Origin of the sequence: Nocardioides malaquae, from assembly GCF_015070385.1 — a bacterium.
GTDB lineage: Bacteria > Actinomycetota > Actinomycetes > Propionibacteriales > Nocardioidaceae > Nocardioides > Nocardioides malaquae.
Genome location: NZ_JADCSA010000008.1, coordinates 1 through 56,268, shown reverse-complemented (window position 1 = coordinate 56,268; position 56,268 = coordinate 1). Strand labels below are relative to the sequence as shown.

Here is a 56,268-nt window from a genome sequence, read left to right as displayed (position 1 = left end):
GAGGATCGTGGCGCGGATCGTGCCGTCGTCGGCCAGCAGTGCCTCACGCAGGGCCGCGTAGGGACCGGGTGCGGGGACGCCGTGGCGGCGGGCAGCGGCGAAGACCAGGTTGGGCTGCTGCTTGATTCCCGGCAGCGTCCCGATCCAGTCGACGACCTCCGGGTCGTCTGCCACGCCCCGCGCCCAGGCGACGAAGGTGGGGGAGTCGCCGGCCTCGCGGGCGAACTCGCTGTAGGCCTCCACGACGTCGCGGTAGGGGTCCATGACCCGATGCTAGGGGGTGCTGCGCCCCACTACGCTCGGGGCCATGAGGCAGGCCCACACCGTCGCTCAGGTCCGTGCAGCCGAGGAGCAGGCCATCGCCGCCGTCGGCGACGAGGCCCTGATGCAGCGTGCCGCGACCGGGCTGGCGGTCGCGGTCGCCGACGAGCTCCGGCGGCGCCGGGGACACACGTACGGCACCCGCGTGCTGCTGCTCGTAGGCGCCGGCAACAACGGGGGCGACGCGCTCTTCGCGGGAGCCTGGCTGGCGCGCCACGGGGTGGCCGTGCGGGCGCTGCCGCTGGCGGAGCACCCGCACGCGCCCGGGCTGGCGGCCCTCCTGGCTGCCGGGGGCCGGGCCGTCGACCTGCCGGGGGCGGTCGGGTTCGACGCCGACCTGCTCGTCGACGGCATCGTCGGCATCGGAGGCAGCCCGGGGCTGCGGCCCGACGCCCAGCAGGCCGTCGAGGCGCTCGCCGGGGTGCCGGTCGTCGCCGTCGACCTGCCCTCGGGGGTGGCCGTCGACACCGGCGAGACCCCGGAGCCCCACGTGCAGGCCGAGGTGACCGTCACCTTTGGCACCCACAAGGTCGCCACTCTGGTCGATCCCGCGGCCGCGGCCTGCGGGGAGGTCCGCCTGGTCGACATCGGCCTGGTCCTGCCGGACGCCGACGTCGAGGCCCTCGAGGCCGCCGACGTCGCGACGCTCCTGCCGGTGCCCGGGCGGGCGTCGCACAAGTACACGCGCGGCGTGGTGGGCGTACGCGCCGGGTCGCGCGCCTACCCGGGCGCGGCGTTGCTCTGCGTCGCCGGTGCGGCCAGCGGGATGGCGGGCATGGTCCGCTACGTCGGGCCCGACGAGGTCGACTCCCGGGTGCGTCAGCGGTTCCCCGAGGTGGTCGGCGCCGGTCGGGTGCAGGCGTGGGCCGTCGGGTCGGGTGGCGACGACGAGGCGGCGGCGGCGCTGGCCGCGGCGTTGGGCGACGACGTCCCGGTGGTCGTCGACGCCGACGCCCTGCGCCACCTGCACCACCGCCGAGGACCCTCGGGCCTCGTCCTGACACCGCACGCGGGGGAGCTCGCCGCGCTGCTCGGTGAACCCCGCGGCGAGGTGGAGGGCGCGCCGCTGCGCCACGCACGAGACGCCGCCCGGCGGTGGGGCGCGGTGGTGCTGCTCAAAGGTCCCCGCACCCTCGTCGCCGACCCCGGCGGACGGGTCCGGGTGAACTCCACCGGCACACCCTGGCTGGCCACCGCCGGCGCCGGCGACGTGCTCACGGGCCTGGTCGGTGCCCTGCTCGCGAGTGGCCTCGACCCCTTCGACGCGGCCAGTGTCGGGGCGTGGTTGCACGGGGCGGCGGCGAGCCGCGCGGGCCGGGGCGGACCCCTGGTTGCCAGTGACGTGGCTCACGCGCTGCCGGAGATCGTCGGCGCGCTCGCCAGCGAGGTGTGAGACTGGGGGGATGAGTGAGCGGGCGCACCCGGCGCGAGCCGAGATCGTCGTCGACCTCGACGCGGTCGCCCACAACGTCTCCACACTCCGCGACCTCGTCGCCCCCGCCGCGCTCATGGCGGTGGTCAAGGCCGACGGCTACGGCCACGGGATGTCCGCCGTGGCGCGCACGGCCCGGGCCGCGGGCGCGACCTGGCTGGGTGTCGCCACGCCCGAGGAGGCCCTAGCGCTGCGCGCGGCCGGCGACACGGGCCGACTGCTCTGTTGGCTGGCCGCCCCCGGCGACTCCTACGAGGAGGTGCTGGCCGCCGACGTCGACGTCGCGGCCTACGACGTCGCCCAGTTCGACGAGGTCGCCGCGGCGGCGGGCCGGGCGGGCGTGACCGCGCGGGTGCACCTCAAGATCGACACGGGCCTCTCCCGCGGGGGAGCCACGGCTGAGCAGTGGCCCGGCCTGTGCGCCCACGCGCGGCAGGTCGAGGCCAGCGGAGCTGTCCGGGTCGTCGGGGTCTGGTCGCACCTCGTGGCCAGCGACGAGCCCGGCCACCCTGTGACCGACCTGCAGGCGAAGGCGTTCGACGAGGCGGTGGCGCTCGCCGAGAAGGCCGGCCTGCAGCTGGAGGTGCGCCACCTGGCCAACTCGGCCGCCGCGATCCACCGCGCCGACCTGAGGCACGACCTGGTGCGCTGCGGCATCTCAATCTACGGGCTCGACCCTGCGCCGGGCGTACCGTCGCCGGTCGACCTGGTGCCGGCGATGACGGTGCAGGGCCGCCTGGCGTTGACCAAGTCGGTGCCGGCCGGGGCGGGGGTCTCCTACGGCCACGCCTGGGTCGCGACCGAGGAGACCACGCTCGGCCTCGTGCCGGTCGGCTACGGCGAGGGAGTGCCGCGAGCCGCGAGTCCGGGAGCGGAGGTCTGGGTCGCCGGGCGTCGGCGGCCGGTGCGCGGCAAGGTCTGCATGGACCAGCTCGTCGTCGACCTGCACGGCGACTCCGTGGCGGCGGGGGAGCGGTACGTACTCTTCGGACCCGGGGACGCCGGCGAACCGACCGCGCAGGACTGGGCGGAGGCCGCCGGCACCATCAACTACGAGATCGTCACCCAGCTCGGCGGGCGCCTGACCCGCCGCTACGTGGGGAAGGACCAGTCGTGAGTCGGCACAGCAAGGCCTGGGGAGTGGCTGCGGGTCTGGTCGGGGTCGCGGCCGCGGGGGCGACCGCGCGGGCGGTGCAACAGATCCAGGCACGCCAGGGCGCCGGTGACGCCACCGAGTTCGGGGCACTGACCTCGCCGTCGCTCAAGGTGGTGGCCGACGACGGCATCGACCTCCACGTGGAGATCGACGAGGCCGACCCGGACCGGCAGACGCCACTCACCGTGGTCTTCGTGCACGGCTACACCCTGAGCCTGCAGGCGTGGCACTTCCAGCGTGCCGCCTACCGCGGTCTGGTGCGGACCGTCTTCTACGACCAGCGCTCCCACGGCCGCTCCGACCGGTCGGCGGGCGAGAACTGCACGATCGCGCAGCTCGGCCGCGACCTCAAGCGCGTCATCGAGACGACCACCGACGGCCCTGTCGTCGTGGTCGGCCACTCCATGGGTGGCATGAGCGTGATCTCGTTGGCCGCCCAGTTCCCCGAGATGTTCGGCAGCAGGATCGTCGGCACCGCCCTGATCGCGACCACGGCCGGTGGCATGGACCCCGGACGGATCCTCTTCCCGATGCTGCCGCTGGGCTCGGTGAGCGGTCAGGCGATCGCCCGACTGGTGCGCGTCCTCGATCGCGGTCACCTGCTCGTCGACCGGCTGCGTGCCACCGGCTTCCGGCTGGCCGAGCTGGTCGTCGACCGGTTCTCCTTCGGCGACGACGTGCCCCGCAACTACGCCGAGTTCGTCTTCGACATGATCGACGCAACGCCCTTCGAGGTGGTCGCCGACTTCTACCCGGCCTTCGCTGCGCTCGACCACTACGACGACCTGGCGGCGCTCGGGCTGGCGCCCTGCACCGTGATCGGTGCCACCACCGACCGCCTGACCAGCATCGGCCACAGCCGCAAGCTGCACTCCCGCATCCCGGGCTCCGACCTCCTCGAGGTGGAAGGCGCGGGTCACATGGTGATCCTGGAGCGCCACGACGAGGTCAACGCCGAGCTCGACCGGCTCTTCGAACGGGCTCTGCACCACGCCCAGGACCTCAAGGAGCGGACCGAGGCATGACCCCGGGCACGAACCCCGTCGTGGAGGTCACCAGCGTGGGTGCGGAGGCGGCCGAGGAGGTGTACGCCGTGGTGCGGGCCGCGTTCGCCGACCGACCGCCCCTCGACCCGCCCGCCGACGCGCTGGGCGAGACGCCCGAGACGATCGCCCGCGCGCTGGGGCGTTCGCGTGGCCTGCTGGCGCGCTCCGACGGCCGTCCGGTCGGGGCCACCTTGCTGGACCGGCGCGGCGACAGCGTCTTCCTGCGCCGGTTCGGGGTGGATCCCCGCGCCCAAGGGCAGCGGGTGGCCTCGTTGCTGCTGGAGGCCGCCGGGCGCCACGTCCCGGGCCAGCGCCGCGTGGGCGTGCTCGCGCGTCCGGAGCTGCCCGCCACCGTCGACTTCTGGCGGGCCAAGGGGTTCGAGGACGGAGGCACCGTGGGTCCGTGCCTCCAGCTGTGGCGCGACCTGCCGACCCGCCACGAGGTGCGCGACGCGGAGGCGATGCGTGACCTTGGGTGGCGCACGGCCCGTCTGCTCGAGCCCGGTGACCTGCTCATGCTCAGTGGTGAGCTGGGTGCCGGCAAGACGACCTTCACCCAGGGCCTGGGTGAAGGGCTCGGGGTGCGTGGGGGCATCACCTCGCCCACCTTCGTGATCGCCAGGGTCCACCCCTCACTGGTGGGTGGGCCCGACCTCGTGCACGTCGACGCCTACCGGCTGGGCGGGATCGAGGAGCTGGACGACCTCGACCTCGACACCGCCCTCGACGAGGCGGTGACCGTGGTCGAGTGGGGCGCGGGGCTGGCCGAGGGCCTGGCCGAGCGACGCCTGGAGGTGCGGATCACCCGGGCGCTCGGCGGGGAGACCACCGGCGACGCAGGTCACGGTGCCGTGCCCGGCGACCTCGCCGACCACGACCCCCGGGTGGTCGAGCTCCACTGGGTCGAGGGTCGGTAACCTCGCAGGATGCTCCTCGCCTTCGACACCGCCACGCCCCTGGTCACGGTGGCGTTGCACGACGGCCGTGACGTCGTGGCCGAGCGGGTCTCCGACCGCCCGATGAAGCACGGTGAGTCCCTGGCGCCGCTGATCGACGCAGTGATGGCTGATGCCGGCCGGGGTCGTCGCGACGTCACCGCGATCGCCGTGGGCGCCGGGCCGGGCCCCTTCACCGGCTTGCGGGTCGGGCTGGTCACCGCCCGCACGCTGGCGTTGGCGCTCGACGTCGAGGTCCGAGCGGTCTGCACGCTCGACGTGCTCGCGGTCGAGGCCCACGAGACCGGTGCGGTCTCCGGCGACTTCCTGGTCGCCACCGACGCCCGCCGCAAGGAGGTCTACGTGGCCTCCTACCGCGACGGCGTACGCGTGCAGGGCCCTGCGGTGCGCAAGCCCGCCGACGTCGCCAGCGACCTGCCGGTGGTCGGTGAGGGAGCGACGCTCTACCCCGACGCGTTCCCGCACGCCGTCGGGCCCGCCCGGCCCAGCGCCGGCTGGCTGGCCCGGGTGGTCGCCGAGGAGCGTGCGGAGCTGCTCGACCCCGAGCCGCTCTACCTGCGCCGCCCCGACGCCGTGGCGCCGGCGGCGCCCAAGCCCGTCTCGTGAGGTCGGTCCGACCGGCCACGACCGACGACCTGGCCGCGGTCACAGCGCTCGACGCGGCGCTCTTCCCCGACGAACCGTGGGACCTGCCGGCCTGGCAGGGGCTGCTCGACACCGCCGGTCGTCGGCTGCTGGTCGCCGCCGACGACGCCGACCGTCCCGTGGGCTACGCCCTGACCGGGCTCGTCGGCGACTTCGCCGAGCTGCTCCGCATCGCGGCCGACCCGACCGTGCGTCGTCGCGGCGTCGCCACCGCGCTGCTCGCCCGCGCCTGCGCCGAGGCCCGCAGCAACGGTGCGGAGCGTCTGCTGCTGGAGGTGGGGGAGGCCAACACCGGCGCTCGGGCCCTCTACGCCGCCGCTGGTTTCGTCGAGATCGACCGCCGCCCCCGCTACTACCGCGACGGCTCCGCCGCGCTCGTCCTCGAGCGGGCGCTGGCCTTCGACACCCACACCTCCGGGAGGATGGACCCATGAGCGACGAACCTCTGGTGCTCGGCATCGAGACCTCCTGCGACGAGACCGGCGTCGGCATCGTGCGGGGCCACACGCTCCTGGCCGACGCGGTCGCCAGCAGCGTCGACGAGCACGCCCGTTTCGGCGGTGTCGTGCCCGAGGTCGCCAGCCGGGCCCACCTCGAGGCGATGGTGCCGACCATCGAGCGGGCCTGCGAGACCGCCGGGATCCGGCTCTCCGACGTCGACGCCATCGCGGTCACGAGTGGCCCGGGGCTGGCCGGTGCGCTGCTCGTCGGCGTCGCAGCCGCCAAGTCGCTGGCCTGGGGCCTGGGCAAGCCGATCTACGGCGTCAACCACCTGGCCGCCCACGTGGCGGTCGACCAGCTCGAGCACGGTCCGCTCCCCGAGCCGTGCCTGGCGATGCTGGTCTCCGGCGGCCACTCCAGCCTGCTGCAGGTCACCGACGTGACGGTGGGCGTCGACCCGCTCGGCGCCACCATCGACGACGCCGCGGGTGAGGCCTTCGACAAGGTCGCCCGCCTGCTGGGGCTGGGCTTCCCCGGCGGTCCGCACATCGACCGGGCCGCGGCCAGCGGCAACAGCGTCGCCATCGACTTCCCCCGTGGCCTGACCTCGCGCCGCGACCTGGAGCGTCACCGCTTCGACTTCTCCTTCTCCGGCCTCAAGACCGCGGTGGCCCGGTGGGTGGAGGCCCAGCAGCGGGCCGGGGCCACCATCGACGTGCCGGACGTGGCCGCCTCCTTCCAGGAGGCCGTCTGCGACGTGCTGACCCGCAAGGCGATCGACGCGGCCGTCACCCACGGCATCGACGACATCCTGATCGGCGGTGGTGTGGCGGCCAACAGCCGGCTGCGGGCGATGGCGACCGCGCGGGCCGAGGCGAAGGGGATCCGGGTGCGGGTGCCACGCCCCGGCCTCTGCACCGACAACGGCGCGATGGTCGCCGCACTCGGTGCCGAGCTCGTCGCACGGGGGCGTACGCCCTCGGCCCTCGACCTGCCGGCGGACTCGAGCCAGCCGATCACCACCGTCGTCGCCTGAGGCGTCGAGGGTGGTGACCGACTGGCTGTCGCTCTCTCGGTCGGTCGGCCTCTCCGGGTGTCAGGGCTGGACCGGGGGAATGAACGGGAAGTCGCCGTCCGTGCCCGGCACCATGTCGGCTGCCTGCTCCACCTCACCGGTGACGGAGACCCGGAAGAGGCGCCACTCCCGGTCGGTGAAGTCGTAGCTGTCGACCACGAGGTGGTCCGACCCCTCCCAGGTCGCGTTGCCGAGGCCTCGGTCGTCCCCGGTCGGGTCGATCCAGAAGAAGACCTTGCCCGTGGCGGCGTCGGCGACCCCGATCCGGCTGGGTCCCCACCCGTCGGAGTCGCGGTCGACCACCGTCATCCAGCGTCCGTCGGGGGAGAAGGACCACACGTGGACGTCGCAGTTCTTCCACCGGGTCTGTCCGTCGGTGCCGAGGTCGATCAGCCTCGTGCACCCGGTGTTCTCGAAGGCGGCGGGCATCTCGGGTCCCGCCGCGAAGTCCTCGTGGGCCGCGCTCACGTGGACCACGGCCTCCGAGACCGGGGTGATCGTCCCGTCGCCGGTGATGACGTCGGGTCCGTTCTCGCTCCCGTAGCTCACGACCACGCGGCAGCCCTCGACGTCGGACTCGTCCACGCAACCCGCCCCGCCGGTCAGGTCGACCGGGTCGCCATGGTTCCCCGGCAGGGTCGCCAGCTCGCGGGTCCGGCCGCTGTCGTCCATCAGCATGAGCGTGCGCCCGGTGGTCCAGGCGACCAGCTCGTGGGTGTCCGAGACCGCAAAGCTCTGGGCCTCGAACTCCCGAAGGATGGCTCCGTCGGCGTCGAGGAGCACCACGGTGCGCTCCACGCCGTTGTCGCGTCCGGCGGCCCAGCGCTCGCCGAGTCGGGCCACCTGGTCGGTGCCGTCGGGCAGCGCGTCGTGAGGCGGGGCGGCGCCCGTGAAGCTCGGGTGTGCCCAGTCGAGCGGGTCGTCCCCGCGCGGGGAGTCCTCCTCCAGCGTGACGTCGTCCCGGGGTGCGGGGACCAGCGACGGGCGCGGCACGGCGGTCGGTGCCTGGGTCGCGGGACCGGGTGTGGCACCCGTGCCGTCGCCGTCCAGGGCCATGAAGCCGGCGGGGGTGAGCACCGCTGCGGCGACCGCGGCGACCGCCACGCCGGTGACGGTGCGACGCCGGCGGACCCGGCGGGCGCCGGCCTTGACGTCGGCCAGGTCGAGGGGCGCGTGGGGGTGTGCAGGCACGTGGTCGCGCAGCGCGGCGCCGAGGCGCTGGCCGGTCAGGTCGTCGTTCATCGGTCCTCCTGGGGGGCGAGGCTGCGGGGCGCGCGGTCGCGCAGGGTGGCGAGGGCTCGGCTGCACTGGGACTTCACGGTGCCGACGGAGACGCCGAGCACCTCGGCGGTCTCGGCCTCGCTGAGCTCCTCGTAGTAGCGCAGGACCACGACGGCCCGTTGCCGGGGGGAGAGGGTCTGCACGAACTCCCAGAGCTCGCGACTGGTGCCCTCGTCATAGTGGTCGCTGGCGCCGCGGTCGGGCACCTCGTACGTGGAGTGCTCGCGCCTCTTGAACGCGCGGCGCCACAGCGACGTGTGCTCGTTGACCAGCACGCGACGGGCATAGCTGTCGATCGAGTCGGCCCTGCTCACCCTGTCCCACGCGAGGTAGACCTTGGCCAGGGCCGTCTGCAGCAGGTCGGCCGCGTCGTGCGGGTTGCCGGTGAGCGCCCAGGCGGTGCGGTGCAGCGCGGGTTGGCGCACCAGAAGCCATGCCTCGAAGTCGGCGTCGCGAGTCACCCCCTTGCCCGCCACCGGTGCCTCCATCTGTGTCGTCGTCACGATCCTGCCTCTCCCACGATGCTGTCCGCCACTGCGTCCGGTCTCCGCGACGCGCCAGCGACGCGTCTCACTGCCCAGACGCCATGGGGACACGCAGGGTTGCACGCGGGCTGGGAGAGGGTGCACGGAGGCACGCGAACTGAGGTGCCTTCGGGGGATGTTGGTGGTGGTAAAGGCGGTGCGGTTGCGCTTGCATGGCGTCGTGGTGTGATGGACGTCTCCACCGTTGAAACGTCCATCAACTACACGACGTAGTAGTTATCTACTACTGTCCGTAGTAGTAGTTCAGTTGGTCGGAACGTCCGGCCGTTGAGCCAGACAAAGGAGTCCCTCATGCGTGCCACACTCGACAAGCTCATCTCCTGGACCGGGATCCTGCTCGCGCTGGTCCTGCTGGTGGCAGGAGGGCTCCTCACCTGGGGCGCCACCTTCATCGGAGACCAGGTCGACCAGCAGTTCGGCGACCAGGACATCACCATGCCGACCAAGGAGGCCATCGAGGCCGACGAGTCACTCTCCGACGAGGACCGTGACACGCTGATGGAGTTCGAGGGCACCACCCTCGACAACGGCCCCAAGGCCCGCGCCTACGCCGACCACTACATCAAGGCCCACATGGAGGCCAGCACCTTCGGCGTCAAGGCAGCGCTGGAGGAGAAGGGCGTCAACACTGACGAGATGACCTTCCCGCTGACCTACGAGTCGGCCGGTGGCGTGGCTCGTGCGGTCGAGGCCGACACCGAGCTCAACGAGGCTGACAAGGCCGAGCTGCTGGAGGCCGTGGGCGCCAACCGCGACTCGCTCTTCAAGGGCAACACCCTGCGCGGTCTGCTCCTCTACGGATACGCCTTCGCCACCATGGGCACCATCGCCGGCTACGCCGCCATCGGCGCCTTCGTCGGAGCTGCCCTCTTCCTGATCCTGGGCATCCTGGGTCTGGTCCACGCTCGCAAGGCCGCCGAGGCCCGAGTCTGAGCTCGGCGCCTGAGCCACACAGGCGCCACCCACAGCGAGACCCCCGCACCTGTCGTGCGGGGGTCTCGTGCTGCGTGGGGTAGGCGCTGCGGTCAGTCGAGGAGGCGGGTGCGGCGCCAGCCCTCGAGGCTGTCCCAGGCCCAGATCACGACAGCTGCCACCAGGACGATCGTGTGGGTCACGCCGGGGTCGAACTCCGCCCACTGCGACTGGGCGTGGGCGATGAAGGCCGGGTTGAGCAGCCGCTCCTCGTAGGCCAACCAGGCGACCGGTGCCGCAAGGATGGCCGCGGTGACGGTGTTGACCACTGCGAAGGGGGTCGTCCAGGTCGCGCCGGCGCGATACTTCACCACCTCGAAGCAGGCCTCCAGGGCCAGCGCCACCAGCACCAGGGGCAGCCAGAAGGACCAGAGGCTCGGGTCGAGCACGGGCAGCCGTTCGCCCGCGTCGGTGACGAACGGCAGCACCTGCTGCCAGACGACGAGGCCAGCGAGGATGCCGAGCCACACGACGTTGGTCACCGTCTCGCCCAACGCCCCCCGTGGGCCGGCGGGCAGCTCGGGCAGCTGCTCGGGGCGCCAGGGCTCGGCGCCGAGGTCGGCCGCGGACGTCTGGTCGCTGCGTTCGACGATCGCGAACGTCACGGTCACCCAGAAGGCGATCTGCACGACGAGGCTGAAGCCGATCCACGCCGCGCGTCCGAGGGCCTCGAGCGGGCCGTCGCCGGTGAGCGAGCCGATGACGGCGGTCGCCGTGACCGCGATGGGCACGGCGACGACGGTGATCGCCTTGAGTGTGCGGACGTAGGTCGGGAAGTGCTCCGGCCCGATCAGGTGCTGCGGCGTGCCTGCGTAGGAAGCGGCGAGGGCGTCCGGGTCGCCGAGCTCGACCAGGGCTGCGTGCTCGGCCGCCTCCGGCGAGAGGGTGGGGTCCTGGACCTGCAGCGAGTCGACCCGGTCGGCGATGTCGGCGCGCAGCTCGAGGGCCACGTCGTCGCGCTGGTCGTCGCCCAGGCGCCGGGTGGCCGCGTGGACGTAGCGTTCGGCCAGGTTGGGGGTCGGGGTGTGGCGGCGGGTGGTGCGCATGGAGGTCACCTCAACTTCTCGATGGATGCGTGCAGGCCCGCCCACTCGGCGAGCAGGGACTCGAGGACGGCGACGCCGTCGTCGGTCGAGCGGTAGAACTTCCGCGGGCGGCTCTCCTCGGTGTTCCACTCGCTGGTGAGCAAGCCCTGCTTCTCGAGCCGGCGCAGCAAGGGGTAGAGGGTGTTGCCGTCGACGGCGAAACCCGCGTCGGCGAGCTGCTCGAGCAGGGCGTAGCCGTAGGTGGGTCGGGTCAGCGTCGCCAGCGCGGCAACCACCACGGTGCCGCGCCGCAGCTCCTGGAGGTGTCCGGCCAGCACGTCATCCCTCATGGCCGAAACAATAGTGTGTCTCACGCACTATTGTCCATGGACCGCCCTCCGGGCGCTCTCGCGTCAGAAGGGGCGCACGTGGAGGACACGGCCGACACCGGCGATGCGGGTCAGCACGATGGTGGCCTCCTCGTCCCCGGTCAGGGCGAGGCGCTTGCGGAGCTGCTCGGGCACGACGTCGACGCCGCGCTTCTTGATCGTCAGCGTGCCGATGTTGCGCTCGGCGAGCGCTGCCTTGAGCTGCTTCTCCCGGAAGGGCAGCTCCTCGATGACGTAGTAGGACTTCATGAAGGGGGAGCGGAAGGAGGCGTCGCTGGTGACGTACGCGATGTGCTCGTCGAGCAGTCCGCCGCCGACGCCCGCGGCGATCGCGGTCACCAGTCCGGCGCGGATCACCGCTCCGTCGGGCTCGTAGAGGTGCTGGGCGAGGTCGACCACGGGGCGGTCTGCCTGCCCCTGGTAGGGGTCGTCCTCGTCGGTGAGGCTGACCAGGCCGTCGCCCGAGATCACGGTGGCGCGACGTCGCACCGTCGCCAGGGCCGGCGACCACAGGGCCGCCTCCTTGACCTCGCCCTGGTCGCTGACCCACTCCGCCTCGACGCCCTCGGGCACGAGGTCGTGGCCGATGCCGGGGGCCACCTTGACCACCGACGTACGGCCCAGCAGGTCGAGCACGAAGGACCACGGGGGCGTCCAGCCCGTCTCGTCGAAGACCCGGCCCCGGGCGCTGCGGCGTGCAGGGTCGGCGAAGGCCGCCCCGAATCCGGAGAGGTCGAGCTCGGTGGAGTCGGCCACCATCGTGGCGCCGGGCAGCCCCAGGGCGTCGAGGTTGGCCTGGGCAATCCGGGCGCGCACGGGGTCGAGGTCGACGCCGGCGGCGGTGAGTCCGGCCCGGGCGAAGGCGACCAGGTCGCCGCCGATGCCGCAGCCCAGGTCGACCACGGAGGAGGGTTGGGCCGCGGCCAGTCGCGCGGCGCGGTGAGCGGCGACCCGCTGGCGCGTGGCCTGCTCCAACCCGTCGGGGGTGAAGTACATCGACAGCGCGTCGTCGCCGAGCTTGGCGACCGCCCTCACGCGCAGCTGCACCTGGGTCAGGGCTGCGGCGGCCCGTTCGGCGTCCGGTTCGACCTTGCGTACGGCGGCGGCCGCGGCGAGCGGGTCACCGTCGTGGTCGGCGTACAGGTGAGAGGCGCGCTCCAGCAGGCGCTGTCCGTCGTCGGTCAGCAGCCACAGGAAGGTGTCGAGGTCCACCCCCGCATCCTCCACCATGGGGCCCCGGTGCACCCGTCTGGCACTCGATTGAGGGGAGTGCTAACGTCTGATCTGGCACTCTCACCTCGAGGGTGCCAAGTGGCCGTGACGGCCTGCGACCCCCGCGACGGCGCAGGCTCGACGGTCCGCCTGCCGACCGGCAGATGCCGAGCCGGCCAGGCACCACGAGACATCACCCAGACATCAGTGGAGAAAGTGGAGGTCGACATCGTGTCGGTCAACATCAAGCCCCTCGAGGACCGGATCGTCGTCAAGCCCCTCGAGGCTGAGCAGACCACGGCTTCCGGCCTGGTCATCCCGGACACCGCCAAGGAGAAGCCCCAGGAGGGCGAGGTCGTGGCCGTGGGCCCCGGCCGCTTCGCGGACAACGGCTCCGACCGCCTCCCGGTCGACGTCGCCGTGGGCGACAAGGTCATCTACAGCAAGTACGGCGGCACCGAGGTCAAGTACTCGGGCGAGGAGTTCCTCATCCTCTCCGCGCGCGACGTGCTGGCGATCGTCGGCTGAAGAAGCAGTCCTGTGACCGGACGTCACGCCGGCGTCGCACCCCACCGTGGTGCCGCCGCGTGACGTCCGTTCGCGTCTCCCGACCCACCTGAGCAAGGAGCAGCAATGCCCAAGATCCTGGAGTTCGACGAGAACGCTCGTCGTGCCCTCGAGCGCGGTGTCGACGCGCTCGCCAACACCGTCAAGGTCACCCTCGGCCCCAAGGGCCGCTACGTCGTGCTCGACAAGAAGTGGGGCGCCCCGACGATCACCAACGACGGCGTCTCCGTCGCGCGCGAGGTCGAGCTGGACGACCCCTTCGAGAACCTCGGTGCCCAGCTCACCAAGGAGGTCGCGACCAAGACCAACGACGTGGCCGGTGACGGCACCACCACCGCGACCGTGCTGGCGCAGGCGATGGTCCACCAGGGCCTCAAGGCCGTGGCCGCCGGCGCCAACCCGATGAGCCTCAAGCGCGGCATGGACGCCGCCGCGGAGGCCGTCAGCGACGCGCTGCGCGAGGCGGCCCGCGAGGTCGACTCCAAGGAGGACATGGCCTCGGTCGCCACGATCTCCTCGCGCGACCCCCACATCGGCGAGCTGCTCGCCGAGTCCTTCGACAAGGTGGGCAAGGACGGTGTCATCACCGTCGACGAGTCCAACACCATGGGCACCGAGCTCGAGTTCACCGAGGGCATGCAGTTCGACAAGGGCTACATCTCGGCCTACTTCGTGAGCGACCCCGAGCGCATGGAGGCCGTCCTGGACGACCCCTACGTGCTGCTCGTCCAGGGGAAGGTCTCCGCGGTCTCCGACCTGGTGCCGCTGCTCGAGAAGGTCATGCAGACCGGCAAGCCGCTCTTCATCCTCGCCGAGGACGTCGAGGGCGAGGCGCTCTCGACCCTGGTCGTCAACAAGATCCGCGGCACCTTCAACGCCGTCGCGGTCAAGTCGCCGGCCTTCGGTGACCGCCGCAAGGCGATGATGCAGGACATCGCCGTGCTGACCGGCGGTCAGGTCGTCGCCCCCGAGGTCGGCCTCAAGCTCGATCAGGTGGGCCTCGAGGTGCTCGGCAAGGCGCGCCGCGTCGTCGTCACCAAGGACAACACCACGATCGTCGACGGCGCCGGTGAGGCCGCGGAGGTCGAGGCCCGGGTCAACCAGATCAAGGCCGAGATCGAGAACACCGACTCCGACTGGGACCGCGAGAAGCTCTCCGAGCGCCTCGCCAAGCTCGCCGGCGGTGTGTGCGTGATCAAGGTCGGCGCCGCCACCGAGGTGGAGCTCAAGGAGAAGAAGCACCGCATCGAGGACGCCGTCTCCGCGACCCGCGCCGCGATCGACGAGGGCATCGTGCCCGGCGGTGGGTCGGCCCTGATCCACGCCGTGCAGGTGCTCGAGGGCGACCTCGGCCTGACCGACGACGAGGCGCTGGGCGTACGCATCGTGCGCAAGGCCGCCGACGAGCCGCTGCGCTGGATCGCCGAGAACGGTGGCGAGAACGGCTACGTCGTCATCACCAAGGTGCGTGAGGGCGGGCAGGCCGAGGGTCCCGAGTTCGGCTACAACGCCGCGACCGAGGAGTACGGCAACCTGGTCACCCAGGGCGTCCTCGACCCGGTCAAGGTCACCCGCTCGGCGCTCGTCAACGCGACCTCGATCGCCGCGATGCTGCTCACCACCGAGACGCTCGTGGTGGAGAAGCCCGAGGACGAGGACGAGGCTCCGGCTGCCGCCGGCCACGGCCACGGCCACGGTCACTGAGCCGCCGACGCCTTTGACGCACGGCCCGCCACCCTCCCGGGTGGCGGGCCGTGCTGTATGTGTGGACGGCGTCGGCAGAGGTGCTGGGCCGGGCCCTGCTTGAAAGCGTCGGTGCGGTGGGGCAGGCTCACCAGCACCTGCCGGGAGGACGTCCCGGCGTCCCCCAGGATGTGAGGTGGCCCGTGCAGCAGGTCAAGGCAGTGGTGGCGCTCCGCAAGGATGCGCCCGTCGAGGTCGTCACGATCAACGTGCCCGACCCGGGCCCCGGTGAGGCCGTGGTGAGGGTGCAGGCCTGCGGGGTCTGCCACACCGACCTGCACTACCGCCAAGGTGGCATCAACGACGACTTCCCCTTCCTGCTCGGCCACGAGGCCGCCGGCATCGTGGAGGCCGTCGGCCAGGGGGTCACCGAGGTGGCCGTCGGCGACTTCGTGGTGCTCAACTGGCGCGCGGTCTGCGGGCAGTGTCGCGCCTGCGACCGTGGCGAGCCGCAGTACTGCTTCGCCACCCACAACGCCACCCAGAAGATGACGTTGGCCGAGGGCGAGCTGGCCGGCACCGAGCTCAGCCCCGCGCTCGGGATCGGGGCGTTCGCCGAGAAGACCCTCGTGGCAGCCGGCCAGTGCACCAAGGTCGACCCCGCCGCTCGGCCCGCCGCCGTCGGCCTCCTCGGCTGCGGCGTGATGGCCGGCCTCGGTGCTGCGATCAACACGGGCGAGGTCACTCGAGGCAAGACCGTCGCCGTGATCGGTTGCGGCGGCGTGGGCATGGCTGCTGTCGCCGGTTCGGTGCTGGCCGGGGCCGCCAAGGTGATCGCCGTCGACATCGATGACCGCAAGCTGGAGAAGGCCCGTGCCATGGGCGCCACCCACACCGTGAACTCTGCGCAGGCCGACCCCGTCGAGGCGATCAAGCAGATCGTGTGCGGCAACGGAGCCGAGGGTGCCGACGTGGTGATCGAGGCGGTCGGTCGCCCGGAGACCTGGAAACAGGCGTTCTACGCCCGTGACCTGGCCGGCACCGTCGTCCTGGTCGGCGTTCCGACGCCCGACATGAAGGTGCCCGACATCCCGCTGATCGACGTCTTCGGACGCGGCGGGGCGCTTAAGTCGTCGTGGTACGGCGACTGCCTGCCCAGTCGCGACTTCCCCATGTTGACCGACCTCTACCTCCAGGGTCGTCTCGACCTGGACGCCTTCGTCACCGAGGAGATCGGGATCGACGACGTCGAGGCCGCGTTCGAGAAGATGCACGGCGGCGACGTGCTGCGCTCCGTCGTCGTGATGGAAGGGGCCTCGCGATGAGTGTGCGTGTGGACCACGCCGTGGTGTCCGGCACCTTCTCCCTCGACGGGGAGACCCACGACGTCGACAACAACGTCTGGGTGGTGGGCGACGACGCCGAGTGCGTCGTCATCGACGCCCCGCACGACGTGGAGGCGATCATGGCCGTCGTCGGAGACCGCAAGGTGAAGGCCATCCTCTGCACCCATGCCCACGACGACCACGTCCGCGTGGCTCCCGAGCTGCGGGAGCGGACCGTGGCCCCGATCCTGCTGCACCCCGACGACCGGCCGCTGTGGGAGCTCACCCACACCGACCACCTCTGGGACGTCGACCTCTCCGACGGTCAGGAGCTGACGGTCGCGGGCACGGTGCTGCGCGTCCTGCACACCCCGGGGCACGCCCCGGGGGCCGTCTGCCTCCACGCCCCCGACCTGGGCTGCGTGTTCACCGGCGACACCCTCTTCGAGGGTGGTCCCGGCGCCACCGGACGCTCCTTCAGCGACGCCGACCTCATCGTGCGGTCGATCCGTCAGCAGCTCTTCGCGCTGCCCGAGGAGACGGTCGTCCACACCGGCCACGGCCCGGACACCACCATCGGCGCCGAGCGGTCTCGGCTGGGGGACTAGACTCGCGGGGTGGAGATTCCGGAGAAGTTTGCATCGCTCGGCCTGACCTACGACGACGTCCTGCTGCTGCCGGGGGAGTCCGACCTCGCGCCTGACGAGATCGACACCACCACTCGCCTGACGCGGGAGATCTCCATCAAGGTCCCGCTGCTCAGCGCCGCCATGGACACCGTGACCGAGTCGCGGATGGCGATCGCCATGGCCCGGCAGGGCGGCATCGGCGTGCTGCACCGCAACCTCTCGATCGAGGACCAGGCCTACCAGGTCGACCTGGTGAAGCGGACGCAGACCGGCATCATCTCCAACCCCGTCACGATCGGCCCCGACGCCACCCTGGAGGAGCTCGACCGCATCTGCGGCGAGTACCGGGTCTCCGGCCTGCCCGTGGTCGAGGCAGGCAACAAGCTGATCGGCATCATCACCAACCGCGACCTGCGCTTCACCCCCGTCGCGGAGTGGGCCACCACCAAGGTCGACGAGGTGATGACGCCGATGCCCCTGATCACCGGCCCCACCGGGATCGACCGTGACGACGCCACCGCCCTGCTGCGCGCCCACAAGCGCGAGCGGCTGCCGCTGGTCGACCCCGACGGCACCCTGACCGGTCTCATCACCGTCAAGGACTTCGTCAAGAGCGAGCAGTTTCCCCACGCCTCCTACGACGCCGACGGCCGCCTCCTGGTCGGCGCGGCCATCGGCTACTTCGGAGACGCCTGGGAGCGCGCCACCACCCTCGTCGAGGCAGGCGTCGACGTGCTCGTCGCCGACACCGCGCACGGACACGTGCACCTCCTGCTCGACATGGTCCGCAGGCTCAAGACCGACCCGGCGACGAAGCACGTCCAGGTCATCGGCGGCAACGTCGCGACCCGCGCCGGCGCCCAGTCGTTCGTCGACGCCGGCGCCGACGCCATCAAGGTCGGTGTCGGGCCGGGCTCGATCTGCACGACCCGCGTCGTCACCGGGGTCGGCGTCCCGCAGGTGAGCGCGGTCTACGAGGCGTCGCTCGCCGCCAGGCCGGCCGGTGTGCCCGTCATCGCCGACGGCGGCATGAAGCACTCGGGTGAGATCGCGAAGGCCATCGTCGCCGGCGCTGACTCCGTCATGCTCGGCTCGCTGCTGGCGGGCTGCGAGGAGTCGCCGGGTGAGCTCGTCTTCGTCAACGGCAAGCAGTTCAAGTCCTACCGGGGCATGGGCTCGTTGGGGGCGATGTCGAGCCGCGGCAAGAAGTCCTACTCCAAGGACCGCTACTTCCAGGCCGAGGTCGTCAGCGACGACAAGATCGTGCCCGAGGGCATCGAGGGTCAGGTGGCCTACCGCGGGCCGTTGGGCGCGGTGTCCCACCAGCTCATCGGTGGTCTCAACCAGTCGATGTTCTACGTCGGCGCCCGCACGATCCCCGAGCTGCAGGAGAAGGGCAAGTTCGTGCGGATCACCTCGGCCTCGCTGAAGGAGAGCCACCCCCACGGCGTGCAGATGACCGTCGAGGCCCCCAACTACTCCGGGATCTGACGTGACCATCGTCCAGGTCACCCGCGACTCCGTGGTCGGTGACGATGAGGTGCGCGCGCCACACGTGGCGGCCGCGCACCTGCGTACCGACGCCCATCTCGGCGACCTCGCCGCCTGGATCGACGAGCACGGATACCTGCGCGGCACGCCGGCCGACGGCGCCTGGCTGCTGCACATGAGCAACCGGGTCGGCCCGGCCGCGGCCCGACTCGCCCTCCGGGCCGACGGTCGCGTCACCGTGGAATGGCTCGGAGATCCGCACCTCCCGCTCGACGGAGTGGGAAGCCTTCACCTGGAGCGGGAACGCTCCGGGGCAGACGTTCTGGGAGACTGAGAGACGTGACCGAGATCGAGATCGGCAAGAACAAGCGCGCGCGCCGCGCCTACGCCTTCGACGACGTGGCCATCGTGCCGTCGCGACGTACGCGTGACCCCGAGGAGGTCAGCACCGCCTGGCAGATCGACGCCTACCGCTTCGACCTGCCCGTGCTCGCCGCCCCCATGGACTCGGTGATGTCGCCGGCCACCGCGATCGAGTTCGGTCGCCTTGGCGGGTTGGGCGTGCTCAACCTGGAGGGTCTGTGGACGCGCTACGAGGACCCCACCGACCTGTTGGAGGAGGTCGCGTCGCTGCGTGGCCTCGACGGCACCCGTCGCCTGCAGGAGATCTACACCGAGCCGATCAAGGCCGAGCTGATCACCGCCCGCCTCAAGCAGATGCGTGAGGCCGGCGTGACGGTGGCCGGGTCGCTCTCGCCGGGTCACACCAAGGAGTTCGCCAAGACCGTGGTCGACGCGGGCGTCGACATGTTCGTCATCCGCGGCACCACCGTCTCGGCCGAGCACGTCTCCTCCAACGCCGAGCCGCTCAACCTCAAGGAGTTCATCTACGAGCTCGACGTGCCGGTGATCGTCGGCGGGTGCGCCACCTACCAGGCTGCCCTCCACCTCATGCGCACCGGAGCCGCGGGCGTGCTGGTCGGCTTCGGGGGCGGCGCCGCGCACACCACCCGTACGGTCCTGGGCATCGCGGTGCCGATGGCCTCCGCGGTCTCCGACGTCGCCGCTGCCCGCCGTGACTACCTCGACGAGTCGGGCGGTCGCTACGTGCACGTCATCGCCGACGGCTCCATCGGTCGCTCCGGCGACATCCCCAAGGCCATCGCCTGCGGCGCCGACGCCGTGATGGTCGGCTCGCCCCTCGCGCGGGCCACCGAGGCGCCGGGCCGCGGGTTCCACTGGGGCAACGAGGCCCACCACGCCGACCTGCCGCGCGGCAAGCGCGTCGAGTTCGAGCCGGTGGGTTCGCTGCGCGAGATCATGTTCGGTCCCTCCCGCGTCGCCGACGGCACCATGAACCTCGTCGGGGCCCTGCGTCGCTCGATGGCGACCACCGGCTACACCGACATCAAGGAGTTCCAGCGCGTCGAGGTCGTCGTCGGCTGATGGACACCCTGCGGGTGGCTGCCGGTCAGGCGCCTGCGGTCTGCGGTGACGTCACGCGCAACGTCGCCACCGCCGTCGACCTGACCCGGCAGGCGGGGGCCCGGGGCGTGCGCCTCCTCGCGCTGCCCGAGGCCTTCCTCACCGGCTACTGCCCCGAGGCGTTCGCCTCGGCCCCACACGTCGACGCCGTGCCCGAGCTGTTGGCGCCGCTCATCGCGGCGGTCCGGGAGACCGGGACCACCGTCGTGCTCAACGCCCCGGTGGCGCGCGAGCGGGGGCGTACGCTCTCGAGCGTCGTGGTCGACGTCGACGGCTCCGTGCGGGTGCCCTACGACAAGCAGCACCTCTCCGGCGACCTGGAGCGCAGCCGCTTCGTCGCCGGTGACCACGGCGCCTCGATCACCGTCGACGGATGGCAGGTCGCGCTCTCGGTCTGCTACGACGGGTCCTTCCCCGAGCACGCGCGCGCCGCGGCCGACGACGGTGCCCGGCTCTACGTAAACTCCGGAGCCTTCTTCGTCGGGGGTGAGCACCGGCGTGACACCTACTACCCGGCGCGCGCCCTCGACAACGGGATCTTCGTGCTCTTCGCCGGCGCGACGGGGGAGTGCGCGCACGGCGACGCCGTCTTCGCGGGCGGTTCGGCGGTCTACGACCCCGAGGGGCGGCCACTGGCCCGCCTCGCCAGGGAGGCAGGACTCGCCGTCGCCGACCTCGACCCGGCCCTGATGGAGGCCACCCGCGCTGCGCACCCCATGCACGCCGACCGGCTGCCCGACCTCGGGGTGCGCCGGCGCGGCTGAGTGCCGCAGCGCCCCGGTCGTCAGGCGCCACCCGCTACCCTCCCGGCATGGCCGCCAACGACGCCCGACTTGCCGTGCTCATCGACGCCGACAACGCCCAGGCGAGCCGGATCGACGCCCTGATGGCGGAGGTCGCCACCCTCGGTACCGCGACCGTCCGTCGCATCTACGGCGACTTCACCACCCCGCAGCTGGGGGGCTGGAAGGCCGCGGCCAACCAGCACGCGATCCAGCCGATGCAGCAGTTCGCCTACACCAAGGGCAAGAACGCCACCGACTCCGCGCTGATCATCGACGCGATGGACCTGCTCTACTCCGACCGGCTCGACGGTTTCGTGCTGGTCTCCTCTGACTCTGACTTCACCCGTCTGGCCGCGCGGCTGCGCGAGTCGGGGATGACGGTCTACGGGGTGGGGGAGCGCAAGACGCCCGAGGCGTTCCGTGCGGCCTGCGACCGCTTCATCTACACCGACGTGATGGGCGTGGCGAGCGCCGACGCGGAGGCGGAGGCCGACCCCGACGCCGCGCCCGAGGTCGACGAGCCCAACCGCCCCACACCACGGCAGTCGAGCAAGCAGCTACGGAGCGACTCTGCTCTCGTCCAGCTGCTGCGGGGCGCGATCGCCTCGGCCTCCGACGACGACGGATGGGCCAACCTCGGCCTGGTGGGCTCGACCGCCGCCAAGCAGTCACCCGACTTCGACTCCCGCAACTGGGGCTACGCGAAGCTGATCGACCTCGTGAGCGCCATCGGCCTCTTCGAGGTCCGCCGTCCCGACGGGGGCAACGGTGGCGGTGCGGTGGAGATCCGGCAGAAGACGAAGGGGTGAGCGGTCGGCCCGCCCCGGCGGTCGGTGTTCACCTGCGTGCAACCAAGGGGTGACAGACTGACGGCGTGACCCAACCGATCGCCCTGAACCCTGACTCCCGCGCTGCAGCGATCGCTGCGATGGCCGACGGCGAGCTCGACGTGCTGGTGGTCGGAGCCGGGGTGGTGGGTGCCGGGGCCGCGCTCGACGCGGTCACCCGTGGCCTGAGCGTCGGGCTGATCGAGCAGCGCGACCTCGCCTCGGGCACCTCGAGCCGCAGCTCGAAGCTGGTGCACGGTGGCCTGCGCTACCTGGAGATGTTCGACTTCGCCCTGGTCAAGGAGGCGCTGGAGGAGCGCGGTCTGCTGCTGACCCGGCTCGCGCCGCACCTCGTGCGTCCGGTCCCGTTCCTCTACCCGCTGCAGCACGCGTGGGAGCGCCCCTACGTGGGCGCCGGGATCGCGCTCTACGACGCCATGGCGATGGCGGGCAAGTACGAGATGGGCGTGCCGCGCCACAAGCACGTCTTCCGCAAGGAGCTCGCGCGCCTCGCGCCGGACGTACGCACCGACGCGCTGCACGGCGCGATCCGCTACTACGACGCGCAGGTCGACGACGCCCGCCTCGTGGTGACGCTGGCGCGCACGGCCGCCAACAACGGCGCCCACGTCGCCACCCGCACCCAGGTCACCGGCTTCCTGCGCGAGGGCGAGCGGATCGTCGGCGTCACCGCGCGCGACCTGGAGAACGGGGTCGACCTCACCGTCCGGGCCCGCACCGTGATCAACGCGGCCGGCGTCTGGACCGACCAGATCCAGGAGATGCTCGGCGGGGAGGGTGCGCTCGACGTCGACGCATCCAAGGGCATCCACCTCGTGGTGCCGCGCGACCGGATCCGCTCCGAGACCGGCTTCATCACCAAGACCCCGCACTCGGTGCTCTTCGTGATCCCGTGGGACCGCCACTGGATCATCGGCACGACCGACACCCCGTGGGACCTCGACCTGGCCCACCCGGCCGCGAGCCGCACCGACATCGACTACCTGCTCGACCAGGTCAACGCGCTGCTGAAGGTGCCGCTCGACCACTCCGACGTGGTGGGGGTGTATGCAGGTCTGCGGCCCCTGCTCAAGCCGCTGCGGAAGGCTGGGGTCGAGGCCGAGACGACGAAGCTCTCCCGCGAGCACACCACGATCAGCCCGATCCCCGGCCTGGTGCTGATCGCCGGCGGCAAGCTCACCACCTACCGGGTGATGGCGCGCGACGCCGTCGACGTGGCGGTGGCCGACGTCGAGGGCGTGCGTCCGTCGCTGACCGACCGGGTACCGCTGGTGGGCGCCTACGGCTTCGAGGCCCGCAGCAACCAGCGGGTCGCACTCTCCCGGGTCACCGGCCTTGAGGTCGGACGCATCGACCGGCTGCTGGGCCGTTACGGCGGCCTGGTCGACGAGGTGCTCGCGCTCGTGGAGCGACGCCCCGAGCTCGGGCGTCCGCTCGAGCACGCCGACGCCTACCTGGCTGCCGAGGTCGTCTACGCGGTCACCCACGAAGGTGCCCGCCACCTCGACGACGTGCTGGCGCGCCGGACCCGCATCTCCATCGAGACGTTCGACCGGGGCACGCTCTGCGCCCGCGAGGTAGCCACCCTGATGGCCGGCGAGCTGGGGTGGAGCCGAGCGGAGGTCGAGCGGGAGGTCGACCACTGGATGCGACGCGTCGAGGCCGAGCGGCAGAGCCAGCTGATGCCCACGGACACGGAGGCGGACGAGGCTCGGGTGCAGGCGCCTGACATCGTGTGAGTCATCTGTCCTGCATCGCGGGGCAGAGGTAGCCGACTATTGTCCAGGTCACATACTCTCGGTCCATGACTGCCAGCCCCGCATCCAGTGGCCCCTCGTCCAGCAGCCCCTTGGGTGACGGCCCCCGCGACCCCGAGCACCACCGCAATGCCAGCTATGCCCTCGACCTCGCCTACGTCGCTGCGCTGACGTCGCGGATCCCGAGCTCGGGCGGCCGCCTGCGCGACCACGTCTCCCCGCTGGGCAACCAGCCCTTGGGGCAGGTGCCGCAGAGCGAGGAGGCCGACGTCGACGCCGCCTTCGTGCGTGCGCGCGCCGCCCAGCGGGCCTGGGCACTGGTGCCGGTGGCCGAGCGGGAGCGGATGCTGCTGCGGCTGCACGACGTCGTGCTGGAGCGTCGCGAGGAGATCTGCGAGGTCATCTGCCTGGAGTCGGGCAAGTCCCGCAAGGACGCCTTCCTCGAGGTCGCCCACCTGGCGATGACGGCGCGCTACTACGGGCGTACGTCGGCCGACCACCTGCGCAGCCGTCGGGTCCCGGGCATGTTCCCGGCGCTGACCCACGTCGAGGTCAACCAGATCCCCAAGGGCGTCGTGGGCATCATCTCGCCCTGGAACTACCCCTTCACCCTCGCGCTCTGCGACGGCCTCCCGGCACTCGCCGCGGGCAACGCGGTGGTCGCCAAGCCCGACCAGCAGACGATCCTGACCGGACTGCTGGGGGCAGAGCTGCTCGAGCAGGCGGGGTTCCCCGCCGACCTCTGGCAGGTCGTCTCCGGCGCCGGCGCCGACGTCGGCACGCCGATGATGGCGCGCGCCGACTACATCTGCTTCACCGGCTCAACCGCCACCGGCAAGAAGATCGCCGCCCAGGCCGCCGAGCGGCTGATCGGGTGCTCCCTCGAGCTCGGCGGCAAGAACCCGATGCTGGTGCTGCGCGACGCCCCGCTCGAGCGGGCCGCCGAGGGCGCGGTGCGCGGGTCCTTCTCCAACTCCGGCCAGCTCTGCATCTCGATGGAGCGCATCTTCGTGGCCGACCAGGTCTACGACCGGTTCGTCGAGCGTTTCGTCTCGCGCACGCAGGCGCTGACCCTCGGGGCGTCGACCGCCTGGGAGGTCGACATGGGCACCCTGGTCAGCCAGGCCCAGCTCGACACGGTCGAGGCGCACGTGGCCGACGCGGTGGCCAAGGGCGCCCGGGTGCTCACCGGTGGCCGGGCCCGCCCCGACCTGGGGCCCTACTACTACGAGCCCACCGTGCTGGAGGGCGTCACCCCGGACATGACCTGCTTCGCCAACGAGACCTTCGGTCCGCTGGTCTCCCTCTACCGCTTCCACGACGAGTCCGAGGCGGTCGACCGGGCCAACGACGGTCTCTACGGCCTCAACGCCTCGATCTACACCCGCGACACCAAGCGGGGTCGCATGCTCGCGCGGCTGCTCAAGGCCGGCACGGTCAACGTCAACGAGCCCTTCGGTGCGGCGTTCGGCTCGCTCGCGGCACCGATGGGCGGCATGCGTGAGTCGGGCCTGGGCCGTCGCCAGGGCGCCGAGGGCATCCTGCGCTACACCGAGACCCAGTCGGTCGGCACGCAGCACGGTCCGGCGATCACCCCGCCGCTGGGCCTGTCGGAGGAGAAGTACGCCGCGATCATGACCACCGCGCTCAAGGTGCTCAAGAAGGTGGGTCGCGCCTGATGGGTGCCACGCACTACGACGTCGTCGTCATCGGTTCGGGCTTCGGAGGATCGGTCAGCGCCCTGCGGCTGAGCGAGAAGGGCTACAAGGTCGGCGTGCTCGAGGCCGGCGCCCGCTTCGCTGACGACGACTTCCCGAGCACCTCGTTCGACCTCAAGCGCTACCTCTTCGCGCCGGCCGCCGGGCTGTACGGCATCCAGCGCATCGACATGGTGCGCGACTGCATGATCCTGGCCGGAGCGGGTGTGGGCGGCGGGTCGCTGGTCTACGCCAACACGCTCTACGAGCCGCTGGATGCCTTCTACTCCGACCCCTCCTGGTCGCACATCACCGACTGGCGGGCCGAGCTGGCGCCCTACTACGACCAGGCCAAGCGCATGCTGGGCGTGGTGACCAACCCGGTGCGTACGCCCTCGGACGACGTGATGGAGAAGGTCGCCGTCGAGATGGGTGTGGGGGAGACCTTCCACCCCACCCCGGTGGGTGTCTTCTTCGGTGGCCCCGGCCAGGCGGAGGGCGAGGAGGTCGAGGACCCCTACTTCGGCGGGGTGGGCCCCGCGCGCAACACCTGCCGCAACTGCGGTGAGTGCATGACGGGGTGCCGCCACAACGCCAAGAACACGCTGGTGAAGAACTACCTCCACCTCGCCGAGCAGCTCGGCGCGGTGGTCCACCCGATGACCACGGTCACGCGCGTACGCCCCCGCGCCGGCGGTGGCTACGAGGTCACCGCGCGCTGGACGAAGGCGAAGCTGTCGCGCCGCACGGCCGTGAAGACGTTCACCTGCGACCAGGTCATCTTCTCGGCGGCCTCGCTGGGCACCCAGAAGCTGCTGCACAAGCTCAAGGCGACCGGTGACCTGCCGCAGGTCTCCGACCGCCTCGGCATGCTGGCGCGCACCAACTCCGAGGCCATCCTGGGCGCGATCGCCCCGGACCGGTCGGTCGACTACAGCTACGGCGTGGCGATCACGTCGTCGTTCCACCCCGATGCCCAGACCCACATCGAGCCGGTGCGCTACGGACGCGGCAGCAACGTGATGTCGCTCCTGCAGACCGTGCTGGCCGACGAGATCCCCGGGGAGGCCCGGGTGAAGACGTGGCTGCGCGAGATGTGGGCCAAACGGCGCGAGGTGCTCGACCTCTACGACCTGCGGCACTGGTCGGAGCGGACGATCATCGCGCTGGTGATGCAGAGCCGCGACAACTCCATCACCACGGTGCCGAAGAAGACGCCGTTCGGATGGTTCATGTCGAGCAGGCAGGGTCACGGCGAGCCCAACCCGACCTACATCCCCGAGGCCTACGACGCGACCCGGCGGATGGCCGACACGGTCCGCGGCACGCCGGGAGGCAACATCGGCGAGCCCTTCAACCGTCCGTTGACCGCCCACTTCATCGGCGGGTGCACGATCGGGGACAGTCCGGAGACGGGCGTCGTCGACCCCTACCAGCGGCTCTACGGCCACGAGGGCGTGCACGTCGTCGACGGGTCGGCCATCTCGGCAAACCTGGGGGTCAACCCGTCGCTGACGATCACCGCCCAGGCCGAGCGCGCCATGGCGTTCTGGCCCAACAAGGGCGAGGCCGACCCGCGTCCGCCGTTGGGGGAGGAGTACCAGCCGATCACGCCGGTCGCTCCTCGCCGTCCGGCCGTGCCGACCCACGCCCCGGGGGCGTTGCGGCTCCCGATCGTGGCGGTGAGCTGACCGTTCGTCGCTCTGCGGCGACCACCCACCGGACAGTCCCCAAGAAATCAGTGAGGATTTACTGAATACAGGGGATTTTCCCCTCCGAATGGGCCATCATGGGGCTATTGCAGGCCCGCAGCATCTCTCCCTCCCTTTTGATGCGCGGGTCGTCGCCCAGCTGGTCTTCACGTCCAGGTGGACGACCAGGGCCCGACCACCCTCCCTCCCGGTCGGGCCCTGGTGCATTTCTGGGCTGGTGCATTTCCGGCTGGTGCATTTCCGGGGTGGGGCAGCGCGTCCCCGGGCGCGGGCCGCGGAGCCTCCGTTCGCTACCATCTGGCCATGAATGCTGCGCTCCCCGAGCACGATCTCGTCCTGGTGGTTGACTTCGGGGCCCAGTACGCCCAGCTGATCGCCCGCCGTGTCCGCGAGGCTCGCGTCTACTCCGAGATCGTGCCGCACGGCACGAGCGTCGAGGAGATGCTCGAGCGCAAGCCGGCCGCCATCATCCTGTCGGGCGGTCCCTCCAGCGTCTACGCCGACGGCGCCCCGGGCGTCGACCCGGCGATCTTCACCTCCGGTGTGCCCGTCTTCGGCATGTGCTACGGGTTCCAGCTCATGGCGCAGGGCCTCGGCGGCGAGGTCGCCTCGACCGGGACGCGCGAGTACGGACGTACGCCGGTGACGGTCAGCCAGCCAGGCACCCTTCTGGAGGGCATGCCGGCCGCGCACAACGTGTGGATGAGCCACGGCGACACGGTCGTCCAGGCCCCGTCGGGCTTCTCCGTGCTGGCCTCGACCGAGGTCACCCCGGTCGCCGCCTTCGAGGACCTCGAGCGGCGCATGGCCGGCGTGCAGTGGCACCCCGAGGTGCTCCACTCCGAGCACGGCCAGCAGGTGCTCGAGCACTTCCTGCACGACATCGCCGGCTGCCGGCAGACGTGGACGATGCTCAACGTCGTCGAGGAGCAGGTCGAGAAGATCCGTGAGCAGGTCGGGGAGGGCCGCGCGATCTGCGCGCTCTCCGGCGGTGTCGACTCCGCGGTGGCTGCCGCGTTGGTGCAGCGTGCCATCGGCGACCGACTCACCTGTGTCTACGTCGACCACGGGATGATGCGCCAGGGCGAGACCGAGCAGGTCCGCAAGGACTTCGAGGAGGTCTTCGACTCCCTCGACGTGGTCGACGCCGAGGACCAGTTCCTGACCGCGTTGGCCGGCGTCACCGAGCCGGAGACGAAGCGCAAGATCATCGGTCATGAGTTCATCCGTACGTTCGAGGCGGCGCAGGTGCGCGTCTTCGGTGACGCGAAGGAGGGCGAGACCGCCTTCCTCGTCCAGGGCACGCTCTACCCCGACGTCGTCGAGTCCGGCGGCGGTGCGGGCACCTCGACCATCAAGTCGCACCACAACGTCGGCGGCCTGCCCGACGACCTCAACTTCGACCTCGTCGAGCCCCTGCGGGCGCTCTTCAAGGACGAGGTCCGCGCGGTCGGCGAGCAGCTCGGCCTGCCCGAGCGCATGGTGTGGCGCCAGCCCTTCCCGGGTCCGGGCCTCGGCATCCGGATCATCGGCGAGGTCACCAAGGACCGGCTCGACACCCTGCGCCAGGCCGACGCCATCGCCCGCGAGGAGCTGACCAAGGCCGGCCTCGACCGCGAGATCTGGCAGATGCCGGTGGTGCTGCTCGCCGACGTGCGCTCGGTGGGCGTGCAGGGCGACGGACGTACGTACGGCCACCCCGTCGTGCTGCGCCCCGTGACCAGCGAGGACGCCATGACCGCCGACTGGGCGCGCCTGCCCTACGAGGTGATGGAGAAGATCTCCACCCGGATCACCAACGAGGTCGCCGAGGTCAACCGCGTCACCATCGACATCACCTCCAAGCCCCCGGGCACCATCGAGTGGGAGTGACCCCCTCCGCCTGACCGCGGGCGTCGCTGCTGGGACGCCCCGCGACAATGGTCGACATGGTTGCGCACAAGAAGGGTTCGCCCGAGGCCAGACCCGCCGTCGTTCCCGCTCCGGGCCAGGCCGTCGTGGTGCGCCTGGACGGGCGCGACGTGGTCGTCTGGTGGGGCAGGGGCCCGGGCGACCGCGAGGTGCTCGCCGCCCGCGACGGCAGGGTGATGACCTGGGAGTCGGTGGAGGCGGCCGTCGCCCACGCCGAGGAGTCGGAGTGGGAGGTCGACTGGGACGCCGGCATCAGCTCGGACCAGGCGACCCTCATGGACTTCACCGGTGCCCAGCGCCGGCTCGAGAGTGAGCGGGCCCCGGTCGCGCCGCAGTCGGCGATGTTCCTGTGGAACTTCGCCACCGACGTCGCCCACACCCTCGGTCTCCCCTTCAATGACAAGGGGCGGCTGGCCGACGAGTGCTACGACAAGCTGACCCGCGCGACCATGCCCGACCACTTCGGCCTCGTCGACCACCGACTGCAGTGGACCCCCGCGGAGTTCAAGGTGGTGCGTCGCATCATGGGTGAGGCGGTGCACGTCGTACGTCTGGGGCTGGGGCTGGCGAAGCAGCGCGGCGCGCGTCCCGACGAGGCGACGCGCCCGCGCTGACCCACGGACGTCACTCCAGCTCGAACCAGACCGAGGGCTCGTCGAAGCCGAACCCCTCGGCCACGGCGTGGGTGGCCTCGACGCCGGCAGGCACCGTGAAGACGCTGCGCACCTCGGCGGTGTCGCCGGGGTTGAGGGTGCTGCCGTCGTACCCCGCCTGCTCGGCCATGCGCCGGCTGTAGCCCGAGTCGTCGTCGGTGGGGGCGTAGGAGGTGCCGTCGGCGGTCACGAGCTTGCCCAGGCCCATCCAGATCGAGTCCGGCTCCTTGGAGGAGTTGGTCCAGGTGCTGGCCACCACGCAGAACTGCTTGCCGTCCGGGGCCTCGACGTCGACGTACTCCTTGGTCTCGTCGGTGTAGTCCCAGTCGGGGTTGCGCTCGGCGTCGGTCAGGGTGTCGGTGCACTCGACGCCGGAGACGACCACGGTGAACATCCCGGAGGTGCCCTCCTCGCCGAGGGCGACCGCGTCCTCGGCGGCGTCGGCCTCCTCCTCGTCGTCACCGAACGAGAGGGAGTCCTCGGAGTCGGAGGAGCCGAAGAGGTCCTCCAGCGAGTCCTCGATCCGCTGGCCGAGGGCGAACCCGGCCGACAGCACGCTGAAGAAGGGGAGCAGCAGGGCGATGGCGACGAAGGGGGCCAGCGCGTTGCGGCGACCGGCGAGCAGCGCCAGCACCGCCAGCGCGACCAGGCAGACGCCGACGAAGAGGGTGAAGACCACGCCGGGGTCGTCGAGCCACCGCACGATCACGTAGCTGCCCGCGACGGTGACCAGCGCCACCACGGCGCCGATGATGCCGAGCACGCCCCCGGTGAGCTGGGAGCCGATGCCGTTCGGCTGGTGGGTCGGCGGCTGCTGGTAGGTCGGTGGCTGGTCGGTCATGGTGTTTCCCCCGGGGTACAGAAGTGCGGACGTGCTGACACGTGCGGCGCCGGTCCTGACTCGCCGGCGCCAGCGCCCAAGGCTAGGGGTGGTGGGGCACTGCTGCGCGCCACCATCCACAGGACGGTTGCGCGCAGTCATCCGGCGCACGGAGTGGTCACAGGGGTCCCCGCCACGACCTGCGTGGGAAGATGCGGGTCATGCGTTCCTCCCTCCGTCTCGTCCTGGCCGTGCTGGTCACGGTCGCCGGTCTGGGGTTGGCCGGCTGCGTGAAGCCGGACAAGGCCGTGGTCGCCTTCCTGCTCGCCTCCTCGCAGGCGGAGCGGTGGCAGGCCGTCGACGAACCCGTCTTCGCCCAGCACCTGGAGGACTCCTGCCGGGGGTGTGACTACCTGACGTGGACCGCCGACGGTGACGCCGAGCGCCAGGCCCAGCAGTTCGACGAGGCGCTCGAGGCCGGCGCCGACGTGATCGTGCTCAACGCGGTCGACGGCGAACGTGCCGCCGAGATGATCGCCGCCGCGGAGGAGGTCCCGGTCATTGCCTACGACCGCTTCCTACCGGGCGCCGACCACTTCGTCTCCGCCGACCCCGCCGTGATCGGGCGACTGATGGCCACCGCACTGGTCGACGCCGTCGGCCGCCGGGCCAGGGTGATGATGGTCAACGGCGCTGCCGGCGATGACAACGCCACCCAGATCCGGGAGGCGGCGCGAGGAGTCTTCCGCCGTCACCGCGTCGAGGTCGTCGCCGAGGCCCGCCCTGACAGCTGGAGCGCGGAGGAGGCCGAGGAGTTCGTCCGGGCCGAGCGGTCACGTCTGGGGCGCGTCGATGCCCTCCTGGTCGGCAACGACACCCAGGCGTCCGGGGTCGTGGCCGCCTTCGACGACCTGGGTCTGGCGCGCGGGCAGCGGCCGTGGATCAGCGGGCAGGACGCCGAGCTCGCGGCCGTGCGTCGACTCGTCGCCGGCGAGCAGGGCATGACGGTCTACAAGCAGATCCGCACCATGGCCCAGCGCGCCGCCGACGCCGCCATCGACCTGATGCTGGGGGAGTCACCCGAGGGCAGCACCGACTACCAGGGCGTCCCGGCGACGCTGGTCGAACCCGTCGCGGTCACGCCGGCCACCGTCGCCGAGACCGTCGTGCGTGACGGGGTGCACACGCTGGACGACATCTGCGACGGCGCCACCCGGCGAGCGTGCGAGGACCTGGCCCTGCGCTGACCTGGCCCTGCGCTGACCCGGCCCTGCGCTGACCCGGCCCTGCGCACCTCCCTCGACGGTTCAGGCGGGGGCCGCGACCGTCGACCCCGCTCCCTGCCGGTCGTCGGCGTAGAGCCCGTCCACCAGCTCGGCGTACTTGCGGCTCACCACCCGGCGCTTCAGCTTGAGGGAGGGCGTCAGCTCCTCCGACTCGGCCGTCCACTCGTGGGCGAGCAGCGCGAACGCCTTGACCTGCTCGGGGCGCGAGAGCTTCTCGTTGGCCCGGTCGACGGCGGCCTGCACCGCGGCCCTGATCTCAGGCTTGGTGGAGAGGTCGGCCAGGTCGGTGAACTCCACGCCCATCTTTTCGGCCATGATCGGCGCCACCTCGCCGTCGAGGGTGAGCACGGCGACGATGTAGGGCCGGTTGTCGCCGATGGCCATCGCGTGGCCGATGAGGGGCGACTCCTTGAGGTGGTTCTCGATGTTGGAGGGAGCGACGTTCTTGCCGACAGAGGTGATGATCAGCTCCTTCTTCCGGTCGATGATGGAGAAGAAGCCGTCGTCGTCCAGGGTGCCGATGTCGCCGGTGTGCAGCCATCCGTCCGCGTCGACGAGGGCCGCGGTCGCCTCGGGGTTGCGGTGGTAGCCGGGCGTGTTGACCGGACCGCGGACCAGCACCTCACCGTCGTCGGCGAGCTTGACCTCCATGCCGGGTGTCGCGACACCCACCGTGCCCATGCGGAAGTGACCGGGACCGTTGACGGTCACTGCTCCACAGGTCTCGGTCATCCCGTAGACGTCGTAGACCTTGAGGCCCAGCCCAGCCATGAACCGGGTCGTCTCCACCGGCATCGGGGCCGAGGCCGAGGCACACCAGCGCACCCGGTCCAGCCCGAGCAGCAGCTTGAGGAATCCCAGGATGGCCTCGTCGGCCTTGGCGTAGGCAGCCTCGATCTCCGGGGTCATCACGCTGCCGGTCTCCTGCGCGGAGACCCACGCCAGCCCTGCGGCCATCGAGTCCTGCACCAGCTTCACGTTGGCGGGGTCGGGGTCGGCCGCCAGCTTGGCCGAGATTCCGGTCTGGATCTTCTCCCAGACGCGGGGCACCCCGAAGAAGGCGGTCGGGCGCACCTCGCCGAGGGTGGCCAGCAGCAGGGTCGGGTCGGCGATGCAGTGCTGGTGACTGCCCTGCATGACGGGTCCGTAGATGCCCAGGACGCGTTCGGCGATGTGGGCGAGCGGCAGGTAGCTCACCTGGATCTGACGGTCGTCGATGAGCCCGGCGGCCTCCATCGTGCTGCGGGCCTCGTAGAGCACGTTGGCGTGGGTGAGCACCACGCCCTTGGGGTTGCCGGTGGTGCCGGAGGTGTAGAGGATCGTGGCCGGGCTCTGCGGGCTGAGCGCGGCGATCCGCTCGTCCAGGCGCTGCGGGGTGTCGCGCCGCAGGGCGCGGCCGGCCGCCACGAGCTCGGCCCAGGTCAGGTAGCGGTCGCCGTCGGGGAGGATGTCCTCGTCGATCACCACCACGGTCAGCTCGGGGTCGGCCTCGATGGCGGTGCGCCAGCGAGCCAGGTGGTCGGCGGTCTCCACGACCACCAGGCGGGCTCCGGAGTGGTTGGCGATGTAGGCCACCTGCTCGGGTGAAGAGGTGTTGTAGATCGACATCGGGATCGCGCCCGCGTGCACGGCACCGAGGTCGGCCAGCACGTGCTCGATGCGGTTGGTCGCCATGATCGCCAGCGGTACGCCCGCGTCGACGCCGAGCGCGACGAAGCCGGCCGCGACGTCTCGCGCGGCCTCCCGGGTCTCGGCCCACGTCAAGGTCCGCCACCCCGACTCCACGTCGTTCCGGTCGGAGTAGCCGGGCTCGTCGCCCCAGGCCTCAGCAGTCTGGTCGAGGTGGTGCACCAGGGTGCGGCCCTCGATGAGGGCCTCGATGCGGGAACGTTCGGTCATCACGTCGGTCATGCGTGCCTCTCGCGGGGTCGAGCGGTGGTCAACGGCCAGATGTGACCTGAGTCTCACCCATGGTGGGCCGAATTGGCGAGGGTTCCGACGCACAAATGCCGCAGGGCCGTCGCTGCGGCGACGGCCCTGCGGGAGGTGGAGCGGATGGTCAGGAGAGCATCTCCTTCACCTGGGCCATGGTGGCGACCGGGTCGGCCGACGCGGGCGTGACCGACAGCGTGGTGACGCCGGCCTCGGCGAAGGCGGCGATGCGCTCACGGACGTACGACTCAGGTCCGACGAGGTTGGCGGCCTCCAGCCACTCCAGCGGAACGAGCGCCTCGGCCTCCTTCTTCTTGCCGGAGAGGTAGAGCTCCTGGATCTGCTCGGCCTCCTTCTCGTAGCCGTACGCCTTGGCGACGTCGTTGTAGAAGTTCTTGCCCTTGGCGCCCATGCCGCCCACGTAGAGCGCGAAGAGCGGACGCGCGAAGTCGAGCATCTGCTTGGTCTCGGGGCCCTCACCGATCGCGACCATCGCGTTGGCCATGATCTGCAGCGGCGCCAACCCCTCCTGACGCTTCGCCTTGCCGGCCTCGAGGGCGTCGCCCCAGACCAGGTGCGCCTTCTCGGGGTGGAACAGGTGCGGGATCCAGCCGTCGGCGATCTCCGCGGTCTGCTCGACGCTCTTGCCGCCCAGCGCCGCGATCCAGATCGGGATGGAGTCGCGCTCGGGGTGGGTGAGCAGCTTGAGCGGCTTGCCCAGCCCGGTGACCGCGCCGTGCTCCTTGGTGAGCGGCAGGTGGAACTCGCCGTCGTTGGTCAGCACCTCGCGCCGGAGGCCACGTCGCACCAGATCGACGATCTCGGCGGTGCGCGCCAGCGGCTTGCGGTAGGGCACGCCGTGGAAGCCCTCGATGACCTGCGGCCCGGAGGCGCCAAGGCCCAGGATCGCGCGGCCGCCCGAGACGTTGTCGAGACCTGCCGCGGTCTGCAGCAGCGCTCCGGGGGTGCGCGAGTAGATGTTGAGGATCGCCGCACCGATCTCGACCGTCTCGGTCCTGGCGGCGAGGTAGCCCATCAGGGTGGGGGAGTCGAAGCCGTAGGCCTCCGCGACCCAGACCTGCTCGAGGCCGGCCTTCTCGTAGGAGACGACCGTGTCGGCCGCGTTGCGGGGGTTGCCGTCGTACATGAGCATGGTGGCGAGCTTCACCGGGCACCTCGATCTTCTGGGGGTTGCGGGCGGTGTGCGGCGGGCAGGCCACACCCTCCCGGACTCTGACAGAAGAACTGTCACGATGGCAAGGACCGTGACGCCGTGGTGAAGGATTCACCGCCCCGTCACTCCCCGGCCTCCCGCGCGCCGGCCAGCGGTCGACCACCCGACCCACCGTCGAGCCATGGACACACTGCTCGCTCCACCGCCCGCCCCGGACGAGTCCCGCAGCCTTCTGGAGCGTCCGCTCGTCGCGGCCCACCGCGGCGCCAGCGGCTACCGCCCCGAGCACACGCTCGAGGCCTACCGCACCGCCATCCGCATGGGTGCCGACGACATCGAGGTCGACCTCGTCCCCACCGCTGACGGTGTCCTCGTGGCCCGTCACGAGAGCGAGCTCTCCCGCACCACCGACGTCGAGCGGGTGCCACGTTTCGCACGCCGCCACCGGGTCGCTTCGGTCGACGGCAAGACCGTGCGCGGCTGGTTCACCGAGGACTTCACCCTCGACGAGGTCAAGCGTCTCACCGCACGCGAGCGCAAGGCGCGGCTCCGGGTCTCGAACACCCTCTACGACGGTCGGGAGGGCGTGCCGACGCTGGACGAGGTCCTGGCGATGGCGACGGCCGAAGGTCTGCGCCGAGGCCGACCCGTCGGCATCCTGCTCGAGCTCAAGAACCCCAGCCACTTCGCCGCGCTGGGCCTCGGGCTCGTCGACCCGTTGCTGGCCGCCCTGCGCCGCCACGACCTCGACCGGCCCGACTCCCCGGTCACGATCATGGCCTTCGAGACCCGGGTGCTGCGCGAGCTCGCGAGCCGGTCGCGGGTGCCGCGCGTGCAGCTCCTGGGCGCGGCGCACCGCACCCCCCGCGACCTGCGTGGCAGCGCCGAGGCCAGGACGTACGCAGAGCTCGCCACGCCCGAGGGCCTGGCGTGGGTGGGCCGGTACGCCCATGGCGTGGGCCCCACCAAGGAGCTGGTGCTGCCGGTCGGGGACGACGGTGCCCACGAGGCCGTGACCCCGCTGGTGCGCGACGCCCACCGCCTCGGACTCACCCTGCAGGTGTGGACGCTGCGGGCCGAGAACCGCTTCTTGCCGCCGGCGTTGCGGGCCGGCGACGACGCCGTGCCGCTGGGCGACATGTCCGGGGAGGTGACCGCGTTCCTACGCGCGGGGGTCGACCGGGTGATCACCGACCACCCCGACATCGCCGTCGCCGCGCGAGACGCGTTCGCGGCGGCGTCCGCCCAGCGTCGTCGCCAGCAGGCCCGCTGAGCCGGCGAGCAGCCAGGGCACCGGCAGCACCCAGCGCAGGTCGTCGAGGGGAAGCCACCCGGCGGTGACGGCCGCCCAGATGGCGGCCAGGCCGGCGAAGGCGATGCCCATCACCAGGTGGGTCAGGTTGACGGGGTGGAACCCGCTCTCGGTCTCGTCCATGGTCAGCTCCGGGATGGGGTGGGTCGGGTCCTGCGGCGTCGTGCTCATCGTCGGACCACCTCGATCTGGCCGACCCCGAGCTCGACGCGCAGGTCGAGTCGCGGTGCCTCCTCCGGGCCGAAGGAGGCGTCGGAGGAGATCGCGATGCCCCCTGCCTCAGGGCGGTCCGGCAGCTGGATCGCTCCCGGGCCACCGACCTCGGCTGCGACGTCGACGCCGAGCTCGTCGGGCACCACGACCAGGACGCGACCCGCCCCGGCCTCGAGGACCACCTCACGGCCGTCGAGCGCGTCGAGGTCGTCGACCTCGGTCAGGTCGAGGCGCAGCTCGCCCCGTCGCAGGTCGTAGGAGGCGCGCACGTCGTCGGCGCTCGCGGGCACGGCCTCGACGAGGCGGCCCGCGGTGTCCCACCGTTCGACGCCCAGGGCGCCGACGGTGGCCACTGTGGCCACCAGGGCGAGGGCGACGATGCCACCGGCGCGGCCCCAGAAGGCGCCCACCAGCAGCATGGTCGCGCAGAGGGCCAGCGCGAGCGCGGGGTAGGCGCTGGCGACCACCGGCACGCCGGCCAGCTCGACGGTGCCGAGCACCCCCATCGCCAGCACGACGAGCGCGAGGGTGAACCAGAAGAGCACCGGACCCCGACGTCGCGGGTCGCGGGGGCGCGCGGGTGTCCAGGTCGGGGCGGGGGCGTACGCCTGCGCCGGCGCGGAGCCGGGGGTCGCCATGGGTGCGGTCGGCGGGGTGGGGGCCGCGGCCGTCGAGGCGACGCGGCTGCGGTCGTACAGCACCCACGCGACCAGGGCGAGGAGGGCCAGCGGCCACGGGAACCAGTAGAGCCCCCAGGAGTCACCGACCAGGGCGAGCCCCGCCAGCACCGCGACCCCGGCGAGCGCGAAGCCACGGCTGCGCTCGTCCAGGTGCAGGGGTGCCCGCTCGTTGCCCTCCTCGGGCAGCAGCAGCCACACAGCGCCGTAGAGCAGGATGCCCGCGCCGCCGAAGAAGGCCAGCACGCCGAAGGCCACCCGCAGCACCAACGGGTCGATGGCGAGGTGGCGGCCCAGCCCGGCGCAGACGCCGGCGACCATCCGGTCGGTGGGCCGCTGCAGCCGGGGCACGTCGCGCACCCGTTCCCAGTCGGGGCCAGGTGGCGGTGCGGTCGTGGTGGTGCCGGCCGGGGGCTCTTCCGGGCCGGGGGTGGTCGTCTCGTCCATGGCTCCAGCCTCGTCGGGTCGCGCGTCCGCGGCCATCGGGGACGACCCTGATCCTGCCCCGGGGTCGGCGGGGCAGCGCCAGGGGTGACCCGGGGGTCACTCCTCATGGTCGCGGAGCCGCAGCTCCTGACACGATGGAGCCACCATGGAGAGTCCGACCGAAGCCGCGCCCTTCCGCCGCGCGACCCGCAACTCCACCGACCCGTTGGTCGGTGGGGTGGCGTCCGGGTTGGCCACCCACCTGGGCGTACCGGTCCTGTGGGTGCGACTGGGCTTCGTGCTGACCACCGCGATCAGCGGGTTGGGCATTGCGCTCTACGCCGCCTGGTGGTTCTTCCTGCCCACCGACGCCCGTTTCGAGGAGGCGGCGCCGGGGTTGGAGAGCGCCTCCCGCGGTGGGCGGCGCCCGCGCGCGCAGCAGCGCTTCGCCGACGCCGGTCTGGCGCTCGCGCTCGGGGCGCTCGGGCTGGGTCTGGTCTTCGCGGTGGAGGCGATCCTGGGGCGAGGCGCGGTGGTGGTGCCGGTGCTGCTGGCCGGGGTCGGGGTGGCGCTCCTGTGGCGTCAGGCCGACGAGGCGCAGCGCGAACGCTGGCTCGACCCGACGGGTCGCGTCGACCCCTTCCGCGCGGTCTTCGGCGCGGGCGGCACCGCGGCGTACGTCCGTCTCGCCGCGGGGGTGGGCCTGCTGCTCGCCGCGGTCGCCGTCTTCGCCCTGACCAGCGGGAGCGTCGCGGTGGCCCGCGAGGTCTGGCTGGCGAGCCTGCTGGGCATCGCCGGCCTGGCCGTCGTGGTCGGTCCGTGGGTGCTGCGCCTGGTCAACGACCTCTCCGCGGAGCGGGCCGAACGCATCCGCACCCAGGAGCGCGCCGACCTGGCCGCCCACCTGCACGACTCGGTGCTGCAGACGCTCGCGCTGGTGCAGCGCAACGCGGGCGACCCGGAGCTGGTCGTACGTCTGGCGCGGGGGCAGGAGCGCGAGCTGCGGGCCTGGCTCTACACCGGGGAGGAGGCCGACGCCGACACCGTCGCCGGTGCCCTGCGGGCGGGCGCCGCCCGGGTCGAGGACGAGCACGGCGTGGTCGTCGACGTGGTCACCGTCGGTGACCGACCCATGGACGAGGCGCTGCGCCCCCTGGTGCACGCGGCACGTGAGGCGATGGTCAACTCCGCCAAGCACGCCGGCACCGGTCGCGTCGACGTCTACGTCGAGGCGAGCCCCGACGCGGTGGAGGCATTCGTGCGCGACCGCGGCGTGGGTTTCGACCCCGACGGGGTGGGCGACGACCGGTGGGGCGTGCGGCACAGCATCATCGACAGGATGGCCCGGCACGGGGGCACGGCGGTGGTCCGCTCCGCTCCCGGCGAGGGCACGGAGGTCCGGCTCCGGATGCCGGTCGAGGAGGATGGATGAACCAGCCGGTGAGGGTCGTCGTCGTCGACGACCACGCGATGTTCCGGGTCGGGGTGCGGGCCGAGCTCCAGTCCACGGCCGGTGGTCAGGTCGACGTGGTCGGTGAGGCCGCCGACGTCGACGAGGCGGTCGCCCAGGTCGCCGCCACCCGACCCGACGTGGTGCTGCTCGACGTGCACCTGCCCGGCGGGGGAGGGGTGGAGGTCATGCGCCGCGTCCACGCCACCACCCCGAGCGGTGCTCCGCGCTTCCTGGCCCTGAGCGTCAGCGACGCGGCGGAGGACGTGATCGGCACGATCCGTGGCGGCGCCCGCGGCTACGTCACCAAGACCATCACCGGCCCCGAGCTGGTCGCGGCGATCGCGCGGGTCGCCGAGGGCGACGCCGTCTTCTCGCCCCGGTTGGCGGGCTTCGTGCTCGACGCCTTCGCCGGCACGATCCAGGTCGCGCAGGTCGACGAGGACCTCGACCGGCTCACGGAGCGGGAGAGGGAGGTGATGCGGCTGATCGCCCGGGGCTACGCCTACAAGGAGGTCGCCAAGGAGCTCTTCATCTCCACCAAGACCGTGGAGACCCACATGTCGTCGGTGCTGCGCAAGCTCCAGCTCAGCTCACGCCACGAGCTGACGAAGTGGGCCTCGGACCGCCGCCTCCTCTGAGCCGGCTCGCCAACGCAACTGTCGGGTTGATGGGGCGACACGCCGGCGCCACACTCATCGGGCCGACAGTTGCGGGGAGGGTGCTCGGTCGCGGTTGCCGACGTGTTGTCGAGAACGGGTAGATTCGCCGGCATGAACACCGTGGGTCTCATCGTCCTCCTCCTCCACCTCGTCGGCATCGCCGCGCTGCTCGGTGGCCTCCTGGCCCAGGCGCGCGACCCCGAGAAGCGCATCACCGGCGTGATCCGCGACGGCGTCGGCACGGCCTTCGTGGCGGGCATCGTGCTGGTCGGTCTGCTCGAGGCCGGCGACGGCGACGTCAACCACATGAAGATCGGCGTGAAGTTCCTCGTCAACCTGGTGGTGCTCGTGCTGGTGATGGCCAACCTGCGCAAGCCGCGCATCCCCAACGGCCTCTACTTCGCGCTGCTGGGCCTGACCCTGCTCAACGTCGTGCTCGCGCTCTTCTGGAGTGGCGGCCACGCCTACTGATCGTCTGCGTCCACCCGAACTCTCCTGACGGCCGTCGCCCCTCCGGGCGGCGGCCGTCAGTCGTCGCCGCGCAGTGAGAACGACCGCAGTCGGTCACCGGAGAACCAGACCCCGCCCACGGTGACCAGCGCCAGTGCGGCCAGGGACCAGGTCATGCTGACGTCGGCGCGGTAGAGGTCGGGGTCGATCGCCGCGGCGACGCGCTGCCCCCACTGGCCCACGCTGAGCCACGAGACGCCCGAGAAGATGGACGAGAGCGTGCCCTCCCACAGCAGCACGAAGAGCAGCCCCGCGACCACGGCGTGCTTCCACACGGTGCTGAGCGCGAGGAAGAGCGCCGTGTACGCGGCCGCGGACAGCGCCGCGCCGGCCGCGCGGGCGAGCGTACGGTCCAGGTCGTCGGGGTCGACGGCCGCACCGACCAGCAGGAGCATCACGGGGCTCAGGACGAGCACCGCAGCGAGCGCGACCACGTACTTGCTGAACGCCACCGCGTGGCGACTGACCGGCTTGGCGAGCAGGTAGACCAAGGATCCGTCGTCCACCTCGGGGCCCATCACCGCGGTCGCGGCGACCAGGGCCAGCAGGGGAAGCACCAGGGAGAGCCCGACGCCGAAGAGCACGTCGGTGGCGTCGGAGGGGGCGGGTGCGACCTGGCGCACGACGAGGGTCAGTGCGAGGAGCGCCGCCGGGAAGAGCAGGAGCAGCACGAAACGCTTGCGCCCCAGCAGGGCGGCCAGCGCGAGGCGCACGATCGTGGGGTTCATCGGCTCACCAGGTAGGAGAAGACGCTCTCGAGGGACTCGTCACTGGGCGTGACCTCGAGCAACGTGATGTCGTGGTCCCGGGCCCACACGGGCAGCGCGTGCACGAAGGTGCCGAGGTCGGAGACCTCGACGTCGAGTCCGCGCCCGGTGGAGAACCGGACCGCCCGCACCGACGGGTCGGCCACCATCGCGGTGGCCAGCGCACGGTCGTCGGAGGTGCGCAGGAAGTACTGGACCGGGCGGTCGGTCATCAACCGGCGGATCGCGCTGAAGTCACCCGAGGCGGCGTGCCGTCCGGCGACCACCACCTCGATGTGGCGGGCCAGCCGCTCGACCTCCTCCAGGATGTGGGAGGAGAAGAGGATGGTGCGCCCGTCCTCACCCATCTCGCGCAGCAGGTCCATCAACTGCAGGCGCTGACGCGGGTCGACGCCGTTGAAGGGTTCGTCGAGCAGCAGCACGGGCGGCTCGTGCACCAGCGCCGCCGCGATCTTGACCCGCTGGCGCATGCCCTTGGAGTAGGTGCCGATGCGGCGGTCGGCCGGCTCCACCATGTCGACGCGCGCCAACGCCTGCTCGGTCGCGGCGCCCGGGTCGTCGAGGCCCTGGAGCTCGGCGTTGGCCCGCACGAACCGTCGTCCCGTCAGGTAGCCGAAGCTGATCTCCCGCTCCGGGACCAGGCCCAGGCTGCGGTAGGAGTCGGTGTGGCGCCAGACCGGTTGGCCGTCGAGCAGCACCTGGCCGCTGGAGGGCGCCAGGAAGCCGGACATCATCGCCATCAGGGTCGTCTTGCCGGCCCCGTTCGGTCCGAGCAGGCCGGTGACCCCCGGGGTGATGCGCATCGTGACGTCGTTGACGGCGACCACGTTGTTGAACCACCGGGAGACCCGGTCGAGCACGATCTCGGCCATCAGCGACCCGCCTTCCTGAAGCGCTGCACCAGGCCGGCGGCGCAGGCGGCCACCACCAGCAGAGCCACCGCGACGTAGAGAGCGACCATGGCGGCGCCTTCGGGCGGGGTGGCCGACTCCACGCCTGCGTCGAGCACGTCGGTCACCCCGTTGACGATGGCCCACGGGGAGAGGAGCCCCGCCAGCTGCCCGATGGTGTCGCTCGCCGACGTCTCGGCGGTGACGAACTGGATCGAGGTCACGACCGTGTGCAGCACCACCAGCACCAGCACCGAGGAGACCACGGCGAAGCCGCGTCGCAGGGCGATGCTGGCGACGAGGCCGGTGATGCTGCCGAGCAGGGTGGCGATGAGCAGGTCGACCGGCAGCGCCTCGAGCAGCGCGAGCGTCTCCTCGCCGACGTCGAGGCCGGCGAGCAGGCCCCCGGCGAAGAGGAGCAGCTGCGGCACGAGCACGAAGAGCAGGATCGCGGTGACCAGGGCGGCGAGCCGGGCCAGGGCGAAGGTCGCCGCGCCCAGGGGCCGCGCCAGGTAGAGCGCGATCGAGCGGCTGCGCAGGTCGCGGGAGAAGATCACCGGGGCCTGGGCCGCCGCGAAGATGCTCACCAGCACCTGCACCGCGTTGGTGTAGCCCAGCGGGCTCAGGAGGGGCTCGTCGGCGCCGACGAAGGCCAGCACGCCGACCATGACGACGGCCGGCAGCATCGCCAGGACGACGAGGATGACGGGCAGCACCTTGGAGCGGCCCGAGCGGCCCAGGCCGAACGCGTGGCGCAACGCCGTCACGTAGAGGGCGAGCGCGATCCTGCCGTCGCCCTCACGCGGGCCCTGGTAGGAGCGGTAGCCGATGTCGTGGATGACACCGCGCGGGGCGGTGTCGCTGCGGGGGTCAGCCACGGGGACCTCCGGCGGTGAAGACGTCCTCGAGGTGGCCGTGGTCCTCCTGGACGCGGACGAGGCCGAGGCCGAGGTCGGCCACGGTGTCGCGCACGACGCGGTGCGCGTCGAGGCTCTCGGGCGGCGGGTCGATGCGTACGCTCCGCCCCGCCGGCCGGCACGGGAGGCCTGCGGCGGCCAGGGCCTCACCCAGTCGGTCGCGCTCCGCCGCACCCCCGAGCACCTCGACCAGCAGGGCGCCGGTGGCGTCGAGGAACTGGCTGGTCGCCGAGGCGCGCAGCAGGTGGCCGCCGTCGAGCACGACGACGTGGTCGCTGACCTTCTCCAGCTCGCCGAGCAGGTGCGAGGTCACCAGCACCGGGATGTCGAAGTCGGTGCCGATGCGGCGCACGAGCGCCAACATGTCGTGGCGCGAGGCGGGGTCCAGGCCGTTGGTCGGCTCGTCCAGCATCACCAGCTGCGGGTCGTGCACCAGGGCCTGGGCGAGCTTGGCGCGCTGCTTCATGCCGGTGGAGTAGGTGCCCAGGAGGCGGTAGCGCTCCTCGGCGAGACCGACGATGCGAAGGATGTCGGCGGTCCGCTCCCGCGCGGGGGCGTGGGGCAGGCCCGACATGCGGGCCAGGTGCACGACGAAGTCGCTGGCGGAGACGTCCGGGGGCAGGCAGTCGTGCTCGGGCATGTAGCCGACGACCCGCCGGATCGCGTGGGACGCGGTGGCCACGTCGTGGCCCAGCACCGTGGCACTGCCCGCGGTGGGGGTCTGGAGTCCGAGGAGGATCTTGATCAGCGTCGACTTGCCTGCGCCGTTGGCGCCGACGAGGCCGGTCACGCCGGTGCCGATCTGCAGGGAGAGGTCCTCCAGGGCCACCACCCGGCCGAAGTCCATGCCCAGGCCCGTCGTGGTGATGACCGGTGTCGTGTCGTGCACCGGTTCACCGTAGCGGTCGCGGACGCCCGAGGTGTCGGCGCCGGGCCGTAGGCTGGCGCCATCATGAACAGCCCCTTCACCATCCCCGGTCTCGAGCACCTGCAGCCCTCCGGTGGGTCCGGTTCGGGCGAGGCGGCGGGCGGGCAGTCTCGGTCCTCCGCCGTCGAGGGTGGTGACGAAGCGCGCGTCGAGCGCGGTCCGCGTGCGGCTTCGCGTGAGCAGCTGCTCGAGGGTCTCAACGACCCGCAGCGCGCGGCCGTCGTCCACGAGGGGGCGCCGCTGCTGGTGGTGGCCGGGGCGGGGTCGGGCAAGACGCGGGTGCTGACCCGCCGCATCGCCTGGCTGGTCGCCGAGCGCGGGGCCCACCCCGGCTCGATCCTGGCGATCACCTTCACCAACAAGGCCGCGGCCGAGATGAAGGAGCGCGTCGAGGAGCTGGTCGGCAAGCGGGCCCGCCTGATGTGGGTCTCGACCTTCCACTCCGCCTGCGTGCGCATCCTGCGCAAGGAGGCCGACAAGCTGGGCTACAAGGCGAGCTTCTCGATCTACGACGCCGCCGACTCCAAGCGCCTCATGGGTCTCGTGCTCAAGGAGCTCGAGCTCGACCCGAAGAAGTACCAGCCCAACGCGGTGCTCAACTGGATCTCCGACCGCAAGAACGAGCTGGTCGATGTCGACGAGGCCGCCAAGCAGGCCTCCAACGCCTTCGAGGAGGCGTACGCCCGGGCGTACCGCACCTACCAGCGGCGGCTCTCCGAGGCCAACGCGATGGACTTCGACGACCTGATCATGGCCACTGTCCACCTCTTCATGGCCTTCCCCGACGTGCGCGAGACCTACCGGCGCCGCTTCCGTCACGTGCTCGTCGACGAGTACCAGGACACCAACCACGCGCAGTACGCGTTGATCCACCAGCTCTGTGCCCACGACCCGGAGGACGACGGCTCGGCGCAGCGCGTCGCTCCTGCGGAGCTGATGGTCGTGGGTGACGCCGACCAGTCGATCTATGCCTTCCGGGGCGCCAACATCCGCAACATCCTCGACTTCGAGAAGGACTTCGCCGACGCGACCTCGATCCTCCTGGAGCAGAACTACCGCTCGACGCAGACGATCCTGGCCACCGCCAACCAGGTCATCGGGCACAACAAGGGCCGCAAGCCCAAGCGGCTGTGGACCGATGCGGGCGACGGCGACAAGATCGTCGGTTGGGTCGCCGACGACGAGCACGCCGAGGCCCGGTTCGTCTCCGACGAGATCGACCGGCTCGTCGACGCCGGAGCCCGGCCCGGTGACGTGGCCGTCTTCTACCGCACCAACGCGCAGTCGCGGGTCTTCGAGGAGATCTTCATGCGCACCGGGCAGCCCTACAAGGTCGTCGGCGGCGTCCGGTTCTACGAGCGCAAGGAGGTCCGCGACGCGCTGGCCTACCTGCGGGTGCTGGTCAACCCGGCTGACGAGATCTCGCTGCGGCGCATCCTCAACACCCCCAAGCGTGGCATCGGCGACCGGGCCGAGGCCTGCGTCTCCGCCTACGCCGAGCGGGAACGGATCACCTTCTTCGAGGCGTTGACGAAGGCCCACCTGGCGCCGGGCATCGCGACGCGGTCGCTGAAGAACATCCAGGGCTTCGTCGACGTGATGACCGAGGTCGCCCAGATGGTCGAGGCCGACGAGCGTCCCGACGTCATCCTGGAGACGATCCTCGACCGTTCCGGCTACCTGGCCGAGCTGGAGGCCTCCGACGACCCGCAGGACGGCACCCGCGTGGAGAACCTAGCCGAGCTCGTCGCCGTGGCGCGGGAGTTCGCCGAAGACCCTCAGGCGGGCCCGTCGGCCGACCCGACCGACGTCGAGGCCGGCACCGTCTCCCCGGGGCTCGGTGACTTCCTGGAGCGGGTGGCCCTGGTGGCCGACAGCGACCAGATTCCCGACGCCGACGACACCGCGGGCGTGGTCACCCTGATGACGCTGCACACGGCGAAGGGGCTCGAGTTCCCCATCGTCTTCCTCACCGGGCTGGAGGACGGCGTCTTCCCCCACATGCGTGCCCTGGGCGACGCGAGCGAGCTGGAGGAGGAGCGTCGTCTCGCCTACGTCGGCATCACCCGCGCGCGGCAGAAGCTGTACGTCTCCCGCGCGGTCGTCCGCTCGGCCTGGGGTGCGCCGTCGCACAACCCGGCCTCCCGCTTCATCGACGAGTTCCCCGTCGACCTGGTGGACTGGAAGCGCACGGCGCAGATGGCCCCACGCCCCCGCACCGAGTACTCCCGCGGCGCGTCCGCGCCGATGGGAGCCCCCACCGCCGCCGGGCGTCGCAACTTCTCCTCCGCAGCGGCCCGGCTCGACGCGGTCTCGAAGGCCACCTCGGCGAGGGAGATCCCGTCGTTGGCCCCCGGCGACCGGGTGGTGCACGACTCGTTCGGGATGGGCACCGTGGTCGCGCTCGAGGGCGTGGCGGAGAAGTCGGTGGCCTCCGTCGACTTCGGGTCGGCGGGCGTCAAGCGCCTGCTGCTGCGTTACGCGCCCCTCGAGAAGCTCTGAGGCCACCGGATCGGTCCACGACACGGCTCGACGCCCTCACGACAACGCGGCCCGTTGGTGTCGCGAGGTGACACCAACGGGCCGCGTTGTGGAGTCGAGGCGAAGCCCCTTCGCGAGGCAGGCCCCTGACGGTCAGGGCTGGAGGCCGTGGGCCAGCAGCGTGCTGTAGGGGTCGACCGGGTCGCCGCCACCGGGGCGGATCTCCAGGTGGAGGTGCGGCCCGGTGGAGTTGCCGGTGCTGCCGACGGCGCCGATGACGTCGCCACCGGTGACCGTCTGGCCGACCGAGACGCCCACGGTGGACTGGTGGCAGTACCAGATCTCCGTGCCGTCCTCGAGGGTGAGCACGGTCATGTAGCCGTAGGACGGGTGGGTGGTGACCTCGGTGATGGTGCCGTTGGCGACCGCGACGAGCGGGGTGCCGGAGGGGGCGGCGAAGTCGAGCCCGGTGTGCACCGTGGACCACAGGTAGCTGGAGAGGCCGAAGGTGGCCGAGAGGCGGTAGCCGGAGACCGGCATGTGCCACTGGTTGGCCTCGATCTTCGCGGCCTCGCGGTTGGCCTGCGCGTGGAGCGTCTGCAGGGTCTTGGAGCGGGCGTTGGCCGCGGCCTCGGCGGCGGCCATGCGCTTGGCGTCGGACTGCTCGGCCTTCGCCTCGCGGCGCGAGTCACGGCTGACGACCTCGCCGCGGTCGGCGAGCACGGCCGAGGCGTCGGTCAACGCGTTGGCGGCGGCGACGTCGGGGGCAGCGACGGTGTCCTGCGCCAGGCCCGGCCCGACCACGGCTCCGGCGATGGAGACGGTCAGGGCGGCGGCACCCGCCACGACGGGCAGGGAGGGCAGGCCCCGGAAGAGGGGCCCGCGGGAGGCTGCGCGCCTGGCGGCGCGGCGCTTGCCGGCGGCGGGGCTGGTCGAGCGGTCGACCGAGGCTGCGGAGGGAAGTCGGGCAGGAACTGCGACATCGATGGTTTCAGCCGCGTAGGGGCTGGGCATGGTGGGTGTGGCGACAGGCTCGGAAACGTGAGAGACCCGGCTCGCCGGGGCAGGCGCCTTGCGGGCGCCGCCCTGGGGGGCGTTCCGGGTCTGGAGGGGCTTGCGGGCACGTTCCGCCGAGGCTGGCCGGCGTGAGCCGCGTTCAGCTCGATGGTTTCCCATGTAGGAGCACCTCTGAGATCGGGGGCGGGGCATGTCGCCGAGGGCAACCCGGGAGACTCTAGTTGAAGCCGCCACCTCGGGGTAATCCTCAGGTTTGACGATTGTGGAACAGCGGCGCCCGTGCTCGCAGGCAAACCGGCGAATCCCACACCCACCGGCCGTGGGTCGGCGCGCGTGGCGTGGTCGACCTCACGCACGCCCCACCTCGTGGCATTGCCGACGACGCGGCGTGACACCCGTCACACGCACGCCTCAGCGGTCGTCTCGAAATCGCGCTGCGCCCCGGGGTCGGTTTAGTGTGCGGAGGTTGGAACGCGCCTCCCTGAACGCCGTTCGGGGCAGCCCGCGCGCTCGCGAACCTAGAGAATTGGGTGGATTCGTGGACCTGATGGAGTACCAGGCGAAGGAGCTCTTCGCCAAGCACGGCGTCGCAACGACCCTCGGTGAGGTCGTCGAGACCGCCGAGGACGCCAAGGCCGCCGCAGAGAAGATCGGCGGCGTGACCGTCGTCAAGGCGCAGGTCAAGGCCGGTGGCCGCGGCAAGGCCGGCGGCGTCAAGATCGCCAAGACCGCGGACGAGGCGTACGAGTACGCCAAGGCCATCCTCGGCATGGAGATCAAGGGCCTCACGGTGAACCGTGTCCTGGTCACCCCGGCGACCCCGCCGGTGGAGGAGTACTACTTCTCCTTCCTGCTGGACCGTGCCAACCGTGGTCACCTCTGCATCGCGTCGGTCGAGGGTGGTGTGGAGATCGAGGAGGTCGCCAAGACCAACCCCGAGGCCGTGCGCCAGATCCGCATCGACGCCCTCGAGGGCGTCACCCCGGAGAAGGCCGCCGCGATCGTCGACGAGGCCAAGTTCCCGGCCGAGCTGCGCGACCAGGCCATCGAGATGGTCCAGAAGCTGTGGCAGGTCTACGTCGAGGAGGACGCCACCCTCGTCGAGGTCAACCCTCTGGCTCGCCTCGAGGGCGACAAGCTGGAGGCCCTCGACGGCAAGGTGTCGCTCGACGAGAACGCCTCCGAGGTGCGTCACCCGCACCACGCCGACTTCGAGATCCGCGAAGAGGCCGACCCGCTGGAGTCGAAGGCCAAGGACAAGGGCCTCAACTACGTCAAGCTCGACGGCCAGGTCGGCATCATCGGCAACGGCGCGGGCCTGGTCATGTCGACCCTCGACGTCGTCGCCTACGCCGGTGAGGCCCACGGTGGCGTCAAGCCCGCCAACTTCCTCGACATCGGTGGCGGCGCCAACGCCAAGGTGATGGCCGACGGCCTCGACGTGATCCTCCACGACCCCCAGGTCAAGAGCGTCTTCGTCAACGTCTTCGGTGGCATCACCGCGTGCGACGAGGTCGCCAACGGCATCGTCGGCGCGCTGGAGATCCTCGGTGACGAGGCCTCCAAGCCGCTGGTCGTGCGTCTCGACGGCAACAACGTCGAGGAGGGTCGTCGCATCCTCAACGACGCGAACCACCCGCTGGTGACGCTGGTCGACACGATGGACGGTGCGGCCGACAAGGCCGCCGAGCTGGCCAACTCCGCCAAGCAGAGCGCCTGAGACAAGGAGAACTTGAAATGACGATCTACCTGAACAAGGACTCCAAGATCATCGTCCAGGGCATCACCGGTGGCATGGGCTCCAAGCACACCGACCTGATGCTCCAGTCGGGCGCCAACATCGTCGGTGGTGTCAACGCCCGCAAGGCCGGCACCACGGTCGAGCTCAACGGTGAGACCCTCCCGGTCTTCGGCACCGTCGAGGAGGCCATGAAGGAGACCGGCGCCGACGTGTCCGTCGCCTTCGTGCCGCCGGCGTTCACCAAGGACGCCTGCATCGAGGCCATCGACGCCGAGATCCCGCTCCTGGTGGTCATCACCGAGGGCGTGCCGGTCCAGGACACCGCTGAGGTGTTCCAGTACCTGCAGGGCAAGAAGACCCGCATGATCGGCCCCAACTGCCCGGGCATCATCAGCCCCGGCGAGTCGCTGGCCGGCATCACCCCGCACACCATCGCGGGCAAGGGTCCGATCGGCCTGGTCTCGAAGTCGGGCACGCTGACCTACCAGATGATGTACGAGCTGCGTGACTTCGGCTTCACCACCGCCATCGGCATCGGCGGAGACCCGATCATCGGCACCACGCACATCGACGCCCTCGAGGCCTTCGAGAACGACCCGGAGACCAAGGCGATCGTGATGATCGGCGAGATCGGCGGCGACGCCGAGGAGCGGGCCGCGGCCTACATCAAGGAGCACGTGACCAAGCCGGTCGTCGGCTACGTCGCGGGCTTCACCGCCCCGGAGGGCAAGACCATGGGCCACGCCGGCGCCATCGTCTCGGGCTCCTCGGGCACCGCGCAGGCGAAGAAGGAGGCCCTCGAGGCCGCTGGCGTGAAGGTCGGCAAGACGCCGTCCGAGACCGCCGAGCTGATGCGCGAGATCATGCAGTCCCTCTGACGCACCTCGTCGAGCGACACCGCGAACGCCCCGGCCATCGGCCGGGGCGTTCGTCGTTGCCGAGGACGTTCGTGCCCCGCTGCGCGAGGCGCGTGGGGCGAGTCCCGTGGCGCGAGGCCGGGTGACTCAGTCAGAGGTCTGGGCGCCGAGCCGCAGCCGGGGCAGTCGCTCCTGCGCGCGTTCGGCGAGGGCGGTGAAGTCCTGGCGCGACATCTGCAGCCGTCCGGCCGGCACGAAGCCGACCTGGGAGACCGAGCGGCCGTGCCTGCTGATCACCATGAGGAACTGCAGGTTGCGGTCGTCGGGCAGGTCGATGTCGAGACCCCAGGCGGTGACCTCGGTGCGCTTGGAGCGCCGGTCGACCAGGCGCGTCACCTCGGTGCCCGGGTCGTCCTCGGCGCAGCGGGCGATCTTGGTGCGCACCCGCTCGACGAAGCGTCGGGCCTGCCGCGCGTTGCGGGTCATCCCCACGGTCTGGGTGAGGCCGAAGCTCGGGTTCCGCTTCGCGGCCTTCGGGAAGAGGAACGTGCGGGTGAGGTCGTGCTTGATGTTCTTCGCGGTGAAGGACGTGTTGTCGCACCGGGTGGCCGCGCGGTTCTCCACGGCCTTCTTCGGTGCGGTGCCGGCCCAGGGTTCCTTCGTGTCCATGGGGGGCAGGTCGAACTCGCTGAGCATGCCCGGCACGATGCCGGCGACGGGCACCTGCTTCGCCTTCGGTCGCGGTGGTGCGGCGCAGGAGTCGGCCCCCTGGGTGCCGCAGAGGGCGTTGACCGACGCCCCCAGCAGGGAGGCGGCCGGCACGGGCGACGGGCGCCAGCCTGGTGTGTCGGAGACGGTGGTGGTGGTGAGCTGTCCGGTGCGGGCGACGGCCACCTGGACGGTGCGGCGTGCGCCGCGCCAGGTGCGCAGCGTGACGACGCCGGCCTGGTCGCCCACCGATGGCAGGGCGTGCACGCCCATCAGCTGGGTGCGCGGGGCGCTGCACCCGGTGAACCAGCCCAGCGCCGTGCGGTAGGCCTCCTTGGCCTCGTCGGCGGTGCGGGAGAGCTCGACCATCTGCACGGCGGTCGCCGGGCCCGCCTTGCCGCGGCGTTTCGCCGGGGTGCCCTCGAAGGTGCGGACGTACGCCCCCAGGCCGTCGGGGTCGGCGAAGCTGGCGCGCTGGCAGGGGAGCACCAGGCCGTTGCCCGTGGTGTTGTCGTGGGTGTCGACGGTGCGCCACTGCAGGCCCCGGTCGACCCTTTCGACCTGACCGCTCTCCAGCAGCACCTCGGAGGCCAGCACCGGCACGGGCGGTGCGGTGTCCACCTTCACCGGGCGGCGGCTGAACCCCTGGTCGGAGAGGGCGGCGTCGTCGTCGCTGCCCTGCGCCACGAGGGTGCCGCTGGCGACCACGAGCGCCAGGGTCGCGAGCACGCCCCCGACCGCGTGCGTACGTCGTCGTGCGGTGCCGGCGCGACGCACGATGCTGGAGCGGGGCCACCGTCCGGTGGCGGCGGTTCGCAGCTCCTCCAGGCAGCCGCCCACGGCGTCGACCTCGCACCCCCGCGCCGAGGCGAACTCGGTCGTCGCGGAGGAGAGCAGGGTCTGGGCCGCGGTGGTCGTGACGCCGATCTCGCGGGCCGCCTCCGCGGGGGCGACGGGGGAGAGGTGGGTCAGCACCAGGGCCTTGCGCTGGTTGAGGGAGAGGCCGTTGAGCGCCTCGAGCGTGCGCGAGACGCCTTCGGCCAGGTGGCGCTCACGGTGCCAGGGTCGGGCCTGGTGGCGGTTGCGGGCGCGGCGCCACACGTGGGGGCGCAGCCAGCCCACCTTGTCCTGCACACGCTGCACGTTGTGCCAGTGGTGCCAGGCGACGGCGAAGGCGTCGCGCACCGCCGTCCGGGAGACCCCCAGGTCGCCGGTCAGGGCGTACGCCTCGACGAGGAGGCGGTCACGGACGTCCTTGTAGAGGGCGTCGAACTCGGCGGCGGGATCCATGGCGTCGACAACCGTACGACGCCCGGCCCAGAGGTCGCACCTCGACGCACCACGCGGCGTGCCTGTTCGGCGGCGTGCCTGTCCCCGAGGCCCGGGCTCAGCGGCGATGATGGCGGGGTCATGGCACCCACACTTCCTCCGTCCGCCGCAGAGGTCACCACCGTCCTGCGGGCCACCCCCTCGCGGGAGGAGTCGTTCCGGCCCAGGTCGGCGCTCACCTGGGGCGTGGTGCATGGCCTGTCGGCGGTCGCCGGACCTCTCCTGCTCGCCGCGGTGCTGGGGCTCGGTGCCTGGTACCTCAGCGACGCCGGCGCGCACGGCAGTGCCGGGGACGCGGTGCACCGCGGAGCCGTCGGGTGGCTGGTGGCCCACGGCTCCGGCTTCTCCGTCGACGGCGTCGCCGTGACGGTGGTTCCGCTGGCGGCCACGCTGCTCGTCGCCGGGTGGGTGTGGCGCAGCGCCCAGCGACTGGGGGAGCGCGTCTGGGCGCACGGCCCGGACGCCCACCGGTTGGGCGACGGCGAGCGGGACTGGACCGTGCCCGTCGCCCTCCTCGGTTTCGCCGCGGCCTACCTGACGACCACCGCGGTGGTCCTCAACCTCCTCAGCAGCCCGACGTTCGACCCGCGGGGCGCCCGCGTGCTCGGCGTCGCCCTCCTGCTCGTGGTGGGGCTCGCGGGCCCCGCGGTCGCGACCGGGTCGGGTCGCGCGGCCGCCTGGGCCTCCCAGCTGCCGCCGGTGCTGCGCCACGCGGTGAGCACGGCCCGGCGGATGCTGGTGTGGTGGCTGCTCACCTGCCTGCTGCTCGTCGTCGTGGCCCTCGGCCTGGGGCTGGGGCAGGCCATCGACACGGTGCAGACCCTGGACCTCTCGGCGGGGGAGACCCTGCAGCTGCTGGTGCTCAACGTGGCTTTCCTGCCCAACGCGACGCTGCTGGGCGGGGCCTTCCTCCTGGGGCCCGGTTTCGCCGTGGGCTCGGCGACCGCGGTGGCCCCCGCGCACGTGACCCTGGGCCCGCTGCCCCTGATGCCGCTCCTCGCCGCCCTCCCTGACCCCGGTGCCACGCCCGCCTGGTGGTCGGCGGCCCCGGCGGTGGCGATCGCGGTGGCCGCGTCGGCGGCGTGGCGCCACCAGAGCGAACGCCCCACCCTGCGGTGGGACGAAGGCGCCCTGCGCAGCTGCGGCGCCGGGTTGCTGGCGGCTTCCGGCTTCGCGCTGCTCAGCGCGGTCGCGGGTGGTGCGCTCGGCCCCGGCCGGTTGCGCGAGAGCGGCGTCGAGGTGACCCAGGTCGCCCTCCACGGCGTCGTCTGGTTCGCGCTGGGAGCGCTCGTCGGCGGCATGGCCATCACGTGGTGGCAGCGGCACACGTCGGTGCCCGTCGAGCCCGCCCCCTAGAATCCGGCGCGTGCCCACCGCAGACCACACCCCCGCGCGCCTCGTCGTCCTCGTGTCCGGATCGGGCACCAACCTCCAGGCGCTGCTCGACGCCTGCGACGACCCGGTCTACGGCGCCAAGGTGGTGGCGGTCGGCTCCGACCGGTTCGACGTGGAGGGGTTGGCCCGCGCGGAGCGGGCCGGCATCCCCACCTTCGTCAAGGAGGTCTCGCAGCACGACTCCCGCGACGCCTGGGACCTGGCCCTGCGCCGCGCGGTGGCCGGCTTCGAGCCCGACCTCGTGGTGCTGGCCGGATTCATGAAGCTGGTCAGCGAGGAGTTCCTGCAGACCTTCGAGCACCGGGTCGTCAACACCCACCCCGCGCTGTCCCCGGCCTTCCCGGGCACGAGCGGCCCGGCCGACGCCCTGGCCTACGGGGTGAAGGTGACCGGCTGCACGCTCTTCGTCGTCGACCCCGGTGTGGACACCGGCCAGATCATCGACCAGCGCGCGGTCGAGGTGCTCGACGACGACACCGTCGAGACCCTGCACGAGCGCATCAAGGTGGCCGAGCGCGCCATGCTCGTCGACTCCGTGGGGCGCATGGTGCGTGAGGGCTGGGCGGTCGAAGGCCGACGCGTACGCATCGGCTGACGTCCCCTAGAATCGTCAGCACACGACTGGCGCAGGTGGGCAACCACCGGGGAGTGGCCCGCAGGGGCGCCGACGAGCATCGACCGCCTGGGTGCTCTCTTCGACGTGACGACGACCCGAGGAGAAGCAGTGTCTTCCGCCACCCCCGCCCATGACCTCCCCGCCTCTGGCGGACATGACCACAGCGCCGACAAGCAGGTCCCGATCCGCCGGGCCCTGGTCTCGGTCTTCGACAAGACCGGTCTGGAGGAGCTCGTCCGCGGTCTGCACGACGCCGGCGTCGAGCTGGTCTCCACCGGCGGCTCCGCAGCCCTGATCGAGAAGCTCGGCCTGCCCGTCACGAAGGTGGAGGACCTCACCGGCTTCCCCGAGTGCCTCGACGGCCGGGTCAAGACGCTGCACCCCCGCGTGCACGCCGGCATCCTGGCCGACCGCCGCCTCCAGGACCACGTCGACCAGCTCGACGAGCTCGGCGTCGCCCCCTTCGACCTCGTGGTCGTCAACCTCTACCCCTTCACCCAGACCGTGGCCTCCGGCGCCACCCCCGACGAGTGCGTCGAGCAGATCGACATCGGTGGGCCCTCGATGGTGCGCGCTGCCGCCAAGAACCACCCGTCGGTCGCCGTCGTCACCGACGTCAAGGCGTACGACCGGGTGCTCGCCGCGGTGGCCGCCGGCGGCTTCACCTACGCCGAGCGCAAGCAGCTGGCCGCCCAGGCCTTCGTGCACACCGCCGCCTACGACGTCGCGGTGGCGAGCTGGATGGGCAACGTGCTCACCGACTCCTCGGTCGACGCAGCCGGCACCTCGACGGGCTTCCCCGCCTGGATCGGCGCCACGTGGAGCAAGCAGGACACGCTGCGCTACGGCGAGAACCCCCATCAGCGCGCGGCCATCTACTCCGACGGCTCGGGCACCGGGCTGGCGGCCGCCGAGCAGCTGCACGGCAAGGAGATGTCCTACAACAACTACGTCGACACCGACGCGGCCCGCCGCGCCGCAGGTGACTTCGAGGGTCCGGCGGTCGCCATCATCAAGCACGCCAACCCGTGTGGGGTGGCCACCGCCGACGACGTCGCGACCGCCCACCGCCTGGCCCACGCCTGCGACCCGGTCTCCGCCTTCGGCGGCGTCATCGCCTCCAACCGTCCGGTCACCGTCGAGATGGCCCGCCAGGTCGCCGACGTCTTCACCGAGGTCATCGTGGCGCCCGGCTACGAGGACGGCGCCGTGGAGATCCTCCAGGCGAAGAAGAACATCCGCATCCTCGTCTGCGGCACCGAGGACGCCAGCGGTGTCGAGACCCGCCCGGTCTCCGGCGGGCTGCTCGTCCAGGAGGCCGACCGCTTCCAGGCCGAGGGTGACGACCCGTCGACCTGGACGCTGGCGACCGGGGAGGCGGCCGACGAGGCCACCCTGCGTGACCTGGCCTTCGCCTGGAAGGCCGTGCGCGCCGCGAAGTCCAACGCGATCCTGCTCGCCAAGGACGGCGGCTCGGTCGGCATCGGCATGGGTCAGGTCAACCGGGTCGACTCCTGCAAGCTGGCCGTCGAGCGTGCCAACACCCTCGCCGAGGACGGTGCCGAGCGCGCCCGCGGCTCGGTGGCGGCCTCCGACGCCTTCTTCCCCTTCGAGGACGGCCCGCAGATCCTGATCGACGCCGGCGTGAAGGCGATCGTCCAGCCCGGCGGCTCGGTGCGCGACGAGCTGACCGTCGAGGCCTGCAAGGCCGCCGGCGTGACGATGTACTTCACCGGCACCCGCCACTTCTTCCACTGATCCGCGAGAGGACCCGACGCTGATGACTGCACGCACGCTCGACGGCACCGCCACCGCGGCCGCGATCAAGGAGGAGCTGCGCGGGCGCATCACCGCGCTCAAGGAGCAGGGCGTCACGCCCGGCCTCGGCACGATCCTGGTCGGTGACGACCCGGGGTCGCGGTGGTACGTCGGCGGCAAGCACAAGGACTGCGCCGAGGTCGGCATCGAGTCCATCCGGATCGACCTGCCCGAGACCGCCTCGCAGGAGGAGATCGAGGACGCCGTCCGCCAGCTCAACGAGGACCCGTCCTGCACCGGCTACATCGTGCAGCTCCCGCTGCCGCGCGGCCGTGACGAGAACCGGGTGCTCGGCCTGATCGACCCGGCCAAGGACGCCGACGGCCTGCACCCCACCAACCTCGGCTGGCTCGTGCTCGGCACGGAGGCTCCGTTGCCGTGCACCCCCTACGGCATCGTCGAGCTGCTGCGTCGCCACGACGTGGAGATCAACGGGGCCGAGGTGGTCGTGGTGGGTCGCGGCGTCACCGTCGGTCGTCCGCTGGGCCTGCTGCTGACCCGTCGTTCGGAGAACGCCACGGTCACGCTCTGCCACACCGGCACCGTCGACCTCGCCGCCCACGTGCGGCGTGCCGACATCGTGGTCGCCGCTGCGGGCGTACCGGGGATCATCACCGGTGACATGGTGAAGCCGGGTGCGGCGCTGCTCGACGTGGGCGTCTCGCGTGTCGACGGCAAGATCGCCGGAGACCTCGCCGACGACGTCTGGGACGTGGCCGGGTTCGTGTCGCCCAACCCCGGTGGGGTGGGGCCGATGACGCGTGCGATGCTGCTCGCCAACGTGGTCTCGATCGCGGAGGCGAAGCTGGCGCGCTCCTCGCGGGGCTGAACGAGGAGGACGCCGTGGCACACGAGGGGCACGACGTGCCTGCGCTCGATCCCGAGGAGTCGGCGCGACCGCGACGCTATCCCTCGACCACGGGTGGTGCTCTCTACCTCGCCATGCTGGTCGTGGTCGTGGCCGGGATCGTGCTGGTCGCACTGGTCTCGTGGCGCCTCGGCGTCCGGGTGGTCGCCGGCGCCCTGGTGGCGGGCGGGGTCCTGAGGCTGGCCCTGCCGGAGGCCGAGGCGGGCATGTTCGCCGTCCGAGGCCGGATCACGGACGCCTCCCTCTACCTCGCCACCGGCGCCGCGCTCATCGCGTTGGCCAGCAGCATCCCCGACCAGCCCGTCTGACCCTCCCCGGCCTTCCCTCACGCACCAACCGAAATGGTCGTGATCCTGCGGGCGGGTTCTAGGTAGTCACGCAACACCTCGAGGTTCGAGGAGTTGTTGTCGATGGCGTATTCGTTCGAGGTACGTG

General features: G+C 71.7%; 52 protein-coding genes and 1 riboswitch (1 of these 53 only partly in view). Of the genes, 35 read left to right on the top strand and 17 right to left on the bottom strand.

Annotation, left to right across the window (positions count from 1 at the left end):
• Window positions 1-264, bottom strand: the beginning of a protein-coding gene (locus tag IEQ44_RS09690; protein ID WP_193638265.1) for a DUF2332 domain-containing protein. The gene continues 732 nt to the left of window position 1, outside the view; only the first 264 of its 996 coding nucleotides appear in the window; it begins with the start codon at window positions 262-264; its stop codon lies beyond the left edge, outside the window.
• A gap of 43 nt (window positions 265-307) precedes the next feature.
• Between IEQ44_RS09690 and IEQ44_RS09685 the strand changes: the two genes are divergently transcribed.
• From IEQ44_RS09685 to tsaD, 7 genes are read left to right on the top strand one after another with little or no spacing between them, the layout of a single operon-like run.
• The gene (locus tag IEQ44_RS09685) at window positions 308-1,714 is read left to right on the top strand and encodes an NAD(P)H-hydrate dehydratase (RefSeq protein WP_193638264.1); all 1,407 of its coding nucleotides are present in this window, start codon (window positions 308-310) and stop codon (window positions 1,712-1,714) included.
• 10 nt (window positions 1,715-1,724) lie between these two features.
• Entirely contained in the window at window positions 1,725-2,870 is a 1,146-nt protein-coding gene (gene alr / locus IEQ44_RS09680) for an alanine racemase (protein WP_193638263.1), read from the top strand.
• A complete protein-coding gene (locus tag IEQ44_RS09675) occupies window positions 2,867-3,934 on the top strand; it encodes an alpha/beta fold hydrolase (protein ID WP_193638262.1) in 1,068 nt (355 codons plus the stop codon). The genes alr and IEQ44_RS09675 overlap by 4 nt, the downstream gene beginning before the upstream one ends.
• Entirely contained in the window at window positions 3,931-4,872 is a 942-nt protein-coding gene (gene tsaE / locus IEQ44_RS09670; RefSeq protein ID WP_193638261.1) for a tRNA (adenosine(37)-N6)-threonylcarbamoyltransferase complex ATPase subunit type 1 TsaE, read from the top strand. The genes IEQ44_RS09675 and tsaE overlap by 4 nt, the downstream gene beginning before the upstream one ends.
• A gap of 9 nt (window positions 4,873-4,881) precedes the next feature.
• Window positions 4,882-5,517: a tRNA (adenosine(37)-N6)-threonylcarbamoyltransferase complex dimerization subunit type 1 TsaB gene (tsaB, locus tag IEQ44_RS09665; RefSeq protein ID WP_193638260.1), complete on the top strand. Its 636-nt coding sequence runs from the start codon at window positions 4,882-4,884 to the stop codon at window positions 5,515-5,517.
• Complete coding sequence (locus IEQ44_RS09660; RefSeq protein ID WP_193638259.1) at window positions 5,514-5,990, top strand: GNAT family N-acetyltransferase; 477 nt, start codon at window positions 5,514-5,516, stop codon at window positions 5,988-5,990. Before tsaB ends, IEQ44_RS09660 begins: the two co-directional genes overlap by 4 nt.
• Window positions 5,987-7,033 (top strand): tRNA (adenosine(37)-N6)-threonylcarbamoyltransferase complex transferase subunit TsaD, encoded by a 1,047-nt coding sequence (gene tsaD / locus IEQ44_RS09655; protein WP_193638258.1) that lies wholly within the window; start codon window positions 5,987-5,989, stop codon window positions 7,031-7,033. The genes IEQ44_RS09660 and tsaD overlap by 4 nt, the downstream gene beginning before the upstream one ends.
• 60 nt (window positions 7,034-7,093) lie before the next feature.
• Here tsaD and IEQ44_RS09650 read toward each other — a convergent pair whose 3' ends face one another.
• Together IEQ44_RS09650 and IEQ44_RS09645 are read right to left on the bottom strand one after the other, a co-directional pair.
• Window positions 7,094-8,314: a hypothetical protein gene (locus IEQ44_RS09650; protein ID WP_193638257.1), complete on the bottom strand. Its 1,221-nt coding sequence runs from the start codon at window positions 8,312-8,314 to the stop codon at window positions 7,094-7,096.
• Window positions 8,311-8,856: a SigE family RNA polymerase sigma factor gene (locus IEQ44_RS09645; RefSeq protein WP_319804596.1), complete on the bottom strand. Its 546-nt coding sequence runs from the start codon at window positions 8,854-8,856 to the stop codon at window positions 8,311-8,313. Before IEQ44_RS09645 ends, IEQ44_RS09650 begins: the two co-directional genes overlap by 4 nt.
• Window positions 8,857-9,189: 333 nt before the next feature.
• Between IEQ44_RS09645 and IEQ44_RS09640 the strand changes: the two genes are divergently transcribed.
• Window positions 9,190-9,831 (top strand): hypothetical protein, encoded by a 642-nt coding sequence (locus IEQ44_RS09640; protein WP_193638256.1) that lies wholly within the window; start codon window positions 9,190-9,192, stop codon window positions 9,829-9,831.
• Window positions 9,832-9,923: 92 nt separating this feature from the next.
• Here IEQ44_RS09640 and IEQ44_RS09635 read toward each other — a convergent pair whose 3' ends face one another.
• From IEQ44_RS09635 to IEQ44_RS09625, 3 genes are all read right to left on the bottom strand, one after another.
• Window positions 9,924-10,916 (bottom strand): permease prefix domain 1-containing protein, encoded by a 993-nt coding sequence (locus tag IEQ44_RS09635; protein WP_193638255.1) that lies wholly within the window; start codon window positions 10,914-10,916, stop codon window positions 9,924-9,926.
• A gap of 5 nt (window positions 10,917-10,921) precedes the next feature.
• Window positions 10,922-11,245, bottom strand: coding sequence for a PadR family transcriptional regulator (locus IEQ44_RS17695; RefSeq protein WP_193638254.1), 324 nt, complete (start codon window positions 11,243-11,245; stop codon window positions 10,922-10,924).
• A 63-nt stretch (window positions 11,246-11,308) separates the two neighbouring features.
• The gene (locus IEQ44_RS09625; protein ID WP_193638253.1) at window positions 11,309-12,496 is read right to left on the bottom strand and encodes a class I SAM-dependent methyltransferase; all 1,188 of its coding nucleotides are present in this window, start codon (window positions 12,494-12,496) and stop codon (window positions 11,309-11,311) included.
• A gap of 231 nt (window positions 12,497-12,727) precedes the next feature.
• Here IEQ44_RS09625 and groES point away from each other — a divergent pair, with 231 nt between their 5' ends.
• From groES to IEQ44_RS09555, 14 genes are all read left to right on the top strand, one after another.
• On the top strand, window positions 12,728-13,024 hold the full coding sequence (gene groES / locus IEQ44_RS09620; protein ID WP_193638365.1) for a co-chaperone GroES: 297 nt from the start codon (window positions 12,728-12,730) through the stop codon (window positions 13,022-13,024).
• A gap of 105 nt (window positions 13,025-13,129) precedes the next feature.
• A complete protein-coding gene (groL, locus tag IEQ44_RS09615) occupies window positions 13,130-14,767 on the top strand; it encodes a chaperonin GroEL (RefSeq protein ID WP_193638252.1) in 1,638 nt (545 codons plus the stop codon).
• Window positions 14,768-14,949: 182 nt separating this feature from the next.
• Window positions 14,950-16,071 carry an S-(hydroxymethyl)mycothiol dehydrogenase gene (locus tag IEQ44_RS09610; RefSeq protein WP_193638364.1) on the top strand — a complete coding sequence of 374 codons (1,122 nt, stop codon included), beginning with the start codon at window positions 14,950-14,952 and terminating at the stop codon, window positions 16,069-16,071.
• Window positions 16,068-16,679, top strand: coding sequence for an MBL fold metallo-hydrolase (locus IEQ44_RS09605; RefSeq protein WP_193638251.1), 612 nt, complete (start codon window positions 16,068-16,070; stop codon window positions 16,677-16,679). Before IEQ44_RS09610 ends, IEQ44_RS09605 begins: the two co-directional genes overlap by 4 nt.
• Window positions 16,680-16,688: 9 nt before the next feature.
• Complete coding sequence (gene guaB, locus IEQ44_RS09600) at window positions 16,689-18,191, top strand: IMP dehydrogenase (protein ID WP_193638250.1); 1,503 nt, start codon at window positions 16,689-16,691, stop codon at window positions 18,189-18,191.
• 1 nt (window position 18,192) lies between these two features.
• Window positions 18,193-18,525, top strand: a complete 333-nt coding sequence (locus tag IEQ44_RS09595) for a hypothetical protein (RefSeq protein WP_193638249.1) — start codon at window positions 18,193-18,195, stop codon at window positions 18,523-18,525.
• Window positions 18,526-18,530: 5 nt separating this feature from the next.
• Window positions 18,531-19,637, top strand: a complete 1,107-nt coding sequence (locus tag IEQ44_RS09590) for a GuaB3 family IMP dehydrogenase-related protein (protein WP_193638248.1) — start codon at window positions 18,531-18,533, stop codon at window positions 19,635-19,637.
• Window positions 19,637-20,440 carry a carbon-nitrogen hydrolase family protein gene (locus IEQ44_RS09585; RefSeq protein ID WP_193638247.1) on the top strand — a complete coding sequence of 268 codons (804 nt, stop codon included), beginning with the start codon at window positions 19,637-19,639 and terminating at the stop codon, window positions 20,438-20,440. The genes IEQ44_RS09590 and IEQ44_RS09585 overlap by 1 nt, the downstream gene beginning before the upstream one ends.
• 47 nt (window positions 20,441-20,487) lie before the next feature.
• Complete coding sequence (locus tag IEQ44_RS09580) at window positions 20,488-21,270, top strand: NYN domain-containing protein (RefSeq protein ID WP_193638246.1); 783 nt, start codon at window positions 20,488-20,490, stop codon at window positions 21,268-21,270.
• 65 nt (window positions 21,271-21,335) lie between these two features.
• Window positions 21,336-23,048, top strand: coding sequence for a glycerol-3-phosphate dehydrogenase/oxidase (locus IEQ44_RS09575; RefSeq protein ID WP_319804595.1), 1,713 nt, complete (start codon window positions 21,336-21,338; stop codon window positions 23,046-23,048).
• Window positions 23,049-23,113: 65 nt separating this feature from the next.
• Complete coding sequence (locus IEQ44_RS09570) at window positions 23,114-24,745, top strand: succinic semialdehyde dehydrogenase (RefSeq protein WP_193638245.1); 1,632 nt, start codon at window positions 23,114-23,116, stop codon at window positions 24,743-24,745.
• A complete protein-coding gene (locus tag IEQ44_RS09565; protein WP_193638244.1) occupies window positions 24,745-26,454 on the top strand; it encodes a GMC oxidoreductase in 1,710 nt (569 codons plus the stop codon). The genes IEQ44_RS09570 and IEQ44_RS09565 overlap by 1 nt, the downstream gene beginning before the upstream one ends.
• 324 nt (window positions 26,455-26,778) lie before the next feature.
• Window positions 26,779-28,347, top strand: a complete 1,569-nt coding sequence (gene guaA, locus IEQ44_RS09560; protein ID WP_193638243.1) for a glutamine-hydrolyzing GMP synthase — start codon at window positions 26,779-26,781, stop codon at window positions 28,345-28,347.
• Between the two features lie 56 nt (window positions 28,348-28,403).
• Complete coding sequence (locus IEQ44_RS09555; RefSeq protein WP_193638242.1) at window positions 28,404-29,000, top strand: hypothetical protein; 597 nt, start codon at window positions 28,404-28,406, stop codon at window positions 28,998-29,000.
• A 10-nt stretch (window positions 29,001-29,010) separates the two neighbouring features.
• Here IEQ44_RS09555 and IEQ44_RS09550 read toward each other — a convergent pair whose 3' ends face one another.
• Entirely contained in the window at window positions 29,011-29,880 is an 870-nt protein-coding gene (locus IEQ44_RS09550; protein ID WP_193638241.1) for a DUF4352 domain-containing protein, read from the bottom strand.
• Window positions 29,881-30,080: 200 nt separating this feature from the next.
• Here IEQ44_RS09550 and IEQ44_RS09545 point away from each other — a divergent pair, with 200 nt between their 5' ends.
• Complete coding sequence (locus IEQ44_RS09545) at window positions 30,081-31,106, top strand: substrate-binding domain-containing protein (RefSeq protein WP_193638240.1); 1,026 nt, start codon at window positions 30,081-30,083, stop codon at window positions 31,104-31,106.
• Window positions 31,107-31,166: 60 nt separating this feature from the next.
• Here the strand turns inward: IEQ44_RS09545 and IEQ44_RS09540 are convergent, their stop codons facing one another.
• Together IEQ44_RS09540 and IEQ44_RS09535 are read right to left on the bottom strand one after the other, a co-directional pair.
• Window positions 31,167-33,056 carry an AMP-dependent synthetase/ligase gene (locus IEQ44_RS09540; RefSeq protein WP_193638239.1) on the bottom strand — a complete coding sequence of 630 codons (1,890 nt, stop codon included), beginning with the start codon at window positions 33,054-33,056 and terminating at the stop codon, window positions 31,167-31,169.
• 148 nt (window positions 33,057-33,204) lie between these two features.
• A complete protein-coding gene (locus tag IEQ44_RS09535) occupies window positions 33,205-34,245 on the bottom strand; it encodes an LLM class F420-dependent oxidoreductase (RefSeq protein WP_193638238.1) in 1,041 nt (346 codons plus the stop codon).
• A gap of 187 nt (window positions 34,246-34,432) precedes the next feature.
• Between IEQ44_RS09535 and IEQ44_RS09530 the strand changes: the two genes are divergently transcribed.
• A complete protein-coding gene (locus tag IEQ44_RS09530; RefSeq protein WP_193638237.1) occupies window positions 34,433-35,524 on the top strand; it encodes a glycerophosphodiester phosphodiesterase family protein in 1,092 nt (363 codons plus the stop codon).
• On the opposite strand, the gene IEQ44_RS09525 is transcribed toward IEQ44_RS09530, so the two are convergent.
• A complete protein-coding gene (locus IEQ44_RS09525) occupies window positions 35,414-35,734 on the bottom strand; it encodes a hypothetical protein (protein WP_193638236.1) in 321 nt (106 codons plus the stop codon). The genes IEQ44_RS09530 and IEQ44_RS09525 overlap by 111 nt on opposite strands.
• On the bottom strand, window positions 35,731-36,936 hold the full coding sequence (locus IEQ44_RS09520; protein WP_193638235.1) for a PspC domain-containing protein: 1,206 nt from the start codon (window positions 36,934-36,936) through the stop codon (window positions 35,731-35,733). The genes IEQ44_RS09525 and IEQ44_RS09520 overlap by 4 nt, the downstream gene beginning before the upstream one ends.
• Before the next feature lie 109 nt (window positions 36,937-37,045).
• On the opposite strand from IEQ44_RS09520, the gene IEQ44_RS09515 reads away from it, so the two are divergent.
• The 3 genes from IEQ44_RS09515 (at window position 37,046) to IEQ44_RS09505 (ending at window position 39,462) form a co-directional block, all read left to right on the top strand.
• A complete protein-coding gene (locus IEQ44_RS09515; protein WP_193638234.1) occupies window positions 37,046-38,311 on the top strand; it encodes an ATP-binding protein in 1,266 nt (421 codons plus the stop codon).
• The gene (locus IEQ44_RS09510; RefSeq protein ID WP_193638233.1) at window positions 38,308-38,970 is read left to right on the top strand and encodes a LuxR C-terminal-related transcriptional regulator; all 663 of its coding nucleotides are present in this window, start codon (window positions 38,308-38,310) and stop codon (window positions 38,968-38,970) included. Before IEQ44_RS09515 ends, IEQ44_RS09510 begins: the two co-directional genes overlap by 4 nt.
• A gap of 132 nt (window positions 38,971-39,102) precedes the next feature.
• On the top strand, window positions 39,103-39,462 hold the full coding sequence (locus tag IEQ44_RS09505; protein WP_193638232.1) for a hypothetical protein: 360 nt from the start codon (window positions 39,103-39,105) through the stop codon (window positions 39,460-39,462).
• A 56-nt stretch (window positions 39,463-39,518) separates the two neighbouring features.
• On the opposite strand, the gene IEQ44_RS09500 is transcribed toward IEQ44_RS09505, so the two are convergent.
• From IEQ44_RS09500 to IEQ44_RS09485, 4 genes are read right to left on the bottom strand one after another with little or no spacing between them, the layout of a single operon-like run.
• Window positions 39,519-40,229 (bottom strand): ABC transporter permease subunit, encoded by a 711-nt coding sequence (locus tag IEQ44_RS09500; protein ID WP_193638231.1) that lies wholly within the window; start codon window positions 40,227-40,229, stop codon window positions 39,519-39,521.
• A complete protein-coding gene (locus tag IEQ44_RS09495; RefSeq protein ID WP_193638230.1) occupies window positions 40,226-41,140 on the bottom strand; it encodes an ABC transporter ATP-binding protein in 915 nt (304 codons plus the stop codon). The genes IEQ44_RS09500 and IEQ44_RS09495 overlap by 4 nt, the downstream gene beginning before the upstream one ends.
• The gene (locus IEQ44_RS09490) at window positions 41,140-42,036 is read right to left on the bottom strand and encodes an ABC transporter permease (RefSeq protein ID WP_193638229.1); all 897 of its coding nucleotides are present in this window, start codon (window positions 42,034-42,036) and stop codon (window positions 41,140-41,142) included. Before IEQ44_RS09490 ends, IEQ44_RS09495 begins: the two co-directional genes overlap by 1 nt.
• Window positions 42,029-43,063 carry an ABC transporter ATP-binding protein gene (locus IEQ44_RS09485; protein WP_319804594.1) on the bottom strand — a complete coding sequence of 345 codons (1,035 nt, stop codon included), beginning with the start codon at window positions 43,061-43,063 and terminating at the stop codon, window positions 42,029-42,031. The genes IEQ44_RS09490 and IEQ44_RS09485 overlap by 8 nt, the downstream gene beginning before the upstream one ends.
• Between IEQ44_RS09485 and pcrA the strand changes: the two genes are divergently transcribed.
• Complete coding sequence (gene pcrA, locus IEQ44_RS09480) at window positions 43,028-45,505, top strand: DNA helicase PcrA (RefSeq protein ID WP_193638228.1); 2,478 nt, start codon at window positions 43,028-43,030, stop codon at window positions 45,503-45,505. The genes IEQ44_RS09485 and pcrA overlap by 36 nt on opposite strands.
• Before the next feature lie 132 nt (window positions 45,506-45,637).
• Here pcrA and IEQ44_RS17690 read toward each other — a convergent pair whose 3' ends face one another.
• Window positions 45,638-46,660: a M23 family metallopeptidase gene (locus IEQ44_RS17690; RefSeq protein ID WP_193638227.1), complete on the bottom strand. Its 1,023-nt coding sequence runs from the start codon at window positions 46,658-46,660 to the stop codon at window positions 45,638-45,640.
• A gap of 379 nt (window positions 46,661-47,039) precedes the next feature.
• Here IEQ44_RS17690 and sucC point away from each other — a divergent pair, with 379 nt between their 5' ends.
• Together sucC and sucD are read left to right on the top strand one after the other, a co-directional pair.
• The gene (gene sucC, locus IEQ44_RS09470; RefSeq protein ID WP_193638226.1) at window positions 47,040-48,221 is read left to right on the top strand and encodes an ADP-forming succinate--CoA ligase subunit beta; all 1,182 of its coding nucleotides are present in this window, start codon (window positions 47,040-47,042) and stop codon (window positions 48,219-48,221) included.
• Between the two features lie 17 nt (window positions 48,222-48,238).
• The gene (sucD, locus tag IEQ44_RS09465) at window positions 48,239-49,120 is read left to right on the top strand and encodes a succinate--CoA ligase subunit alpha (RefSeq protein WP_193638225.1); all 882 of its coding nucleotides are present in this window, start codon (window positions 48,239-48,241) and stop codon (window positions 49,118-49,120) included.
• A gap of 126 nt (window positions 49,121-49,246) precedes the next feature.
• On the opposite strand, the gene IEQ44_RS09460 is transcribed toward sucD, so the two are convergent.
• A complete protein-coding gene (locus tag IEQ44_RS09460) occupies window positions 49,247-51,097 on the bottom strand; it encodes a SigE family RNA polymerase sigma factor (protein WP_193638224.1) in 1,851 nt (616 codons plus the stop codon).
• A gap of 120 nt (window positions 51,098-51,217) precedes the next feature.
• Here IEQ44_RS09460 and IEQ44_RS16935 point away from each other — a divergent pair, with 120 nt between their 5' ends.
• The 5 genes from IEQ44_RS16935 to IEQ44_RS09440 all read left to right on the top strand — a co-directional run bounded on the left by IEQ44_RS16935 (window position 51,218) and on the right by IEQ44_RS09440 (window position 56,141).
• Complete coding sequence (locus IEQ44_RS16935; RefSeq protein WP_227487246.1) at window positions 51,218-52,492, top strand: cell division protein PerM; 1,275 nt, start codon at window positions 51,218-51,220, stop codon at window positions 52,490-52,492.
• Window positions 52,493-52,502: 10 nt separating this feature from the next.
• Complete coding sequence (purN, locus tag IEQ44_RS09455; RefSeq protein WP_319804593.1) at window positions 52,503-53,126, top strand: phosphoribosylglycinamide formyltransferase; 624 nt, start codon at window positions 52,503-52,505, stop codon at window positions 53,124-53,126.
• 12 nt (window positions 53,127-53,138) lie between these two features.
• Window positions 53,139-53,226: riboswitch (ZMP/ZTP riboswitch) on the top strand.
• 104 nt (window positions 53,227-53,330) lie between these two features.
• Entirely contained in the window at window positions 53,331-54,905 is a 1,575-nt protein-coding gene (purH, locus tag IEQ44_RS09450; protein WP_319804610.1) for a bifunctional phosphoribosylaminoimidazolecarboxamide formyltransferase/IMP cyclohydrolase, read from the top strand.
• A 22-nt stretch (window positions 54,906-54,927) separates the two neighbouring features.
• A complete protein-coding gene (locus IEQ44_RS09445; protein WP_193638222.1) occupies window positions 54,928-55,794 on the top strand; it encodes a bifunctional methylenetetrahydrofolate dehydrogenase/methenyltetrahydrofolate cyclohydrolase in 867 nt (288 codons plus the stop codon).
• 14 nt (window positions 55,795-55,808) lie between these two features.
• Window positions 55,809-56,141 carry a DUF3017 domain-containing protein gene (locus IEQ44_RS09440; RefSeq protein WP_193638221.1) on the top strand — a complete coding sequence of 111 codons (333 nt, stop codon included), beginning with the start codon at window positions 55,809-55,811 and terminating at the stop codon, window positions 56,139-56,141.
• The last annotated feature ends 127 nt before the right edge of the window (window positions 56,142-56,268 follow it).

Excerpts from the sequence above, each read along its gene's own strand:
- IEQ44_RS09685 (WP_193638264.1), top strand. The coding sequence starts at position 308 with ATGAGGCAGGCCCACACCGTCGCTCAGGTCCGTGCAGCCGAGGAGCAG.
- alr (WP_193638263.1), top strand. The coding sequence starts at position 1,725 with ATGAGTGAGCGGGCGCACCCGGCGCGAGCCGAGATCGTCGTCGACCTC.
- tsaE (WP_193638261.1), top strand. The coding sequence starts at position 3,931 with ATGACCCCGGGCACGAACCCCGTCGTGGAGGTCACCAGCGTGGGTGCG.
- tsaB (WP_193638260.1), top strand. The coding sequence starts at position 4,882 with ATGCTCCTCGCCTTCGACACCGCCACGCCCCTGGTCACGGTGGCGTTG.
- tsaD (WP_193638258.1), top strand. The coding sequence starts at position 5,987 with ATGAGCGACGAACCTCTGGTGCTCGGCATCGAGACCTCCTGCGACGAG.
- IEQ44_RS09650 (WP_193638257.1), bottom strand. The coding sequence starts at position 8,314 with ATGAACGACGACCTGACCGGCCAGCGCCTCGGCGCCGCGCTGCGCGAC.
- IEQ44_RS09640 (WP_193638256.1), top strand. The coding sequence starts at position 9,190 with ATGCGTGCCACACTCGACAAGCTCATCTCCTGGACCGGGATCCTGCTC.
- IEQ44_RS09635 (WP_193638255.1), bottom strand. The coding sequence starts at position 10,916 with ATGCGCACCACCCGCCGCCACACCCCGACCCCCAACCTGGCCGAACGC.
- IEQ44_RS17695 (WP_193638254.1), bottom strand. The coding sequence starts at position 11,245 with ATGAGGGATGACGTGCTGGCCGGACACCTCCAGGAGCTGCGGCGCGGC.
- groL (WP_193638252.1), top strand. The coding sequence starts at position 13,130 with ATGCCCAAGATCCTGGAGTTCGACGAGAACGCTCGTCGTGCCCTCGAG.
- IEQ44_RS09605 (WP_193638251.1), top strand. The coding sequence starts at position 16,068 with ATGAGTGTGCGTGTGGACCACGCCGTGGTGTCCGGCACCTTCTCCCTC.
- IEQ44_RS09585 (WP_193638247.1), top strand. The coding sequence starts at position 19,637 with ATGGACACCCTGCGGGTGGCTGCCGGTCAGGCGCCTGCGGTCTGCGGT.
- IEQ44_RS09580 (WP_193638246.1), top strand. The coding sequence starts at position 20,488 with ATGGCCGCCAACGACGCCCGACTTGCCGTGCTCATCGACGCCGACAAC.
- IEQ44_RS09570 (WP_193638245.1), top strand. The coding sequence starts at position 23,114 with ATGACTGCCAGCCCCGCATCCAGTGGCCCCTCGTCCAGCAGCCCCTTG.
- IEQ44_RS09565 (WP_193638244.1), top strand. The coding sequence starts at position 24,745 with ATGGGTGCCACGCACTACGACGTCGTCGTCATCGGTTCGGGCTTCGGA.
- guaA (WP_193638243.1), top strand. The coding sequence starts at position 26,779 with ATGAATGCTGCGCTCCCCGAGCACGATCTCGTCCTGGTGGTTGACTTC.
- IEQ44_RS09555 (WP_193638242.1), top strand. The coding sequence starts at position 28,404 with ATGGTTGCGCACAAGAAGGGTTCGCCCGAGGCCAGACCCGCCGTCGTT.
- IEQ44_RS09550 (WP_193638241.1), bottom strand. The coding sequence starts at position 29,880 with ATGACCGACCAGCCACCGACCTACCAGCAGCCGCCGACCCACCAGCCG.
- IEQ44_RS09545 (WP_193638240.1), top strand. The coding sequence starts at position 30,081 with ATGCGTTCCTCCCTCCGTCTCGTCCTGGCCGTGCTGGTCACGGTCGCC.
- IEQ44_RS09540 (WP_193638239.1), bottom strand. The coding sequence starts at position 33,056 with ATGACCGACGTGATGACCGAACGTTCCCGCATCGAGGCCCTCATCGAG.
- IEQ44_RS09530 (WP_193638237.1), top strand. The coding sequence starts at position 34,433 with ATGGACACACTGCTCGCTCCACCGCCCGCCCCGGACGAGTCCCGCAGC.
- IEQ44_RS09525 (WP_193638236.1), bottom strand. The coding sequence starts at position 35,734 with ATGAGCACGACGCCGCAGGACCCGACCCACCCCATCCCGGAGCTGACC.
- IEQ44_RS09520 (WP_193638235.1), bottom strand. The coding sequence starts at position 36,936 with ATGGCCGCGGACGCGCGACCCGACGAGGCTGGAGCCATGGACGAGACG.
- IEQ44_RS09515 (WP_193638234.1), top strand. The coding sequence starts at position 37,046 with ATGGAGAGTCCGACCGAAGCCGCGCCCTTCCGCCGCGCGACCCGCAAC.
- IEQ44_RS09510 (WP_193638233.1), top strand. The coding sequence starts at position 38,308 with ATGAACCAGCCGGTGAGGGTCGTCGTCGTCGACGACCACGCGATGTTC.
- IEQ44_RS09505 (WP_193638232.1), top strand. The coding sequence starts at position 39,103 with ATGAACACCGTGGGTCTCATCGTCCTCCTCCTCCACCTCGTCGGCATC.
- IEQ44_RS09500 (WP_193638231.1), bottom strand. The coding sequence starts at position 40,229 with ATGAACCCCACGATCGTGCGCCTCGCGCTGGCCGCCCTGCTGGGGCGC.
- IEQ44_RS09495 (WP_193638230.1), bottom strand. The coding sequence starts at position 41,140 with ATGGCCGAGATCGTGCTCGACCGGGTCTCCCGGTGGTTCAACAACGTG.
- pcrA (WP_193638228.1), top strand. The coding sequence starts at position 43,028 with ATGAACAGCCCCTTCACCATCCCCGGTCTCGAGCACCTGCAGCCCTCC.
- IEQ44_RS17690 (WP_193638227.1), bottom strand. The coding sequence starts at position 46,660 with ATGGGAAACCATCGAGCTGAACGCGGCTCACGCCGGCCAGCCTCGGCG.
- sucD (WP_193638225.1), top strand. The coding sequence starts at position 48,239 with ATGACGATCTACCTGAACAAGGACTCCAAGATCATCGTCCAGGGCATC.
- IEQ44_RS09460 (WP_193638224.1), bottom strand. The coding sequence starts at position 51,097 with ATGGATCCCGCCGCCGAGTTCGACGCCCTCTACAAGGACGTCCGTGAC.
- IEQ44_RS16935 (WP_227487246.1), top strand. The coding sequence starts at position 51,218 with ATGGCACCCACACTTCCTCCGTCCGCCGCAGAGGTCACCACCGTCCTG.
- IEQ44_RS09445 (WP_193638222.1), top strand. The coding sequence starts at position 54,928 with ATGACTGCACGCACGCTCGACGGCACCGCCACCGCGGCCGCGATCAAG.